This is a genomic window from Alloalcanivorax marinus, from assembly GCF_016785095.1.
In the GTDB taxonomy this organism is placed as follows: domain Bacteria; phylum Pseudomonadota; class Gammaproteobacteria; order Pseudomonadales; family Alcanivoracaceae; genus Alloalcanivorax; species Alloalcanivorax marinus_A.
On the sequence record NZ_JAEKJB010000002.1, the window covers coordinates 55291 to 111951 of the forward strand.

Genomic DNA, 56661 nt, shown 5'->3' on the forward strand with positions numbered 1-56661 from the left:
CGTGCGGGTTTACCGTGACAACCATTTGATGGGCCGCACCGGCGCAAACGGCAAATTGGTGGTGGCCGGCTTGCTGCCTTATCAGCAAAACAGCCTGCGGCTGGCGCCGGAGGATCTGCCCCTGGATGCGCGGTTGGCCAGCGACCGGCAACCGGTGGTCACTGGCCAGCGCCAGGCCTTGACGGTGTCCTTCCCGGTGCGGCGCGACCGGCCGGTGAGCGTGCGTCTGACCCGGACCGACGGCCGCGCGGTGCCCGCCGGGGCGAGCGCCGAGCTCAACAACCGCCGCCGCCTGGTGGTGGGCCACGGCGGGCTGGTGTACGCGCCGCTGGATCAGGCCGGTGGCCTGTCCGGCACGGCCCGCTGGGACGGCGGCGCCTGCGATTTCACGGTAACCGCCCCGGCGGACGCCGATTACCCCCTGGATTTGGGAGCGATACCTTGCCATTCCGACCCCGAGCCACCCTGACCGCGCTACTGGCGCTCGCCGCCGCCCCGGCCCTGGCCTGTTCGGTGACCTCCACCGGGCTGCGGTTCGGCACCATCGATCCGCTCGCCGGCCAGGCGGCCACCGCCACCGCTTCGGTGAACGTGGATTGCCCGGAGGCGGGCGGTTATACCCTGACGGTAAGTCCCGGCCACGGTGACTACGCCGAGCGCTACCTGCTGGCCGGTGAGCGGCGCCTGTTCTACAACGTCTACGCGGACCCCGCCCACGGCCAGGTGGTGGGGGACGGTGGTGGTGTGTCCGTGGCTGTAAGCGGCGACGGCCCGGCGACCACCCACACTCTCCATGGGCTGATGCCGGCGCAACCCGGGGCGGTGCCCGGCGTCTATACCGACCAGTTGGTGATCACCGTCAGTTATTGATCGCGGCCCGGACGCTTGCGGGCGAAGCCCCAGGCGCCGCGTCGGCCCTGACGCTGGATGTCCATGTCGTTGCGAATCTGGGCGTGGCTGATCAAGGCGAAAATAAAGGTGCCGCCGATGATATTGCCGGCCAGGGTGGGCAACCCGAAGCGCAGCACGAAGTCCGCCCAACTGGCCTCTCCGGCGAACACCAGATAAAGAATCTCGCTGGCGCCGACGATGATGTGTGGGAACTCACCGATCGCCACCACATAGGTCATGATCAGGATCACCCAGGCCTTGGCCTGGTCCGCCGAGGGCATCACCCACACCATGGTGGCGATCACCCAGCCGGCGATGATGCTCTTGGAGAACATCTCGAAAGGGCTGTTCTCCAGCACCTTGTGGCCCAGGTCCAGGAAGGCGCTGCCCACCTCCGGCGAGAACATGGGCAAATGCAGAAAGGTAAAGGCGGCGATGCCGGCGCCGACCACGTTGCCGGCCAGCACCACGCCCCACAGGCGCATCAGGCACCACAGCTTGCCCAGCGTGGGGTGGCTCATGAAGGGCAGCACCGCGGTCACGGTATTCTCGGTGAACAGTTGCTGGCGGGCCAGGATCACGATCAGAAACCCCAGGGTGTAGCCCATGCCGCCAATCAGAAAACCGGCGTTGTTGTCCGGCAGATGGGCGTCCAGCAGACCCCGGGCCATCAACGAGGCGCTCATGGAGATGCCGGCGGCGATCGCCGACCACAGCAACGCCATGGCGTCGCGCTCCAGCTCCTTCTCGCCGGCCACGCGCAGCCGTTCATGCACCGCCGCCGCCCGGGAGGGCAGGTACTTTTCCTGCTCGTCCTCGTCGCCCTGGCCGTCGTCGGCCTCCACGGCCGCCTCCCGGCGTTCCCGCTCAACGGCGTCTTCCCAGGGGCTGCTTTCCTCGTCCTGCTCGGGTCGGTTCTGGTGATCGTTCAAACCGCTCTCCTGTGGGCTGCCGTCAGAGCGTGACGGGTGGCGGAACAGGTACTATAAACCGCCGTACATCAGCGAATCATAAAAGCCGGGTAAAAACCGGGTGCCACCTTTACCCTTGACGAGACGCGGGCTCGAAGAACGAACACCCGCGATCAGCCGCCATGCACCACCAGCACAATGCCCAACCCATACAGCAACAACACCGCCACGCTCTCAAAACCAATACCACCGGGCCCCTGCTCCTCACGCCGGATCAACCCCATCAGCAAGGCGCCGGTCATCAGGATCGACAACGACACCCACACCAGCAGATCGTCGCCCATCTCGGCGTAGATCGAACCGTCCCGGTAGGCGATGTCGGAGGCGGCGGTGAACAGGGTATCGAAGGCGTTGCCGCCGATGATGCCGCCCACCGCCAGGGTCAGAGCGCCTCGCCGCACGGCGGCCACCGAGGTGACCAGCTCCGGCAGGGATGTCACGGTGGCGGTGAGCAGCAGGCCCATGGTGGTCTGCGCCAGACCGGTTTGTTCGGCGATGGCGGTGGCGGCGTTCTCCAGCGCCCAACCGGTGGCGCCGAGCAGCGCGCCCAGGCCGAGAAAGGCAATCAACAGGGTTCGCAGGGAACGCCGCAGATTGTCCTCCTCGGGTACGTCCTCGCGGGTTTCCCGGGTGCGCGCCGGCTGCCACATGGGCTGGTCCCGGGTGCTCTGGATCAACCGCAGACCATACGCATAGGTCGCCAGCAGCACCGGCGTGGCCGGGTGGATGCCGAACAGGGTCACCGGCGGAGCGAAGGCGCCCACCAGGATCACCGCCATCAGGGTTACCAGCAAGGCGCCCTGCATCAGGTTGGCGGCGGAGGCGGCGGCGTGTTCCAGATTGGCGCGCCGGTAGAACAGATCCGCCACGGCGAGAAAAGCAGTCTGCACCGCGATGCCGCCCAGGGCGTTGCTGAGCGCCAGATCCGCGTTGCCCTTGAGGGCGGCGGTCACCGACAGCACGCTGCCGGACAGGGACGTGGTGGCGCCCAGCAGCACGGCGCCCGCCAGGGCCTCGCCCACCCGGGTACGGTCGGCCAGCTCGTCCACCACGGCGGTGATTCTGACGCCGGCGGTGGCGACGATCGCCACGCAGGCGAGGAACACGGCGATGCTCAGGGGCAGGGAATCGTGAAGGAAATCGATGGGGCGCTCCTGTCCGGATCAGGCCCGAGTCTACCGGTTACGGCGGCGGGCAAAAAAGGCCACCGGGTTTACACTTTTTCCACAGTGGCGGGTCGTGAACTTGGTCATGATTGCCGCCGTGACCGCAACAGGGGAACGGCATGCACATCATCACCAGGAGCGTCCTGATGGCCTCCGCCTTGCTGGCCGCCACGCCGGCCCTCGCCGCCGGCGAGCAGGCCGATCCGCGCGGCTGGAACGCTTCGGCCATGGGGATCTATGTGTTCGAGGACCAGGACCGCAACGACGTTGATTATGGCACCGGCCTGCGCTTCGGGCTGGGGCGGCAGCTCGGCGAGCACTGGGACCTGGAATGGAACGGCTTTGGCAACGCCCTGCAAAGGGACCGTGCCGGCGGCCAGCACTGGCAATATGGCCTGGGCGTGGACGCGCTGCGTTATAGGTATCGCGAGGGGCCGTCACCCTATGTGCTGCTGGGCGGCGGCGGCGTTTATACCGATTCCAACCGGGGCACCGACACCAACGGCTTCCTGAATGCCGGCGCCGGCTTGCACTTCCGCGACGTATGGGGCGCTATGGGCCTGCGTATGGAGCTGCGCTACGTGATGGATTTTTCCGACGATGGCAGCGGCAACGAGCCGTTCAACGACGTACGCGCCCTGGTGGGGCTGACCTTCCCGCTGTTCGGCGGTGGAGATCTGCGCACCGAGACCCGCATCATCGAACGCGAACGGGTGGTGGTGAAGCCGGTGCCGATGGCGCCGCCGGAGGTGCTGCATGGCGTCAACTTCGAATTCGATTCCGCGCGTCTGACGCCCAACGCCAAGACCGTTCTGCGCGAGGTCGCCGAACGGCTGGGTGCTTACCCCAACAGTGAAATCGAGATTGCCGGGCATACCGACTCCACCGGCGACGCCGGTTACAACCAGCGTCTCTCGGAGCGGCGCGCCGCTTCGGTGCGGGATTTTCTGATCGATCTGGGCGTCGACCCGGGCCGCCTCCAGGCCAGGGGCCATGGCGACACCCGCCCGGTGGACAGCAACGCCACCGAGGACGGGCGCGAGCGTAACCGCCGCATCGAAATGCGACGCATCCGCTAGCTCAGAAAGCGGCCCAGGTGGTCGTTGACGGTATCGGCGGCTTCCATCTGCACCCAGTGGCCGACATCGTCGAGCAGCACGATGTCGGTGAGGTTGTCCATTAGTTCCGGCATGCGTTTGAGGGCGCGGCCGGCGAACTGGATCACCGGGTCTTCCTTGCCGGCCAGGAAAAACGCCGGCGGGTGGATGCGTTCGCGACCGTCCGCTTTCTGCTGCTCCCAGGAAGCGTCCATGGCCCGGTACCAGTTGATCGGTCCGGTCAGTCCGCTGCGCCGAAAGCTGTCTTCATAGACGTCCAGATCCGCTTCCGTCATCCAGTCCGGCTGCGGGCCGGTGGGCGACTGCAGGATATCGAGCATGCCGGTGGCGGCGCCCTTGACCCGGTACTTCTCCTTCATGCCGGGGCCGGAAATGGCGTGGTACATGCGCTTGAGAAAGTCGCGCACGTCCGCCTCCAGTTCCCGCTCCGGCACCTCCGGCTGCTGGAAATACAGCTGGTAGAAGAAACGATCGCCAAAGGCGGCGCGCATCTGTTCGGTGGGCGCCTTGGGGCCGATGCCCGGGTAGGGCACCGACAGGCCGGCCACGGCCAGCACCCGCTCGGGCTCCTGCCGGGCCACCTGCCAGGCCAGGGCGCAGCCCCAGTCGTGGCCCACCACCCGGGCCTGGTCCACGCCGAAGGCATCCAGAATGCCCATCACATCGGCCACCAGGATGTCCTGGCGGTATGCCGATGCCGGCTTGGGGGCGGCGCTGCGTCCGTAACCGCGCAGGTCCGGCGCCAGTACATGGAAGCCCCGGTCGGCCAGGTAGGGCATCTGGTAGCGCCAGGAATAGCCGCATTCCGGGAAGCCATGCAACATGATCACCGTGGGATTGGCGGGATCGCCGGCGGCGCGCACGAAGAATTCCAGGCCGTTGGCGGTGACCGTGTGCTCCTTGAAATCGTTCATCCTGTTCCTCCAGGTGGTGTTCAGCCGGCGGCGGCCAGGTGGTCGCTGAAGCGATCGCGCAAATGCCGCTTGGATACCTTCCCGGTGGCGGTGTGCGGTAACTCCTCGACGAACAGCACGTCGTCCGGCAGTTGCCACTTGGCGATGCTTTCACCCATATGATCGAGCAGCGCCTGCTTGTCCTGGGCGGCGCCGGGGCGTGGCACCACGATCAGCAGGGGGCGCTCATCCCACTTCGGATGGGGCACGCCGATCACCGCGCACTCGGCCACATCCGGATGGGCGGCGGCCAGGTTCTCCAGGTCGATGGAGCTGATCCATTCGCCGCCGGATTTGATCAGGTCCTTGGCGCGGTCGACGATGTGCAAGGTGCCGTCCTCGTCCAGCGACGCCATGTCGCCGGTGGCGAACCAGCCGTCCTTGTCGAACGCCTTGGCGTTGGCCTCCTCGTTATTGAAGTACGCCTTGATCACGGTGGGGCCCTTTACGTACAGCTCGCCCACGGCTTCACCGTCCTGCGCCACTTCGTGGCCCTCGTCGTCCACCAGTTTCATGCGCACGCCGAACAGGCGGCGCCCGGCGCTGCTTTTGATGTCCAGGCGCTCCTCCAGGGGCAGTTGGTCCTCGCCCTCCACCAGGATGCCCATGCTGCCGGTGGGGTTCATTTCCGTCATGCCCCAGCCCTGCATGGCTTCGATGCCGTAATCCTGCTCGAAGGCGCGCAGCATGCTGCGCGGTGGTGCCGAGCCGCCGATCAGAACCTGGCGCAGGTCGCCGGGCTTGCGACCCCGTTCCTTCATCTCGGTAAGCAGCCCCATCCACACCGTGGGTACGCCCCAGGCGCCGGAGACGTTCTCCCGGTCCATCAGGTCGAACAGGCTGGCGCCGTCCAGCGCCGGGCCGGGCATGATCAGCGAGCAGCCGGTAAGCGGCGCCGCGTAGGGCAGGCCCCAGGCGTTGACGTGGAACATGGGCACCACCGGCAGAATGCGGTCGCCAACCCGGAACACGCCATTGGAGCCGGCCAGGGCGAACAGCGCCTGCAGCAGGCAGGAGCGGTGTGAATAGAGCGCGCCCTTGGGATTGCCGGTGGTGCCGGAGGTATAGCACAGCGCGCAGGCGGTGTTCTCATCCAGCTCCGGCCAGTCGTAGCTCTCCGGCTGGCCTTCCAGCAGCTCCTCGTAGCACAGCAGGTCGTCGCCGTCGGGCATGTGCGCGCGGTCGGTCATGGCCACATAGCGGGTGTGGGCGGGGAACTGGTCGCGCAGGCCGGTGATCAGCGGTGTGAAGGTGGTATCGAAGAAAATCAGGGTGTCGTCGGCGTGGTTGACGATGTAGGCCATCTGGTCCGCCGGCAGGCGCGGGTTGATGGTATGGCACACCGCGCCAATGCCGGCGATGGCGTAGTACAGCTCCATGTGGCGGTAGCCGTTCCAGGCGATGGTGGCTACCCGGTCGCCGGGTTTCACCCCTTGGGCCACCAGAGCGTGGGCCAGCCGCGCCACGCGGCGCCGGGTCTGGCGGTAGGTCTGCCGGTGCTCGCCGCCTTCCACGGTGGCGGAGACAATCTCCGCCTTGGGATGGACCTGGGCGCCATAATCAAGAACGTCCATCAAGGACAACGGCGCGTCCATCATCAGCCCATTCAACATGTGTCTCTCCCTCGCTCGGCCACGGACGATGCCGGGCCGGTGTTTTTATTTTGAACGGTTGTTTTGAAATCGTTGGTGAGCAATTCATACCGACGGCGGGGGAGGGGGTCAAGGCGCGATGGGAACTTTTTGCCACCGGTGTTACTTGAGGTAACAGGGCAAGGAAAAAAATAAGAAAAGTGGCAACAAAGCGCCATTTTTTTCCCGCCGTGTGAAACCCGCCCGCTTCGCGGGCGCGGTGCCGGCTCAACCGCTCCTGGTAGCGAAAACGCCGCCGTTGCGGGCTCTTCCGGGGCACGCGGCGCGCTGGCGCGATCGCCCCGTTGCCCGTCGCAATCGAACATTGCCGGCGGAGATTGTTGGGTTCATGCTGAAAACAGCGTCATCCTTGGGCTGGCGGCTTATTTAGGCCTGCATTGTTGACCTAAGGGTGTCCTGGAAAGAGGATAAAAATTGGCGCTGGACAGATTTATTTTCGTGCGCACATACTACCAAGTATGTTCACGGCACCGCCCCGCGAGCGAGAACGTTTCAGGCGGCGGCATGGATTAACATCGCTTTGCGAGCGCGCATAAAAAAACAAAAAAGCGCGCCCCATAAAAATACCGGAAGCAACGCAGCCCGGGCCTGAGGTCCGGAATGGAAAACATACAGAAAAAGTAAACAAAAAAAGTTGTCGCGTATCCATCGCGGATGGACGCCAAAGTGAAATGCCGGTTCGCCTGGCGAGACGCCAGGCGGCGGCAGAACAACAACAATCGTGGAGAGCGTCATGCTGAAATCCCTTTTCACCTTTATCACTGCCTCGCTGTTGCTGGTCGGTACCGCCGGCGCCGCCGAGACCGTGAAACTTGCCCTGATCGATCCCCTCACCGGCCCCATGGCCGGCGCCGGCCAGCCGGCACTGGAACACCTCAAGTTCGAAGCCAAGCGCATCAACGCCAACGGCGGTATCGCCGGCAAGCAACTGGAAATCGTGGGTCTGGACAACAAGGTAAACCCGCAGGAAAGCCTGGTGCAGTTGCAGAAAGCCATCGACAGCGGCATCCAGTACGTTACCCAGGGCAACGGCTCCTCGGTGGCGTCCGCGCTGATCGGCGCGGTGGGGAAGCACAACCAGCGCAATCCGGGCAAGGAAGTGCTGTATCTGAACTACGCGGCGGTGGACCCCTCGTTCACCAATGAGCGTTGTTCCTTCTGGCATTTCCGCTTCGACGCCAACGCGGACATGAAGATGAACGCGCTGACCACCTACATCGCGGAAAACAAGGACATCAAGAAGGTGTACCTGATCAACCAGGATTACAGCTTCGGCCACGCGGTGTCCAAGGCCGCCCGCGAAATGCTCAAGGAAAAACGCCCCGATATCGAGATCGTCGGTAACGACTTTCACCCGCTCGCCAAGGTGAAGGACTTCACTCCCTACGTGTCCAAGATCCAGTCTTCCGGCGCCGACGCGGTGATCTCCGGTAACTGGGGTCAGGACATCACCCTGCTGGTCAAGGCCGCCGCCGAATTCGGCCTGGACGCGCCCTTCTACACTTACTACGGCGCCAGCTCCGGCGTGGTCACCCAGCTCGGCGACAAGGGCGTGGACCGCATCTATCAGATCAACGAGTACTACGGTGACTTCGAGGATCCGGAGATGGCCAAGCGCCAGGTCGAGATGTACAAGGAAACCGGCTGGGACTTCTACTACCTGCGCTTGAGCACCATGCTCGACATGTTCAAGAAAGCCGCCGACAAGGCCGGCTCCACTGATCCGGTCAAGGTCGCCAAGGCGATGGAAGGTCTGACTCTGGAAACCACCAATGGTGAAGTGGTAATGCGCGCCGAGGATCACCAGATCCAGCTGCCGATGTTCATGTCCGTGATGAAGGACGACATGAAGTACGGCGCCGAAGGCACCGATTACAACTTCCACAAGGTAGCCCGGATCGAACGTGAAGACGTCACCCTGCCTACCACCTGCCGCATGCGCCGTCCCAAGTAAGACGGTCCGGCATCCCTTCGTGATCGTGCAGTAGGGGCAGTGGCCATGGCCACTGCCCCGGGAGCCTTGTCATGCTCGAAATAGTGATTTTCTCGACCCTGAACGGCATCTTGTACGGCCTGTTGCTGTTCATGCTGTCCAGCGGTCTGACCCTGATCTTCTCGATGATGGGCGTGCTTAACTTCGCCCACGCCAGCTTCTACATGCTGGGCGCCTATTTCGCTTATACCCTGGGTATGCACACCGGCTTTTGGCCGGCGCTGATTCTGGCGCCGTTGCTGGTGGGCGGTCTCGGCGCGCTGGTGGAGCGCTTCGGCCTGCGTCGGGTGCACGCCAACGGCCACGTGGCCGAGCTGCTTTTCACCTTCGGCCTGGCCTACGTGATCGACGAACTGGTGCAGATGGTATGGGGTACCGTGGCGGTCGCCTACCGCGAACCGGAGTACATGCGCGAGCCGCTGTTCACTCTGTTCGGCACCGATTACTCCATTTTCCGCGGGGTGGTGATTCTGATTTCCATCCTGATGTTCGTGGCGTTGTGGTACCTGCTCAAGAAAACCCGGGTCGGCCTGATGATTCGTGCCGCCCTGACCCACGGCGAGATGGTCGGCCATCTGGGTCACAACGTGCCGCGTCTGTTCATGGGCGTGTTCGGGTTCGGCTGCGCGCTGGCCGGCCTGGCCGGCGTGATCGGCGGCCCGATCATGGCCACCGAGCCGGGCATGGCGGCGACCCTGGGTCCGATCGTGTTCGTGGTGGTGGTGGTGGGTGGCATGGGCTCCTTGCAGGGCGCCTTCTATGCCTCGCTGCTGATTGGCCTGATCCAGACGTTCTTCGTGGCCATCGACGCCTCGGTGGCGGATCTGGTCAATGCCATGGGGGCCAATCTGGACCCCTACGGTGAGCTGGGCCGTATTTCCCTGGCCACCCTGGCGCCGATGACGCCGTTCATCCTGCTGGTACTGATCCTGATCTTCCGGCCCCGCGGTTTGATGGGGGAACTTGAACCATGAGCCAGGATATGTCCGTTCCCATGCAACCTTCAAAATCCCGCACCTCCCTGCGTGGCCTGGTCCCCTGGGTGGTGTTCGCCGCGGTGCTGCTGTTGCTGCCGGTGGTTTTTCAGGGCAACAGCACCGCCTTTACGCTTCTCAACGTGATTGGCATCAACATTGTCTTCGCGTTGTCCTACAACATGCTGCTCGGCCAGGGGGGCATGTTGTCCTTTGGCCACGCCGTGTTCTTCGGCCTGGGCAGCTACGCGGCCATGCACGCGATGATCGCCATCGACGACGCCTCCTACGCCGGCGAGGGCTTCTGGGCCCACGTACCGGTGGTGGGCATGCCGGTGATCGGCATGATCGCCGGCGGCCTGGTGGCCCTGGTGCTGGGCTGGCCGTTCTGCCGGCGCGCCGGTACCGCCTTCGCCATGATCACTCTGGGTCTGGGCGAAATGGTGGCGGCGGCGGGGCAGATGTTCCCGTCCCTGTTCGGCGGCGAAGCCGGTATTTACGGTAACCGCATGGTCGGGCCGCAGTGGTTCGGCCTGGAACTGGCGCAGTCCGACGATGTGTACTGGTTCATGGCGTTCTGGACCTTCGTGGCGGTGTTCGCCATGTGGGCTTTTACCCGCACGCCCTTGGGGCGCATGTCCAATGCGGTGCGCGACAACCCGGATCGTCTGCAATTCATCGGCTACCCGCCGCGCAATATCCGTTTCATGATCTTCATCGCCTCCGGTTCCTTCGGTGGCCTGGCCGGCGGCATGGCGGCGGTCAACTATGAAATCATCACCCCCGAGGCCCTGGGGCTGATCCCCTCCGGCCTGGCGCTGCTGATGGCGGCCGTGGGCGGGCTGGGCGTGTTCTACGGCCCGATCATGGGCGCCATCGTGGTGACCCTGATGAACTCCATGCTCAGTGACTACACCGACGCCTCGATTCTTTACGTGGGCCTGGTGTTCCTGTCCATCGTGATGTTCGCGCCGCGCGGTCTGGGCGGCGGCATCGAGCAGGTGCGGGTTGCCTGGCGCGAAGGTGACCTGGCTCGGCGCTTGCCGGGCTGGTTGTCCGGCGCCTTGGCGGTGGGGCTGATCATCGTCGGCATGGTGGTGCTGGTGGAGATGCTGTTCCAGGCCACCCACGGTGACGATGAATTCGCTCAGGTACTGGGCATGGAATTCGACGCCGCCGCGCTGTGGGGCTGGCTCACCGCCGCGGTGCTGGTGGTTCTGGGCGCGGTGATCAAGCGCGCCACCAACAAGCTGCGGGAGGATCAGGCATGAGCGCACTGTCCATCAAGGGGCTGACCAAGAGCTTTGGCCCCGCGGAAGTGATCTGCGGCGTCGATCTGGACGTGGCGGAGAATGAAGTTCACGCGGTGATCGGCCCCAACGGGGCCGGCAAGTCCACCTTCTTCAACCTGCTGTCCGGGGCGTTCGCGCCCAGCGGTGGTGAAATCTACCTGAAGGGGGAGCGCATTGACGGCCTCACGCCGGAGAAAATCCAGCAACGGGGCCTGTCGCGCTCGTTCCAGGTCTCCAATGTGTTCGGCAACCTGTCGGTGTTCGAGAACATTCGCTGCGCCTGCTTCAAGCAAAGTGGCGCCGGCTATGTGTTCTGGCGTTCGGCGGCCAAGGTGCGCGCGGCCAACCAGCGCGCCGAGGAAGTACTGGATATGATCGGTCTGCAGGCGCTGCGTGATGTGCCGGCGGGCGCGTTGCCCTACGCCAGCCAGCGGGCGCTGGAAATCGGCATGACCATCGCCTGCGGCGCCGACGTGGTACTGCTCGATGAGCCCACCGCGGGCATGAGCAACACCGAGACCACCCAGGCCATCAACCTGATCCGGCAGGTCGCCGAGGGCCGCACCCTGATGATCGTGGAACACGACATGGGCGTGGTGTTCGAGCTGGCCGACCGTATCTCGGTGCTGGTGTACGGCAAGATCATCGCTACCGGCACGCCGGAGGAGATCCGCAACGATCCGCGGGTCAAGGAAGCCTATCTCGGGGAGGAGGCGGCATGATGCTGGAAGTCAACGACCTGCACGCCTACTACGGCAAGAGCCATATTCTCAATGGCGTCAATTTCTCCATGCAGGAAGGGGAAGTAGTGGCCCTGTTGGGCCGCAACGGCGTGGGCCGCTCCACCACGGTGAAATCGATCATGGGCGAGGTGCCGCCGCAGGGCTCGATTCGTTTCCGTGGCGAGGAAATCGCCGGGATGCCCAATCACCGGATCGCCCGGCGCGGGCTCGGCTACGTGCCCGAGGACCGGGATATTTTCCCGACCCTGACGGTGCGTCAGAACCTGGAGCTGGGCATCAAGAACACCCGCAAGCCGGGCAAATGGAAGGTGGAACAGTTCCTGGATATGTTCCCCAACCTGGCACGCCGGGCGGATTCGCCGGCCGGCGTGCTGTCCGGTGGCGAGAAACAGATGCTGACCATCAGCCGCACGCTGATGGGCGATCCGGAGCTGATCATGATCGACGAGCCCACCGAGGGGCTGGCGCCACTGATCGTCAAGCAGATCGGCGAGCTGATTTCGGAGATCGCCAAGGCCGGTGTGTCGATTCTGTTGGTGGAGCAGAAGCTTTCCATCGCCATGGATATTTCCCACCGGGTGCTGGTGATGGGCCACGGCCAGATCGTCTTTGAAGGTACCCCCGAGGAATTGCGCGAGGATGAAGCCACCCGTAAGGAGTGGCTGGAAGTCTGACCGCGTGTTGTTTGTGTTCCATCGTCAATGGGCTGGCCCGCTTCGGCGGGCTTTTTTTTGGTGCGTCGTTTTTGAGCGGGGGTGTTACCTATGGTAACCATTGGCCCCCGTATCGGGCCGGCGTGAATCGGATCGTGACGCGCGCGCCATGGCCGAACGACGTCATGGCATTCTCCAAGTTGTTGTTTTCAAAGCAATGATGATGATCTTCCAGCGGGTATGGGAGGCCTGTATGGACAGCTTCGTCGGCTGCCTTTTATTATCTCTCGCGTGAGTTAATGAAGTGAGCGCCGCTCGGCGTCGCCGTTTCGTTCCGTTCGAGCGATAAAATAACAACGTTGGAGAGCACCATGGTGAGACCCTTCCTCAAGCTGTTCGCCGTTTCCCTGGTTCTGCTGTCGGGCCTGGCCCGGGCGGCGGACGCGGAGCCGGTACGCTTTGCGCTGATCGATCCCCTGACCGGCCCGATGTCGGTGGTGGGCCAGCCGGCATTGGCCCAGCTTCAGTTCACCGCCGAGCGTCTCAACCGGGACGGCGGCATGGACGGTCATCCGATCGAGATCGTCGGGTATGACAACAAGATCAATCCCCAGGAAAGCCTGGTGCAGTTGCAAAAGGCGATTGACGACGGCATTCGCTACATCATTCAGGGCAACGGTTCCTCGGTGGGTTCCGCGCTGCTGAGCGCGATCAACAAACACAATCAGCGCAACCCGGATGACCGGGTTCTGTATCTGAACTACGCGGCCATCGAGCCGTCGTTCACCAACGAACGCTGTTCCTTCTGGCATTTCCGCTTCGATTCCCACGTGGACATGAAAATGAACATGCTCACGGATTGGATCGCCGACAATCCGGACGTGAAGAAAGTATTCCTGATCAACCAGGATTACAGCTTCGGCCATACCGTGTCCGAGTCCGCCATGCGCATGCTCAAGAAGAAACGTCCGGACATCGAGATCGTCGGCAACACCTTCCATCCGCTGGGCAAGGTGAAGGATTTCTCGCCTTATATTTCCAAGATCAAATCGTCCGGCGCGGATGTGGTGATCACCGGCAACTGGGGCCAGGACATCAACCTTCTGATCAAGTCCGCTGCCGAGTACGGCGTGGATGTCCCCTTCCTGACCTATTACGGCAGCACCCCGGGCACCATCACCCAGGTGGGTGACAAGGGCGTGGACCGGGTCTACCTGATCGCCGAATATCACGGCGATTTCACCGATCCGGAGATCGCCGAGCGTCAGGTCAGTCTCTACAAGGAGAAAGGCTGGGATTACTACCCGCGCGTGGCGGCGATGCTGGAAATGATGAAAAAGGCCGGTGACGAGGCGGGCAGCGTCGATCCGCTGGCGGTGGCGAAGACGCTGGAAGGCCTGGAATACGACGCCGCCGGCGGCCATCTGACCATGCGCGCCGCCGATCATCAGTTGCAAATGCCGCTGTACCTGTCCGTGCTCAAGGACAACATGAAGTACGGCGCCGAAGGCACCGACTACAACTTCCATCAGGTGGCGCGTTTCGATGCGGATCAGGCGACCCTGCCCACCACCTGTCGCATGCGCCGCCCGGACTGATCCCGCCTTCTTCCGGTTCGATTCTTACGCGCGCTTTTATTCCGCGATTTAAATGGGGCGGCGGCACACCGCCGTCCCGGGAGTCGTTTGATGCTCGAGGTAATCGTCTTTTCCACGCTTAACGGGCTGCTCTATGGGCTGCTTCTGTTCATGCTGTCCAGTGGTTTGACGCTGATTTTCTCGATGATGGGCGTACTGAATTTCGCCCACGCCAGTTTTTACATGCTCGGCGCCTACTTCGCCTATGCGCTGGGGCTGCATATCGGGTTCTGGCCGGCGCTGTTCCTGGCGCCGCTGCTGGTGGCGGTGCTCGGCGCCGTGGTGGAACGCTTCGGCCTGCGGCGCGTGCATGAGAATGGTCATGTGGCGGAGCTGCTGTTCACCTTCGGGCTGGCCTATGTGATCGACGAAACCGTGCACCTGCTGTGGGGCTCGATCCCGGTGTCCTACAGCGCGCCGGAAGCCCTGCGCGCGCCGCTGTTCAGTCTGTTTGGCACCGACTACTCCATCTATCGGGGCGTGACCATGATGATCGCCATCCTGATGTTCGTGGCGCTCTGGTTCCTGCTCAAGAAAACCCGGGTCGGCCTGATGATCCGCGCGGCGCTGACGCACGGCGCCATGGTCGGCCACCTTGGCCATAACGTGCCGCGTTTGTTCATGGGCGTGTTCGCGTTCGGCTGCGGGCTGGCGGCCCTGGCCGGCGTGATCGGCGGCCCGCTGCTGAGCACCGAGCCGGGCATGGCGCAGTCGTTGGGCCCGGTGGTGTTCGTGGTGGTGGTGGTCGGCGGCATGGGGTCCCTGTTGGGGGCTTTCTACGCTTCACTGCTGATCGGCCTGGTGCAGACCTTCTTCGTGGCCCTGGATGTGTCGATCGGTGATTTGCTCAACGGGCTGGGTTTCGCCGTGGACCCCTATGGCGAGGTTACCGGCATCACCCTGGCGTCGATCGCGCCGATGACGCCCTTCATTCTGTTGGTACTGATTCTGATTTTCCGCCCGCGTGGCCTGATGGGGGAGCTTGAACCATGAATGAATCGCTTTCCTGGTGGCGCCCGGTGGCGCCCTGGGCGATCAGTGCGCTGGTACTGGTGACCCTGCCTCTGGTGGTGGCCGGTAACGGCACGTTCAGCATCATCAACGTGGTCGCCATCAACATCGTTTTCGCGCTGTCCTACAACATGTTGTTGGGTCAGGGCGGCATGCTGTCCTTTGGCCATGCGGTATTTTTCGGGTTGGGTGCCTATGGGGCGATCCATGCCATGAATCTGATCGGCGAGGCCGGTTACGACGGCCACGGTTTCTGGGCGTTTTTCCCGGTCTATCTGCTGCCGCTGGTCGGCTTCGCGTGCGGCGCTCTGGCGGCGCTGGTGGTGGGCTGGCCGTTCTGCCGGCGCGCCGGCACCGCCTTCGCCATGATTACCCTCGGCCTGGGTGAGCTGGTCGCCGCCGGCTCGCAAATGTTCCCCACCGTGTTCGGCGGCGAGGCGGGCGTGTTCAGTAACCGCATGGTGGGCCCGGTGTGGTTTGGCCTGGAGCTGGCTCAGCCCGCCGACGTGTACTGGTTCATGGCGTTCTGGACCCTGGTGGCGGTGTTCGCCATGTGGGCGTTTACCCGCACGCCCCTGGGGCGCATGTCCAACGCGGTACGCGATAACGCCGACCGGCTGCAGTTCATCGGCTACCCGCCACGCAACCTGCGGTTCCTGGTGTTCATCGCCGCGGGCGGCTTCGCCGGGCTCGGCGGCGGCATGGCGGCGGTGAACTACGAAATCGTCACCCCGGAATCCCTGGGCCTGCTGACCTCGGGCCTGGCCCTGCTGATGGCCGCGGTGGGTGGTCTGGCCGTGTTCTACGGACCGATGGTCGGTGCCATCCTGGTCACGGTGATGAACTCCCTGCTCAGTGACTACACCGATGCCTCGATATTGTACGTGGGGCTGGTGTTCCTGGCGGTGGTGATGTTCGCCCCCGGCGGGCTGGGCGGCGGCATCGAACAGGTGCGTCTGGCCTGGCGGCGCGGCGACCTGGGCGCGCACCTGCCGGGTTGGCTGGGCGGAGCCCTGGCGGTGCTGCTGATCGCCCTCGGGCTGGTGAGCACCATCGAACTGGTTTATCAGATCAGCCATGGCCGCGACAAGCTGGCGCGGCTGCTCGGTCTGGAACCGGACCCGGCCTCGCCGCTGGTGTGGTTGGGCATTATCACGCTGTTCGCCGCCGGCTATGGCGTGGCGCGCGTCAGCGGACGATATCGGGAGGCACGCGCATGAGCGAAGCATTGAACATTCTTGGGCTGAAGAAAAGTTTTGGTCCCGCCGAGGTGATCCGTGGTGTCGATCTGACCGTGGCCCGTGGTGAAGTGCATGCCGTGATCGGTCCCAACGGGGCCGGTAAATCCACGTTCTTCAATCTGGTGTCCGGTGCGTTCGCGCCGAGCGCGGGCCAGGTGAGTCTGCACGGCCGGCGTATCGACGGTCTGGCGCCGGAGAAAATTCAGCAGCGTGGCCTGGCCCGTTCCTTTCAGGTCAGCAACGTGTTCGGCAATTTGTCGGTGTTTGAAAATCTCCGGTGCGCCTGCTTCAAGCAAAGCGGGGCGGGCTACGCCTTCTGGCGCCCGGCCGGGTCGGTGAAGCGGGCCAACCGTCGTGCCGAGGAAGTGTTGGAGATGATCGGCCTGAGGGCGCTTCGCGACAGCCCCGCCGGCGCCTTGCCCTATGCCAGTCAGCGTGCTTTGGAAATCGGCATGACCATCGCCGGGGACGCCGACGTGGTGCTGCTGGATGAACCCACCGCCGGCATGAGCAACACCGAAACCACCCAGGCGGTGTCGCTGATCCGTCGTATCGCGGAGGGGCGCACCCTGATGATCGTCGAGCACGACATGGGGGTGGTGTTTGAACTGGCGGATCGTATCTCGGTGCTGGTGTACGGCGAGATCATCGCCACCGGCACGCCGGACGCGATCCGTAACGATCCACGGGTCAAGGAAGCCTACCTGGGCGAGGAGGCGGCGTGATGCTGGAAGTCAAGGACCTGCACGCCTACTACGGTAAGAGTCATATTCTCAACGGTGTCGATCTTTCCATCGGCGAAGGGGAGGTGGTATCGCTGCTCGGCCGCAATGGCGTGGGCCGCTCCACCACCGTCAAGGCGATCATGGGCGAAGTCCCGCCGCGGGGTTCGATCCGCTTTCGCGGCGAGCAGATCGCCGGGCTGCCCAACCATCGCATCGCCCGCAAGGGATTGGGCTACGTGCCCGAAAGTCGGGATGTGTTCCCGACCCTGACGGTGCGGGAGAACCTGGAGCTGGGCGTCAAGAACACCCGCAGGCCGGGTAAATGGAAGGTACCGCAGTTCCTCGACATGTTTCCCAATCTGGCGCGGCGCGCGGATGCCCCGGCCGGTGTCTTGTCCGGCGGCGAGAAACAGATGCTCACCATCAGCCGCACTCTGATGGGCGACCCGGCGCTGATCATGATCGACGAACCCACCGAGGGGCTGGCGCCGTTGATCGTCAAGCAGATCGGGGAGTTGATCGCCGAGATCGCCGCGGCCGGCGTGTCGATCCTGCTGGTCGAACAGAAGCTCTCCATTGCCATGGACATCTCCCACCGGGTGTTGGTGATGGGCCACGGGCGCATCGTGTTCGAAGGCACGCCGGCGGCGCTGCGTGGCGATCAGACGGTGCGTGGCGAATGGCTGGAAGTATGAACGGCGGGGGCGGTGGAATGGGTGACGCGATGGCGCGGGTTTCCGCCGGGACGCTACGGGGGCGCCGCCAGCGGGATCTGAATATCTTCAAGGGGATACCCTACGCGCGCCCGCCGGTGGGCGCGTACCGCTGGCGGCCACCACAACCCATGCCGCCCTGGTCCGGCGTGCGTGACGCCACTCACTTCGGTCCGGCCTGTCCGCAGCCGGCGTCGCGGCCGGGCAGTCTTTACGCGCCGGCGCTGCCGGGGCTGAATGAGGATTGCCTGACGCTCAACATCTGGGCCCCGGCGAACGCGCGGGGCGCGCCGGTGCTGGTCTACATTCATGGTGGCTCGCTGAATACCGGCGGTGGCGCCGAACCCATGCTGGACGGCGCCGCCCTGGCGCGCCGTGGTCTGGTGGTGGTGACCCTCAACTACCGGCTGGCGGTGCTTGGTTATCTGGCCCACCCGGCGCTCAGCGCCGAATCCGAGCACGGCGTATCCGGCAACTATGGCCTGCTCGACCAGATCGCGGCGCTGCGTTGGGTGCGCGACAACATCGCCGGGTTCGGCGGTGACCCGGACCGGGTCACCGTGGCCGGCGAATCCGCCGGCGCGCTCAGCGTCCTGTATCTGCTGGCGTCGCCGCCGGCGCGGGGCCTGTTCCAGCGGGCCATCGCGCAGAGTGCCTACCTGATTTCCCATCCGGCCCTGGCTCACCGGGAATGCGGTGAGATGCCCGCCGAGGAAATCGGCGAACGGCTTGCCCACGCGCTGGGCGCGCGGCGGATCGCGGACCTGCGTGCCCGGGATGCCGCCGAGCTGGTCCAGGCGGCGGCGGACGCCGGCTATATGCCGCTGGGCAATGTGGACGGTCACTGGCTGCCGCGTCAGCCGCTGGACGTGTTCGACCGTGGCGAGCAGGCGCCGGTGCCGCTGCTGGCCGGCTTCAACAGTGGCGAGGTGCGTTCGTTGCGTTTCCTGTTGCCGCCAGCGCCCGCCGACAACGCCGTCGGCGAGCGCGCCATACGGGATGGCTATGGCGACCTGGCCGATACCTTCCTGCGCATCTATCCCATCGGCGATGGCGAGGAGGCGCGCCTGGCGGCGCTGCGTGACGCTTTGTACGGCTGGACCGCCGAGTATTTGGTGAGAGCGCGTACGGCACGCGGCCAGGACGCCTGGCTGTATCTGTTCGACCACGGTTACCCCGCCGCCAACGAACGTGGCTTACACGGTTTTCATGCCGCCGAGATTCCCTATGTGTTCGGCACCGCCGCGCGTACCACCCCGCTGTGGCCGCGCATTCCCGACAATGACGGTGAACGCCGGCTGTCGCGGGCGCTGGGGGATTACTGGGCGGCGTTTGTGCGCGACGGCCAGCCCGCCGCCGTGGACCAGCCCCGCTGGCCGGCCCATGGCGAACATCCCCGTGGCCGCTGGCTGCATATTGGCGCGGCGCCAACCCCGGTGGTCGATCCCATGCCGGGCCGTTTCGCGCTGCATGACGAACTGGTACGTCGCCGGCGGCGCGCCGGCGATACCCCCTGGAACTGGAACATCGGCATCGCGGCGCCGCCGCGGTCGAGCGCGACATCGGAGGCACCATGACGGACGGCGCGATGCAGCGTTACACGCTGACCCTGAATAAATTTCTCGACCATGCCGCTAAATGGCACCCGCATGCCGGTGTCAGCGGCGCGCTGGACGATGGCGGGGTGGAGCAAACCGGTTATCTGGTGCTGCGGCGCCGCGCCCGCCGGATCTCGGCGTTGCTGGCCGGTCTCGGTATCGGTGTCGGTGACCGGGTGGCGACGCTGGCCTGGAACAGCCGCGCCCACCTGGAAGCCTGGTACGGCATCATGGGAATGGGCGCGGTCTGCCATACCCTCAATCCCCGTCTCACCGACAGCCAAAGTGCCGCCATGGCGCGTCAGTCCGGCGCCCGCGTACTGATCGTCAGCGCCGATCTGGCACCGCTGGGCCAGCGCATCGCCGCCCTGGCGCCGGCCCTGACCGAGCTGTTCGTGATCGATGGAGACGGCGAGCCGCCGGCCCTGGAGTCGGCCTTGGAAGACCTGGACGATACGGCGGTAAGCTGGGGCGATTTCGATGAACACAGTGCTTCCGGGCTGTGCTTCACTTCCGGCACCACCGGTGATCCCAAGGGGGTGCTCTATGATCACCGTTCCATTTACCTGCAGACCCTGCGGTTGCTGCAGGCGGATGTGCTCGGCCTCGGTTTCGGTGACCGGGTGCTGGCGGCGGTGCCCATGTTTCACGCCAACGCCTGGGGATTGCCATTCGCGGCGCCGGCCGCGGGCGCCGACCTGGTGTTTCCGGGCCGCCACCTGGATGGCGCCAGCCTGGCGCGCCTGATCGCCACGGAGAACGTCACCCTGGCCGCCGGCGTGCCCACCGTCTGGCTCGGCCTGCTTGAGCATCTGGAAGCGCAGGGCGGTGAACTGCCATCCTTGAAACGCATTCTGGTTGGCGGCGCGCCCATGTCGGCGACGCTGATGGCGCGGCTCGAGCAGCGTCTGGGCGTCAGTGTGCAGACCAGTTGGGGAATGACCGAACTTTCCCCCCTGGGCACCATCACGCCCGCCGCCGAGCCACGGCGCGATGCCGCGTCGGCGGGCCGGGTGGCGGTTGGCATGGATCTGTTGCTGACCGATGAGCAAGGCACGCCGCTGCCCGAGCAGCGCAACGTTGAAGGGCACCTCCGAGTGCGTGGCGCCGCCGTGGTGGAGCGTTATCTTGGCCAGCGACACGGTGCTCTGGACGAGCGCGGCTGGTTCGCCACCGGCGACCTGGCGCGCATCGACGAGCAGGGCCGGCTGACCATTACCGGCCGCGCCAAGGACCTGATAAAGTCCGGCGGCGAATGGATCAACCCGGCGGAGCTGGAGGCCATCGCCGGCGCGCTCCCGGCGGTGGCACAGGCGGCGGTGATCGGTCGCCGTGATGGACGCTGGGGGGAACGGCCGGTGCTTGTTATCGAAACCAAGCCCGCGCAAACCATCGAGGATCGAGAAATACTGGACGCCATGCGCGACCGCGTGGCTTCATGGTGGCTGCCCGACGCGGTGGTGCGCGTGGACCGCATGCCACTGGCCGGTACGGGAAAAATCGACAAAAAACGCCTGCGCGCGGAATTTGGCCAAGCTTGACCGGTTTCGCGCCGACCCGACGAGTCTTAACAACGATGACAGCCCGAGAAAAGCCCGCCGGCAAGGCGGCCAGCGGTGCGCGGCGCAAGGGGCCGAGCCGGGCCGAGCGCCGCGCCGAGATGACCGAGCGGATTCTGGACGCGGCGGAGTACCTGTTCTCCCAGCATGGCCTGCATGGCGTGACGCTGAAGGATGTGGCCAGACGCATCGACGTGCATCACACGCTGATCAACTATTACTTCGATGACAAAAAGCAGCTTTTCGACGCCGTGTTCGCGCGCCGGGCGGTGGAGACCAGCAGCCGGCGCATGACCGCCCTGGACGACTATGAGCGTTCCTGCGACGGCGCGCCCACCGTGGAGGGGGCGCTGCACGCCTATCTGGATACCGACCTGGATACCTACATTCAGGGCGGCGAGGGCTGGCGCAACTACGCCGCGTTCGCCGCCCAGGTGGCGAACACCCCGGAGTGGGGCGCGGAGATGATGGACAAGCACTTTGATCCGGTGGTGCTGCGTCTCATCGACCTGCTCAGGAAGGCGCTGCCGGACGCCACGGAGGAAGACATTTTCTGGGGTTATCATTTCGTCACCGGTGCCCTGGTGCTGACCCTGGCGCGTACTGGTCGTATCGACAAACTGTCCGGCGGGCTGTGCCGGTCCGACGACTTTGAAGCGGTGAAGAAACGCATGGCCCGTTTCATGGCCGCCGGCCTGATCGAGATCTGCGAGGGGCGTGAGCCCCCAGCCTGGGATCGCGTCTGAATCGAGAATAATAAAAAGGCCGCGTCAGCGGCCCTCGTGCGGTGATGATTCTTGGGAAGGGGCGTCGGTTGACGCGATCGTCACCACGATAATGGCCGGTGTGTTTTGGGGACACACCGGCCTGCTGACGCGGCAAAGCGTTGCCGGGCCCGGAAAGGGACGGGCCCGGCGATTCGATGAAGCGTTTAGAATACTTCGAACAGGCCGGCGGCGCCGATGCCGCCACCCACGCACATGGTCACCACCACGTATTTAACGCCGCGACGCTTGCCTTCGATCAGCGCGTGGCCGGTCATGCGCGCGCCGGACATGCCGTACGGGTGGCCAATGGAGATGGCGCCGCCGTTGACGTTGTACTTGTCCGGGTCGATGCCGAGCGTATCACGGCTGTACAGACACTGGCTGGCGAACGCCTCGTTGAGTTCCCACAGGCCGATGTCGTCGACGGTCAGGCCAAAGCGCTTGAGCAGTTTCGGCACCGCGAACACCGGGCCGATACCCATTTCGTCGGGATCGCAACCGGCCACGGCCATGCCACGGTAGGCGCCCAGCGGGGCCAGGCCGAGACGCTCGGCTTCCTTGGCTTCCATCAGCACGCAGGCGCTGGCGCCGTCGGAAAGCTGGGAGGCGTTGCCGGCGGTGATGAACTTGCCTTCCGGCACGGACATGCCGTCCTTGAACACCGGCTTCAGGCTCTGCAGCCCTTCCAGGGTGGTTTCCGGACGGTTGCCTTCGTCCTTGGAGAGGGTCACTTCCCGGTCGGAAATTTCCTTGGTCTCCTTGTTCATCACCTTCATGCTGGTGGTCAGCGGCACGATCTCGTCGTCGAACTTGCCGTCCTGCTGTGCCTGGGCGGTGCGCATCTGGGATTGGAACGCGTACTCGTCCTGGGCATCGCGGGATACGTTGTAGCGGTCGGCCACGATCTCGGCGGTTTCCAGCATGCTCATGTAGATGTCCGGGCGGTGCTCCACCAGCCACGGATCACGGGCGCGGAAGGTGTTCATCTTGTCATTCTGCACCAGTGAGATGGACTCCAGGCCGCCGGCCACGGCCACGTCCATGTTGTCCACCATGATTTCCTTGGCGGCGGTGGCGATGGCCATCAGGCCGGAGGCGCACTGACGGTCCATGGTCATGCCGGCCACGGAGGTCGGCAGGCCGGCGCGCAGCGCGCACTGACGGGCCACGTTGCCGCCGGTGGAGCCCTGCTGCATGGCGGCGCCCATGATTACGTCCTGGATGCTCTCCGGGTCGATGCCGGCGCGTTGCACGGCGTGCTTGATCACATGGCCACCCAACTCCTGGGCCTGGGTGTCGTTGAAGGCACCGCGATAGGCCTTGCCGATCGGGGTACGGGCGGTGGAAACGATTACGGCTTCTCTCATGATGGGCCTCGTTGTTTGAATGTCGTTGAAAAGGGTGGGGCGGACGTCACCGTCAGCCCAGCTTGATGCCCTTGGCGTGGGCGGCCTTGGTCAGAATCTTGGAGACATGCTCGCCGCCATTCTGCATCTCGCGGGCGTTGCTCATGTCGCCGAGCTCCTCGAAGCGCGCGGCGATGGCGTCCGGCGTGCGTTCGCCTTCTTCCAGATAGATGCCGTCGCTTTCCATCAGACGCACCATGGCGTAGCAGCCGGCGCCGGCCAGCACGATGCGGCGGTTGGGCGCCTGGTCGCTGGCCAGGAACAGCACCGCCGGGGTGATTTCCGACGGTTCCAGCAGTGCCAGTACTTCCTTGGGCATCAGATCCTCGGTCATGCGGGTGGCGGCGGTGGGCGCCACGCAGTTGACCTTGATGTCGTATTTCTCGCCTTCCAGGCACAGGGTGTTCATCAACCCGGCCACGCCCATCTTGGCGGCGCCGTAGTTGGCCTGGCCGAAGTTGCCGTACAGACCGGAGGTGGAGGTGGTCATGATCACGCGGCCATAACCTTGCTCGCGCATTACCGGCCACACCGCCCGGGTACAGATGGCGGAGCCGGTCAGGTGCACGGCCACCACCTTGTCCCAGTCGCTCATGTCCATCTTGGCGAAGCTCTTGTCGCGCAGAATGCCGGCGTTGTTGACCAGAATATCGACGCGGCCCCACTGGTCCAGGGTCTGCTGGACCATGGCCGACACCTGTTCCTCGCTGGAAACGTCGGCGCCATTGGCGATTGCCTCGCCGCCGGCGGCGGTGATTTCCGCGACCACCTTCTCGGCGGCCTCGCTGGACCCGCCGCTGCCGTCGCGGGCGCCGCCGAAGTCATTGACCACCACCTTGGCGCCCAGGCGGGCCAGTTCCAGGGCGTGGGACCGGCCCAGGCCGTTGGCCGCGCCGGTGACGATGGCCACCCGGCCTTCGAAATTAATACTCATGCATTTCTCCTAAATGTAGCCGCGCCTACGGTGACAAAATCAGCCGAGAATAATCAGGCTCAGCCATTCGCAGGCGATGGCCGGCTTTTCCACGCCGTCGATCTCGACGCTGATGGCGTAGCGGATCAGCAACTGATTGTCACCACGCGGTTCCACGCTGGCCAGCTTGAAATGACCGCGTACCTGGGAGCCGGAACGTACCGGGTTCAGAAAGCGAACCTTGTCGAAGCCGTAGTTGATGCCCATCACGGTGCCTTCGATGGAGGGCACCACGTCCATGGCCATGGCGGACAGCAGGGACAGGCTCAGGAAGCCGTGGGCGATGGTACCACCGAACGGTGTTTCCTTGGCGGCCCGTTCCGGGTCCACATGAATCCACTGCGGGTCCTCGGTGAGATCGGCGAACGCATCAATGCGGCTTTGATCCACCGGGAACCAGCGGGAGGTGCCCAGGTCCTGACCGACCTTGGCTTGCAGTTGTTCGACGTTGAGCGTGTTGTTGGACATTGTCGTGCTCTCCTTAACTTCAGTAACCGCGCAGGGCGGCGAAGCGGTCGGCGCAGTAGTTGGCGTCGCCCAGGGTTTCGCCGCCGGCGCGCGCGCGCTTGAGGAAGAAACCGATGTCGAATTCATCGGTCATGCCGATGCCACCGTGCATCTGAACGCCTTCCTGACCGGCCAGCAGGGCCACCTTGGCGGCCTTGGACTTGGCGGCCAGCACCAGCTGGTCGGCGTCCTCGGCGCCCCGGTCGCAGGCGTCCAGGGCCTGCATCGCCAGCGCCTCGCTCATGGCGACCTCGCCACTGAGCAGGGCGGCGCGGTGCTGCAGTGCCTGGAAGGTGCCGATCAGACGACCGAACTGCTTGCGCTCCTTGAGGTAGGCCAGGGTGCGCTCGAACACTTCCAAGGCCAGCCCGGACAGCTCCGCGGCCAGCACCGCGCGTCCGGCGCGCAGCGCCGCGTCCAGGGCGGCGGCGCCGTCCGCCATGGCTTCGGCGGGGGCGTTGTCAAAGCGCACCCGCGCCGCGTTGCGGTCATCGGCCATGCGCGTGCGCTCGATGGTCACGCCCCCGGCGTTCGGGTCCACCAGGTAAAGGCCGGCGCCGTTATCGCCCTGCGCGGCCACCAGCAGCAGGTCCGCCACGTGGCCATCCAGCACCAGCAGCTTGGCGCCGCTCAGGGTGCCGTTTTCCACCCGGGCCTGGATCGCCTCGGGACGGTGCTTGGCACCGTCGTCCACGGCCAGGGCGGTGATCGCGCGGCCCTCGGCGATGGCCGGCAGCCACTCGGCCTTCTGGGCGTCGCTGCCGCCGGCGCTAAGGGCGGCGGCGCCCAGCACGGCGCTGGACAGGAACGGCGTCACCGACAGGTTGCGGCCGATTTCCCGGGCCACCAGGCCGGCGCCCACCAGACCGAAGCCGATGCCGCCGTGTTCCTCGGGCACCAGGATGCCGGTCAGGCCGGCTTCCACCATGGCCTGCCAGAGCGGCTCGTCGTAGCCTTTCTCGTTGTTCTCGTCGCGCAGTTGGCGCAGGTGCGACACCGGGCCCTTGTCGGCCATCAGCCGCGCCACGGAGTCCTGCAGCATCTGTTGTTCGTCGTTGAGTTTCATTGGTCCGACTCCTTATGCGTCCGGCAGGCCCAGCAGGCGTTTGGAAACAATCCCCAGCATCACTTCGGAAGTGCCGCCCTCGATGGAATTGCCCTTGGAGCGCAGCCACTCGCGGGCGTACAGACCACCCATGGTGCGCTCGCTGTCCCACTCCAGGCCTTCCGCGCCCAGCGCGTCCATCATTACTTCGTAGCGGCGCTTGTTGAGCTCGGTGCCGTAGTACTTGAGCACCGCGGACTGGGCGCCCACGCCCTGGCCGGCTTCCGCCTCGGCGCGGATTTTTCCGACCAGCGCCGTGAACGCGATCTGGTCGATCTCCAGACGGGCGATGTCGGCGCGCAGGGCGGTGTCGGCCAGCTTGCCGTTTTCGGTGCCCACGTATTCCGCGGCCAGCGGGCCCAGGGCGCGGCCCTTGAGGAAGCCCGGCGGCTCGCCGCCGATGTTGTTACGTTCGTGGGTGAGCAGGTACTTGGCCACGTCCCAGCCCCGGTTGAGCTCGCCGACCACCTGGTCCTTGTCCACCTTGACGTCGTCGAAGAAGGTTTCGCAGAACGGTGACTCGCCGGAAATCAGCTCGATGGGGCGGGTGGTGACGCCTTCGCTTTCCATGTCGAACAGCACGAAGGAGATGCCGTTATGCTTGGTCGCGTTCGGGTCGGTACGCACCAGGCAGAAGATCCAGTCGGCCTTGTCCGCGTAGGAGGTCCAGATTTTCTGGCCGTTGACCAGGAAGTGGTCGCCCTTGTCCTCGGCGCGGGTCTGCAGACTGGCCAGGTCGGAGCCGGCGTTGGGTTCGGAGTAGCCCTGGCACCAGCGGATCTCGCCACGGCAGATCGGCGGCAGGTGCTGGCGTTTGAGCTCCTCGCTGCCGAACTTGAGCAGTGCCGGCCCGAGCATCCAGAAACCGAAGTTGCTCACCGGCGTGCGCGCGTTGATGCGCTTCATTTCCTCGTCGAGGATCGCCGCCTCTTCCGGGGTCAGGCCCCCGCCGCCGTATTCCTTGGGCCACTGGGGCGCGGTCCAGCCTTTATCGGCCATGCGTTCGAGCCACACCTTCTGTGCCTCGGATTGAAATTCCCATTTACGGCCGCCCCAGCAGTGCTCGGACTGGCTCTTCATGGGTTGGCGCATTTCCTCCGGGCAGTTGGCTTCCAGCCAGGCCCGGGTTTCCGCGCGGAACGGTTCGAGATCCGACATCTGTTTCCTCCCGAGCTGTTTCGAAACAGCTTTTCATTTATAGGCAAGTCGGTCCCAGAGTATGTTGGCACCATAAAAGGGCGTCCAGAGTGAAAAGCGGCATGGTTAACGGCAGTAATGTCATGATCGACCATGCCGTGTGCAAAAGCGGCTAGCCCGATGGTCGGCGACACTCCCGATTTCGGGGCGAAAGTGCCAAAATCGGGCAATGCCGCGCCCCTGATTTTGCTACAGTGGTGCACATTCCCCCCAATGCGAGCCCGGCAAGAGGATTTCATCCATGGCACACCCCCGGGGCGAGCTGGACGCCAGCCCCCGCGACACCATTCTGGACGCGGCGGCACGCGCCTTCATGGAGCGCGGCTTCAAGGCCACCAGCATTGACGATATTGCCCGCCGGCTCGGCGCCACCAAGGGCATGGTTTACCACTACTTCGACTCCAAGGCGGAGCTGTTCTTCGAGATTCACCAGCGCGGCATGGACGCGCTGGTGCAGGCCATCGATCCGGAGCTCAAGCGCGATGCCCCGGCGGCCGAGCGGCTGCACGCCATGGCCCGCCGCCACGTGGCCACCCTGATCGAGACCCAGCATTTCCAGCGGGCCGTGGCCGAAGGGGTGCAGATGCACCTGCGGGTGAGCACCACCGAGGCCCAGCGCCGCGAGCTGACCCGGCTGCAGAACCGCCGGCGGCGCTATGAGCAGGTGTTCCTGCAGGTGCTGTGCGAGGGCATCGAGGAGGGCGACCTGCACGCCAGTGAGCCCCGGCTGGCGATCAAGCCGGTGCTGGGCGCGCTCAACTCGGTGATCAGCTGGTACCACCCGCGCTACGACACCGGCCCCGGCGCGCTCGATGCCCTGGTGGAAGAGGTCACCACCGTGGCCCTGCGTGGTCTCACCGCGCGCTGACCGCCTCGGTAGTGTAGGAGCGGTTCTCGGTCGCGCTTATTTCTTGTTCAGGACTTTTTCTTGTTCAAGAAAGTGTCGAAGATCGCCCGGGTCTCGTCGCTGAACATGCGCTCGCCGAATAACACCGATTCCTTGTTGATCTGCTCGCGCACCGCGTCGGCGCCGTGGCGGGTGAGCTGCTTGGTGTAGCGCATTGCCTGGGGCGGTTTGGCGGCCAGCCGGGCGCCCAGCGCCAGGGCTTGCTCGCGCAGTTCGTCGTCGCCGCAACGGTAGGCCACCAGGCCCATGCGCAGGGCCTCGTCGGCGTCCAGGGTGTCGCCGGCGAGCAGCAGCCGGTTGGCGTTCTGGCGGCCCAGCCGGTTCGGCAGGATCAGGCTGGAGCCGGCTTCGGGCACCAGTCCCAGATTGATGAAGGCGGTGTAGAAGCGGGCGCTGTCGGCGGCGATCACCAGATCGCAGTGCAGCAGCAGGGTGGTGCCGATGCCGGTGGCGTTGCCGTGTACCGCGGCGATCACCGGTTTGTCCAGTTCCAGCAGCCGGTGCACCAGTTGCATGGCGTCGCTCAGCTCGCCGCTGCGGCGTGCCTCCGGGTCGGCGTTGAGGAAATCGCCGATATCGTTGCCGGCGGTGAAGGCGCGCCCATTGGCGTCCAGCAGCAAGGCATTGAGATCGTCGCGGTCGCGGAAATGATCCACGGCGCGGCTCAAATCCCGGTACATTTCCGCGCTCAGGGCATTCAGTTTGTCGGGCCGGTCCAGGGTTACTTCCAGCAGGGCGCCATGCTCGGTGGTGCTCACGAAGCCGCTTTTCAGGTCCAGGCTGCTCATTGTTCTCTCCCAGTCACGCCGTGGCAAAGCAACGAAAATATCGGAATCTCATTTCATAAAGCAAGCATTGCCTGCCGGATCGGTGGGGGCCGCTTTATGCATGGGATTTATTCCGAGGGATGCAAAATATCAATTTCACTAACTTGGGGGGCTGCTCTAGGCTGTTTCCACCAATGCGAGGACAAGCACCCCATGGCCGAGTTTTTCCTGGTCCGGCACGGACAGGCGTCGTTCGGCGCCGATAACTACGACAAGCTGTCCACCCTGGGCCACCAGCAGGCCCGCTGGCTGGGTGAGTATTACCGCGACCGGGGGCTGGGCTTCGATGCCCTGGTCACCGGCGACCTGGTGCGTCACGTGGAAACCGGGCAGGGCATTCTTGAAGGGCTCGGTACCGGGCTCGACGCCGACGTGCAGCCGGGCCTTAATGAATTTGATTTCCACTCCGTGGTGGACGCCTTTCTCAGTGCCCATCCGGATCAGGCGCCGCCGGAGGGCGCGCCCATCGCCGCCTTCTACCGGGTGCTCAAACGCGCCATGCAGCACTGGCAGGCCGACGGTCTGGAAGGGGCCCTGCCGGAAAGCTGGCGCGGCTTCCACGATCGGGTGGCCGCCGCCATGGCGCACATCCAGGACCGGTACGCGGACCGCCGGCGGGTGCTGGTGGTCAGTTCCGGGGGCGCCATCGCCATGTGGATGCGCCACATGCTGGCCACCGCCGATGACACCGTGGTGGAGCTGAATCTTCAGATCCGCAATACCGGGGTCACCCAGGGCTTCTTCAATAAAAACGTCTACCGCTTGTCGGTGTTCAATCAGGTGCCGCACCTGGACCGGGAAGATCGCAGCGACTCGATTACCTACAGCTAATTACTGACCGGAACCCGACGGGTTCCCATGGGAGAGAACGATGGATTTTCAATACTCGGAAAAGACCCAGGACCTGATCAACCAGGTTCGCGACTTTATCGACAATGAAGTGGTGCCCGCCGAGCACACCTACCACGAGCAGTTGGAAAAGAGCCCCTGGGAAACCCCGCCGGTGCTTAACGAGCTCAAGGAAAAAGCCCGCGCCAAGGGGCTGTGGAATCTGTTCCTGCCCAAGGAGCACGGTGAGTGGAGCCCGGGCCTGAGCAACCTGGAATACGCGCCGCTGGCCGAACAGATGGGGCGCCACCACATCGCTTCCGAGTGCTTCAATTGCTCCGCGCCGGATACCGGCAACATGGAAGTGCTGGCCAAGTACGGCAACGCCCAGCAGCAGGAGCAATGGCTCAAGCCGCTGCTGGAAGGCAAGATCCGCTCCGCGTTCGCGATGACCGAGCCGGAAGTGGCGTCCTCCGACGCCACCAACATCGAAACCTCGATCAAACGCGACGGCGACGACTACGTGATCAACGGCCGCAAGTTCTACATCTCCGGCGCCATGCGCAAGAGCTGCGAGATCATGATCGTGATGGGCAAGACCGACCCGGACAACCCCAACCGCCATGAGCAGCAATCCCAGATCCTGGTGCCGGTGAACACCCCCGGCGTTACCGTCAAGCGCCCGATGTTCGTGCTCGGTTCCCCGGACGCGCCGGAAGGCCACGCCGAGGTGATCTTCGAGAACGCGCGCGTGCCCAAGGAAAACATCATCCTTGGCGAGGGCCGGGGGTTCGAGATCGCCCAGGGCCGCCTCGGGCCGGGCCGCATCCACCACTGCATGCGTCTGATCGGCGCCGCGCAGCGCTCCCTGGAGCTGATGTGCAAGCGCGTCAACGAGCGGGTGGTGTTCGGCCAGCCGATGATCAAGCAGGGTTCGGTACGCGAGGACATCGCCAAGAGCTACTGTGAAATCGAACAGGCCCGCTTGCTCACCCTCAAGGCGGCGGACATGATGGATCGGCACGGCAACAAGGAAGCCAAGGAACTGATCGCCATGATCAAGATCGTGGCGCCGAACATGGCCATCAGCGTGATCGACCGGGCAATCCAGATCCACGGCGCCGTGGGTCTCAGCCAGGATACGCCGCTGGCCGGTTTCTTCGCCTACGCGCGTACCCTGCGGCTGGCGGACGGTCCGGATCAGGTGCACATGATGCAACTGGGCCGTAACCTGGCCAAGCAGTACGCCTGAATCAGTTGAAAGTTGAAAGTTAAAAGTTGAAGCGACACAAGACGCGCGTGCACGGCTTGGGTAACCGCCCAGGCCGTGCACGCGTTTCAACTTTTAACTTGTCGCTTTCAACTTTGTTTTTTTAAGGAGGATGCCCATGTCCCAGGTGGACACGCTGGATACCGAACGTCTCGCCGCATACCTGGAAACCCATGTGGACGGTTTCCAGGGCCCGCTGACCGCCACCAAGTTCGACGGCGGCCAGTCCAATCCCACCTTCCATATCCGCGCCGCCTCCGGCGAGTATGTGCTGCGCCGGCAGCCGCCGGGCAAGCTGCTCAAGTCCGCCCATGCCGTGGATCGGGAGTTCCGCGTGATGAGTGCCTTGCGTGACACCGCCGTGCCGGTGCCGCGCATGCATCACCTGTGCGAGGACCGGGACGTCATCGGTTCCATGTTCTACCTGATGGAGTTCTGCCAGGGCCGGATCTTCTGGGACGCGGCCATCCCCGAGGTGGACAACGCCGCCCGCACCGCCATGTACACCGAGATGAACCGCGTGCTGGCGGCGCTCCACGAGGTGGATCTGGAGGCCGCCGGCCTCACCGATTACGGCAAGCCGGGCAGCTACTTCGAGCGGCAGCTGGGCCGCTGGAGCAAGCAATACCGAGCCTCCGAGATCAACCACATCCAGGCCATGGAGGATTTGATGGTCTGGCTGGAGCAACACCAGCCCGCCGACGATGGCCAGGTATCCCTGGTGCACGGCGATTACCGGCTGGACAACATGATGTGGCACCCCGAGGAGCCGCGCGTGATCGCCGTGCTCGACTGGGAGCTGTCCACCCTGGGTCACCCGCTGGCGGACCTGGCCTACCAGTGCATGCAGCTGCGCATGCCGCAGCAGGGCGGCAACCTGTCCGGCCTGCAGGGCAAGGACCGGTCGGCGCTGGGCATTCCCACCGAAAAGGAATACGTGGCCATGTACTGCCAGCGTCGCGGCATCGACCACATCGACCATTGGGAATTTTATCTGGCGTTCAGCTTTTTCCGCCTGGCGGCCATTGCCCAGGGCGTCGCCAAGCGTGCCCAGGACGGTAACGCTTCCAGCAAGAAAGCCGCCGCCGTCGGTCAGGTGGTCGAGCCCCTGGCGCAAATGGCCATGCGGATCGTCCGCGAAGGCGCTTAAAACGATAACGGGAGAGATTTTATGAGCACCAATCTGTTTGATCTGAACGGCAAGATTGCCCTGGTGACCGGCGCCAGCCGTGGTATTGGCGAGGAAATCGCCAGGCTGCTGGCGGAGCAGGGCGCCCACGTCATCGTTTCCAGCCGCAAGATCGACGGCTGCCAGGCGGTGGCCGACGCCATCAACGAGGCCGGCGGCAGCGCCGAGGCGTTCGCCTGCCACATCGGCGAGATGGCCCAGATCGAAGCGATCTTCGAGCACATCAAAAGCACCCACGGCAAGCTCGACATCCTGGTCAACAACGCCGCCGCCAACCCCTACTTCGGCCACATCCTGGACACCCCGGTGTCCGCCTTCGACAAGACCGTGGACGTGAACCTGCGCGGCTACTTCTACATGTCCGTGGAAGGCGCCAGGCTGATGCGCGACAACGGCGGCGGCGCCATCGTCAACACCGCCTCCATCAACGGCCTGTCGCCGGGCCCGATGCAGGGCATCTACTCGATTTCCAAGGCGGCGGTGATCAGCATGACCAAATCCTTCGCCATGGAATGCGCCGAGTTCAACGTGCGCGTCAATGCCCTGCTGCCCGGTCTCACCAAGACCAAGTTCGCCGGCGCCCTGTTCCAGCAGGAAGAAATCTACAAGCGCGCCATCGCCCAGATCCCCATGCACCGCCACGCGGAGCCCAGGGAAATGGCCGGCACCGTGCTGTACCTGGTGTCCGATGCATCCAGCTATGTCACCGGCGAATGCGTGGTGGTCGACGGCGGTTTCACCATATAAACGGCGCTTGATGGAGGTTCTTATGGACCCGATGCTGGATTTCACCGGCAAGGTGGCGCTGATCACCGGCGCCGCCAGCGGTTTCGGTCGCGGTCTGGCCGCCGAGCTGGGCAAGCGCGGTGCCCGCCTGGTGCTCGGCGACATCAACATGGACGCGCTGGATAAACTGGTGGCGGACCTGGAAGCGGGCGGCGTGCAGGCGTTGTCCCGTCGCTGTGACGTATCGTCCGAGGACGACTGCAAGGCAATGGTCGATACCGCCCTGGAACATTTTGGCCGGCTCGACCTGGCCGCCAACAACGCCGGCATCGCCCACGGTTTCATCGGCGTCGAGGAACTCACCGAAGAGGTGCTCGATCAGCAGATGAACGTCAACGTGAAAGGCGTGATGTTCGGCATGAAGTATCAGATTCCGGCCCTGCGCCAAAGCGGTGGCGGCGCCATCCTCAACACCAGTTCCATGGCGGGCATCGGTGGCGGGCCCAAGATCGGCGCCTACGCCGCCTCCAAGCACGCGGTGATCGGCCTGACCCGCACCGCGGCGGTGGAATGTGGCCGCAAGAACATCCGCGTCAACGCGATCTGCCCGTATTACACCCGAACCCCCCTGCTCGAGGGCGACGGCCTGGCCAGCGGTGGCGAGGCGGAAAAGACCCTGGCGATGATGGCCGCCGGCAGCCCCATGAAGCGCATTGGCGAGCCGGAGGAGATCGTCGCCGTGATGCTTATGTTGCTATCGCCGGCGAACACCTACATGAACGGGCAGGCCATTGCCGTGGACGGCGGCGTCTCGGCGTTTTAACGCATCAGCTGCAGGAGCGGTGGGACCGCCGCTCCTGCGACTCAATATCGGGAGAGTGAAATGAGCAATCGTCTGGCGGATAAAATCACCATCATCACCGGCGCCACCTCCGGCATCGGCGAGGCCACCGCGCGACGCTTCATCGAGGAAGGCGCCACCGTGGTGCTGGCAGGCCGTTCCCAGGACAAGGGCGAGGCGCTGGCCGAGGAACTGGGCGAGCGGGCCCTGTTCAAGCGCACCGACATCATGAGCGAGGACGACATCGCGGCGCTGGTGGATTTCACCGTCGACCGTTTCGGTCGTCTGGACTGCCTGTTCAACAATGCCGGCGCCGGCGATCGAACCACCGTGGATTCTTTCGACGAGCAGGAATTCGCGCGCATCATGCGGCTGCTGGTGGGCGCGCCGGCGTTCGGCGTCAAGCACGCCGCCCGGGTAATGAAGGAAAGCGGCGGCGGCAGCATCATCAACAACGCCAGCATCGCCGGGCACCGTCTCAACCAGGGTGGCTATCTGTATTCCGGCGCCAAGGCGGCGGTGGCGCACATGACGCGTCTGGCCGGTGCCGAGCTGGGTCCGTTCAATATTCGCGTCAACGCCATCTCGCCGGGGGCCGTGGCCACGCCGATTTTCTGGGGCGGGTCCGAGCGTGCCCAGAACCTCAGTGACGAGGAAAACCAGCGCAAGATGGAAAAGCTGCAGAGCAACCTGGCCAAGGCCACGCCGTTGCCGCGCGCCGGCCTGGCGGACGACATCGCCTACGCCGCCGTCTTCCTGGCCAGCGACGAAGGCAGCTTCATCAACAGCCACGATCTGGTGGTGGATGGCGGCCGCATCGCCATGTTCAACGAAAAAGGATAAACATGTCCGATTACACGGTTATCACCGATGGTCTGCGATTTCCCGAAGGCCCCATCGCCATGCCCGACGGCACCTTCATCGTGGTGGAGATCGCCGCCGGCCGGCTCACCCGGGTGTATCCGGATGGTCGCAAGGAAACCGTCGCCGAGCCTGGCGGTGGCCCCAATGGCGCCGCCATCGGCCCCGACGGGGCCTGCTATGTGTGCAACAACGGCGGCATGCAGTTCCACGAAAAGGACGGTTTGCTGATCCCCGGCGACATGCCCGAGGATTATTCCGGTGGTCGCATCGAGCGCATCGATCTGGATACCGGCAAAGTGGAAGTGCTGTACACGGAAGTGAATGGCGAACCGCTCAAGGGCCCCAACGACATCGTGTTCGATAAGCAGGGCGGCTTCTGGTTCACCGACCTGGGCAAGGGCCGGGGCCGTAGCCAGGACCGGGGCGGCCTGTACTACGCCCGCACCGACGGGTCCCTGGTGCGTGAAGCGGTGTTCCCGATCCCCACCGCCAACGGCGTGGGCCTGTCACCGGATGAAAAAACCGTGTACGTGGCGGATACCATGCCGGGCCGGTTGTGGGCCATGGACATCATTGGCGAAGGGGAGGTGGCGCGACCGGAAGGCGGGCTGTTGCCGGGTCGTCTGGTGGGGCAGCCGTCGGAATTCTGCTACTTCGATTCCCTGGCGGTGGACGCGGACGGCAACATTTGCGTCGCCACCATCTTCCATTCCGGCATCACCATCTTCTCGCCGGATGGCGCCAGCGTGCGGCATGTGCCCACCGACGATCTGGTGACCACCAATATTTGTTTTGGTGGCGAGGATCTGCGCACCGCCTACATCACCCTGTCCAGCGCCGGCAAACTGGTGTCCATGCCCTGGGAGCGTCCGGGGTTGCCGTTGAATTTCCTGAACGTGTAACGACAAGCGCCGCGCGGCCGCCCTTGAAGGCGCGGCCGCGCCGTGCTTTCAGACGCCGCCTTCGACCTTGCCGGCCAGTGGCGGCAGGGGCGTGAAGTCGCCGTCACCGCCATGCTGGCCCGCCTCGATGGCGGCTTCTACCTCTTCCACGTGCAGCATGCCGGCGTTCCAGGTCACCACATAGTCGAGCGCGTCGGCGGTGTTGTGATCCCGGGCGTAGGTGATCATGCGTTTGCAGCCGTGCACCGCCAGCGGTGACTTGCCGGCGATCTCACGGGCCACTTCCAGCGCTTTTTTCAGGGTCGCCTCGCGGTCGTCCAGCACCGCGTTGAACAAGCCCCGCTGCTCCGCTTCCTCGGCACCCATGCGCCGCCCGGTGTAGGCCAGTTCGCGCACGATGCCCTCCGGCAGCAGCTTGCACAGGCGCGGGAAGGTACCCACGTCGGCGGTCAGCCCGACGTTGATTTCATAGATGGTCAGGAAGGCGTCGGCGCTGGCGTAGCGCAAATCGCAGGCGCTGATCAGGTCCACGCCACCGCCGATGCAGCCGCCATGCAGCGCGGCGATCACCGGCACCCGGCAGTCTTCCAGGGCGCTGAAGGTTTGCTGCATCAGCGCGGTGTGCTGGCGGAAGCGCGCCGCCTTCTGCACCCGGGCGGTGCGATCAGCCGGGTCCGGCGGAGCGCCGAACATGCCCAGGTCCAGGCCGGCGGTGAAGTGCTTGCCGTTGGCGTTGATAACGATGACGCGCACGTCGCCGCCGGTATCCAGGGCGCGCACCGCCGCCGGCAGTTCGTTCCAGAAATCCGCGTTCATGGCGTTGAGCTGATCGGGGCGGTCCAGGGTGATCAGCGCCACGCCATCGTCCACGGAGACCTTGAGGGTTTGATAGGTCATGGTGGTCCGGCCCTCAGGGATGGAACACGGATTTGGTTTCCAGGAATTCCTCCAGCCCGTAGACGCCCCATTCGCGGCCGATGCCGGAATGCTTGTAGCCGCCAAACGGAGCCGGCAGGTCCAACTGCGCGCCGTTCAGGTGGACCATGCCGGTGCGCAGCCGCGCGGCCACCTCGGCGGCGTCCTCCACGGTGGCGCCATACACATAGCCGGACAGGCCGTAGTCGGAGTCGTTGGCGATGGCTACCGCCTCATCCACGCTCTGGTAAGGCATGATCACCAGTACCGGGCCGAAGATTTCCTCGCGGGCGATCAGCATCTGGTTGTTGACCTGGCTGAACACCGTGGGCCGGGCGTAGAAACCCTTGTCCAGGCCGTCCGGCTTGCCGGGGCCGCCGCACACCAGCTTGGCGCCTTCCTCGATGCCTTTCTCGATCAGCGATTGCACGCGCTTGAACTGGCGCTCGTTGGCGATCGGGCCCAGTTTGCTGCTCTCGTCCCGGGGATCGCCCACTTTCAGTTTCTCGCACACCTGGGCGGCGATGGCTTCCGCCTCGCCCAGCTTGTCCGCCGGCACCAGCATCCGCGAGGGCGCGTTACAGCTCTGGCCGGTGTTGTTCATCATCGATTGCACGCCGTGGCCCACCGCTTTCTGGAAGTCCGCGTCCGGCAGGATGATGTTGGCGGACTTGCCACCCAGTTCCAGGGACACGCGCTTGAACGTGTCGGCGGCCTCCTTGCTCACCGAGGCACCGGCGCGGGTGGAGCCGGTCAGCGACACCATGTCCACGCGCGGGTCGGAGGACAGCATCGGGCCCACCTCGGCGCCGTCGCCGTAGATCATGTTGAACACACCGGCGGGCAGGCCGGCCTCATCGACGATCTCGGCCAGCACCATGGCGGATAGTGGCGCGAACTCGCTGGGCTTGAGCACCATGGTGCAGCCGGCGGCAATGGCCGGCGCCACCTTGCACAGCACCTGGTTCATGGGCCAGTTCCAGGGCGTGATCAGGGCGGCCACGCCGGCCGGCTCGCGGCGCACGGTGGCGCGCCCCAGGGTTTGTTCGAACTCAAAGCCCTTGGCGGCGTCCAGGGTGGCCTTGATATGACCCAGGCCCATGGGGGCCTGCACCTTGGCCGCCAGACCGTGGCGCGGCGCGCCCATTTCCCGGCTGATGGCGTCGGCCATGTCGTCCAGGCGTTTCTGGTAGGCGCCCATCAGGCGCTCCAGCATCGCCAGCCGCTCCTCCAGCGGCAGGGCGGCGAAGCCGTCGAAGGCGTCACGGGCGGCCTGGATGGCCGCGTCCACATCGCCATGGCCGGCCAGATACACGGTGCCTTCGCTGGCCTCGGTGGCCGGGTTGATCACCTCGAAGGGCCGTGCGTCAGCGCCGGGCGCCACCCAACGGCCATTGATATAAAACTGCGCCAAATGGCTCATGAAACACTCTCCCTGGGTAAATGATTTGAAAGTTGAAAGTTGAAACGCGCTGCCGGGTTTCCAACCTGCCATATTCGGCTGTTTCTGCCCAGTCTATTTTTGGAATGCTGTTCCAAAATCTTGACCGGTTGCCGCCGCCGTGTCATCTTCCAGCAAAATTATAAAAGTCTTGAGGAGAGCATCATGCAGCGATTCCAGCAACGCACCGTCCTGATCACCGGCGCGGCCAGCGGCATTGGTCGCGCGGCGGCCCGCCGCTTCGCGGAAGAGGGCGCCGGCCTGGTGTTGGTGGATCGCGACGAAGCCGGCCTGGAAGAAACCCGCGCCGCGCTGCCGGAGGGCACCGAGGTGATGACCCGGGCCCTGGATGTTTCCGATGAAGCCGCCGTGGACGCGCTGGTGGCGGCGGTGATCGCCGAACGGGGCCGTATTCATGCCCTGTGCAACAACGCCGGCATCGCTGGCGGGGATTATTCCGGCATCACGGAGACCGACACCGATACCTGGCGGGCGATTCTCAACGTTAATCTGCTCGGCCCGGTGTTCTTCACCCGCGCCGTGGGTCGCCACATGCGCGAGCAGGGCGGCGGCGCCATCGTCAATACCGCCTCGGTGGCGGGGATTCGTTCCGGCGCCGGCGGCAATGCCTACAGCGCTTCCAAGGCGGCGGTGATCAACCTGACCAAGACCGCCGCCTGCGATCTGGGCCAGTACAACGTGCGCGTCAATGCGATCTGCCCGGGGCTGATTGAAACCGGCATGACCAAGCCGGTGTTCGATTACGCCCGCGAGCGTAACAAGGAAGAAAAACTGGGCAGCCGTTGCGAACTGCGCCGCTATGGCCGGCCCGAGGAAATCGCCGCGGCCATGGCGTTTCTGGCCAGCGACGATGCCAGCTACGTCACCGGCCAGGCACTGGCGGTGGATGGCGGCAACACCGCCTCGCTGAACCTGCCCGGCATGAAGCACTGAACCAACCGATAACGACACCGAGCGGGACCCCCGAAAAGGGGTCCTATGTGAAACGGCTTTTTGATATATTTGCCGGTTTTATAAACAACTATAAAAGAAATTCATCCCGAAGCCTGACTGAGGAAGACAACCCATGCGACGAGCCGCTCTTGGAAAAGACGGAGCCGCGGAGAAGGACCGCAATTTCGTGACCGCCCTGGCCCGGGGCCTGGATATCCTGCGCTGTTTCGGTCCGTCCGATGAGTACCTGGGCAACGCCGAACTGGCCAAGCGCACCAATATTCCGCGCCCCACGGTGTCGCGGATGACCGCCACGCTGACCCAGCTCGGTTACCTGCGCTACGCGGAAAATCTGGAAAAGTACCGGCTCGGCCCGGGGGTACTGGATCTCGGCTACCGCTACCTGGCCAGCGAGGGGGTGCGCGACATCGCCCGGCCGTTCATGCAGGAGCTGGCCGACGCCACCGACTGCATGGTGGCCATCGCCGCCCCGGACGGTGCCTCCATGACCTACATTCAGGTGTGCCAGGGCTCCGGCCCGCTGGTGCTGCGCCTTTCCGTGGGGTCCCGGGTCGCCACCGGCACTTCGGCGGCGGGCCGTGCTCTGCTGGCGGCGCTGCCGGAGAACGAGCGTGAGCCTTACTATGAGGCGATCCGCGCCCAGAACCCGGACGCCTGGCCGGAGGTGCAGCGCGGCCTGCAGCGTGCCTGCAAGGAATATCAGGAGTATGGCTTCGTCACTTCCGACGGAGAATGGAACCGGGATGTGAGCGCCGTGGGCGTGCCGCTGATCCTGGATAACGGCGGCCAGGTGGTGCCGTTTAATTGTGGCGGCTCGTCGTTACGGCTGAGCCGTCGAATTCTGATCGAGAATCTCGGCCCGCGCCTCAAGGAGGTCGTGGATCAGGTCCGACAAATGGTGCAGGGCCGGGAAGTATGACGAGACCCGTTGAATGAAAATGGACATGGCCACGGCCTCCCGCAAGTTCGATTATGGTTTTCCGGCTCTGCTGGGCTTTGAGTTTCTGGAGTGGGAAGAGGGCCGGGCGGTGCTCGGCCTCAAGGTGGAGCAACGCCATCTGAACCTGGCTGATCGCGTGCACGGTGGCGTGCTCGCCACCCTGCTGGACGTGGCCGGCGCCTGCGCCGGCACCTGGTGCCCCTATCCGGACCGCATTCGCAAGGCCATCACCCTGTCCATGACCACCACCTTCACCGGCCAGTCCGGGCTCGGTTATATCCGCGCCATCGGCACCAAGCGTGCCGGTGGCAGCCGCATCTTCAACTCCACCGTGGACATCCTCGACGAGAACGACCAGTTGCTGATTATTGGCGAAGGCACCTTCCGCCTGCGCAGCGGCTCCGAGGACCCCCGCGGCCAGCCCATGGACCGCTGACCGGGCATCCTCCATCGCTTGATATCCTACGGCAACGAGCTCAGGCTCGGTGACATTCGGGGGCGATACCGCCCAAAGTACCGTCGGACTAGGACTTTAGGCGAATATGCGACGGCGGCGGGGTCCGCGTCCGGTTCCGGCGTGGTAGTCTGTCGCGATAGCAAGAATAACCGGAAGCGCCGCGCAGGGAGTCCGCCCGCCATGTACCAGGTCCTGATCGCCGATGACCATCCGTTGTTTCGCGAGGCCATAGCCCGGGTGATCGACGATGGTTTTCCGGGGAGCACTCTGCTGGAGGCCTCCAGCCTGGATGCCGCCCTGGAGGCGGCCGCCGACAACGACGACCTGGATCTGGTGTTGCTGGATCTGAACATGCCGGGCATGCAGGGCCTGGGCGGCCTGATCCAGTTGCGCAACGAGTTTCCCACCCTGCCGGCGGTGGTGGTGTCCGCGGAAGAAGACAAACGGGTGATTCTGCAGACCATGACCTACGGCGCCGTCGGTTTCATCACCAAATCCACGCCCCGCAAGCAGATGATCCTGGCCCTGGAGCAGATCCTTTCCGGTTCCATTTACCTGCCCTCGGACATCATCCGCGCCGACATGGCGGCCGCGCCGGCGCGGCCGGAAAGCGCGGTGCCGCCGGAGGTGCTGGAAACGCTTACCCGCAAGCAGCTCCAGGTGTTCGAGCGCATGGCCCGGGGCGAGCCCAACAAGGTGATCGCCTACGAACTGAACATCGCCGAGAGCACGGTCAAGGCCCATGTGTCGGCGATTCTTCGCAAGCTGGGCGCCACCAACCGGGTGCAGGCGATTCTCGCCGCCGGCGATATTGATTTCGGTGCCTATCTGCGCCGCCCGGCCTCGCGGGTGTGAGCCGCGCTGTTCCGGGGCGCCGGTGCGTGCCGCATAATAAGCATGACAACGACAATGTCTCCCCGGGAGGCCGACATGACCGCGATACCCCCGTACGCCGTCGTCACCGCCTACAGTGATGCCCGCGATGAGCAGCAGGCGGCGCGCTCGCTGGCGGAGCGCCTGCGCCATCCCAATCTGGGCTTCGTGCTGTTCTTCTGCTCCATTGATTACGATCTGGACCGGCTGGCCGGGGCCCTCAGCGAGGATTTTCAGGGCGTGCCCCTGTGCGGCTGCACCTCCGCCGGGGAAATCACCGCCCGAGGCTACGACCGCGACACGGTGGTGGCGATCGGTTTCGACCGCCGCTTCTTCGCCGTTTCCCACCGGTTGATCGAACGTCTGGACGGTTTCACCCTGGCCGACGCCCAGCAGCTCACCGACGGCCTGCTCGGTGACTGCCGGGACGGCCCCGGTGGCCCGGTGAGCGCCGACAACAGCTTCGTGCTGACGCTTCTGGACGGTCTTTCCGTCAACGAAGAGCTGGTGCTCGCCACCCTCAACGCGGCCCTGGGCAGCATCACCAGCTTCGGCGGTTCCGCCGGCGACGACTACCGGCTCTCGCGCACCTATGTGTACAGCGACGGCGCCTTCCACAGCGACGCGGCCATCGTGCTGATGGTCACCACCAGCCTGGATTTCGAGGTGTTCAGCATCCATCACCTGCGCCCGGACACCCGCAAGCTGGTGGTCACCGCCGCCGACGCCGAGCGGCGCGTGGTGCAGGAGCTGAACGCGGCCCCGGCGGCGGAGGAATACGCGCGCCTGGTGGGGGTGCCGGTGGCGGAGCTCAACGACGAGGTGTTCGCCCGCTATCCACTGGCGGTACGCATCAACAGCGACTACTACGCGCGCTCCATCCAGCGCGTCAACGACGACCTGAGCCTGTCGTTCTATTGCGCCGTGGAGAACGGCATCGTGCTTACCGCCATGCGCACCGGCTCGCTGATCGGCGAGACCCGGGACACCCTGAACGCCATCGAGGCGAGGCTGGGCCCGGCCTGGGTCACCATTGGCTGTGACTGCTGCCTGCGCCGCATGGAGATGGAGAGCGGCGGTTTCGCGGAACCCGCTTCCGCCTTGCTGCGCGAGCACAAGGTGGTCGGCTTCAACACCTACGGCGAGCAGTTCAACGGCATGCACATCAACCAGACACTGACGGGAGTGGTCATTGGTCGACGGCACCGAGCCCCGGGACCCTGACCGGGAGTCCCCCTGGGAGCTGCACGAAGCCCGCCTGATGGCGGAGAACGCCCGCCTGCGGCGCATCTGCGACGCTCTTATCGAGCGGGTGGAGGAGAGCAACATGGCGCCCACCGCGCCCTACGCCGCCTTCCAGCACTCGGTGGTGCTCGCCGAGCAGGTGCGCGAGCGCACCCAGGCCCTGCGCGAAGCCAACCAGCAGTTGCTGGAGGAAATCGAGGTGCGTCGGCGGGTGGAAGCACGCCTGCGCGAAGCCACCGCCAAGGCGGAGCAGGCCAGCATCTCCAAGACCAAGTTCGTGGCGGCGGTGAGCCACGATCTGATGCAGCCACTCAACGCCGCGCGCCTGTTCACCAGTGCTTTGCGGGATGCCCCGGATCAGAACACCGATTTCATGCTCACCCACATCAACACCGCCCTGCACGATCTGGAATCGCTGATCACCACCCTGGCGGATGCCTCCAAGCTGGACGCCGGCGTGGTCACCGCCGAGCCGGTGGCCTTTCCGCTGCGCCGCCTGCTCGACGTGCTCGCCGAGGAATACAAGCAAATGGCCGCCCACGAAGGTCTGCGGCTGCGTTACGTGCCTACCTCCGCGGTGGTGCGCTCCGATCCGCAACTGCTCAACCGGGTGATGCGCAATCTGCTGTCCAACGCCATCCGCTACACCGGCAGCGGTTCCATCCTGCTCGGCTGCCGGCGCCGGGGCGAGCAGGTGGAGGTGGTGGTGGCGGATACCGGCATCGGCATCGGCGAGGACCAGATCGAGGACATTTTCCAGGAGTTCAAGCGCGGTAAGCAGGCGGTGAAATACCATGAACGCGGTCTCGGCCTGGGCCTGTCCATCGTCGAGAAAATCAGCCGCATTCTCGACCATCCGCTGTCGGTGACCTCGCGGCTGCATCGTGGCTCCCGTTTCTCCCTGCGTTTGCCAGTGGCCACCCTCAGCGCCGCCGAACAAAGGTCCCTGGCGCCGGCCACGGAAGGGGCGGTGTCCCTGGCCGGCCAGCCGGTGTGGGTGGTGGACAACGACGGTGCCATCCGTGCCGGCATGCGCACCTTGTTGCAGCGCTGGGGCTGTGAGGTGGTGGTGGCGGAATCCCTGGCGGCGCTGCGCCGCCAGGTGGACACCCGCCAGGACCCGGCCCTGGCGCTGATCATGGATTACCACCTGGAGCCCGACAGCGATGATGGTCTGGCGGTGGCCAGGCACATCAACGATGGCCGCGCCACGCCGCTGCCGGTGATCATGGTCACCGCCGACCGCGAACAACCCCTCAAGCAGCGCTGCGCCCGGCGTGGCCATACCCTTCTCTACAAGCCCCTCAAGCCGATGAAACTGAAGCTGGCGCTGCAGCAGGCGCTGCGCCAGGGCGCCAGCGCCGCGCCGCCGCGCTGACCGGCGGCTACGACCAAAAGAGGGCATGGACCGGTACCTTGGTCGCATGCGCGCCGCCGGGCCCCGGGACTACTCTGATCGTGACGATTCGCACTAATAACGAGGACACTTCGCGATGATTTACGACAACCCCGGTAGCCAAGGAGCCGTGGTCTCCTTCAAGGAACGCTACGAGAACTACATCGGCGGTGAGTGGGTGGCCCCCGTTCACGGTCGCTATTTCGATAATGTGAGCCCGGTGAACGGTAAGGTGTTCTGCCAGGTGGCCCGCTCCTCCACGGAGGACATCGACCTTGCCCTGGACGCCGCCCATAAAGCGGCGCCGGCCTGGGGCCGCACCTCGGCGGGCGAGCGCTCCAACCTCCTGCTGCGCATCGCCGACCGGCTGGAACAGAACCTGGAAGCCCTGGCCGTGGCGGAGACCTGGGACAACGGCAAGGCGGTACGCGAGACCCTCAACGCCGACCTGCCCCTGGCGGTGGACCATTTCCGCTATTTCGCCGGCTGCATCCGCGCCCAGGAAGGCAGCGCCGCCGACATTGACGCCAACACCGTGGCCTACCACTTCCATGAGCCGCTCGGCGTGGTCGGCCAGATCATCCCCTGGAACTTCCCGATCCTGATGGCCGCCTGGAAGCTGGCGCCGGCCCTGGCCGCCGGCAACTGCGTGGTGCTCAAGCCCGCCGAGCAGACCCCGGCCTCGATTCTCAAGGTGATGGAATTGATCGGCGACCTGCTGCCCGCCGGTGTCATCAACATCGTCAATGGCTTCGGCGAGGAAGCCGGCCAGGCCCTGGCCACCAGCAAGCGTATCGCCAAGATCGCTTTCACCGGCTCCACCCCGGTAGGCTCGCACATCCTCAAATGCGCGGCGGAAAATATCATCCCCTCCACCGTGGAGCTGGGTGGCAAGTCTCCCAACGTCTACTTCGCCGACATCATGAACGCCGAGCCACAATTCATCGACAAGGCGGTGGAAGGCCTGGTGCTGGCGTTCTTCAACCAGGGCGAGGTGTGCACCTGCCCGTCCCGGGCCCTGATCCAGGAAGAGATGTACGACGACTTCATGCAGCGCGTGCTCGAGCGCATGAAGACCATCAAGCGCGGCAACCCGCTGGACACCGACGTGCAGGTGGGCGCCCAGGCCTCCCAGGAACAGTTCGACAAGATCATGTCCTACATGGAAGTGGCCCGCTCCGAGGGGGCGGAAGTGTTGTCCGGCGGTGACCGGGAAACCCTGGACGGCGATATCGGCGGCGGCTTCTACATTCAGCCCACGCTGCTCAAGGGGCACAACAAGATGCGCGTGTTCCAGGAAGAGATCTTCGGCCCGGTGGTGGCGGTGACCACCTTCAAGGACGAAGAGGACGCCCTGGCGATCGCCAACGACACCGAGTTCGGCCTCGGCGCCGGTGTCTGGAGCCGCGATATCAATGTGGCCTTCCGCATGGGCCGGGGCATTCAGGCCGGGCGTGTGTGGACCAACTGCTACCACGCCTATCCGGCCCACGCCGCCTTCGGCGGCTACAAGAAATCCGGGGTGGGCCGCGAGACCCACAAGGTGGCCCTGGAACATTACCAGCAAACCAAGAACCTGCTGGTCAGTTACGACATCAACCCCCTCGGCTTCTTCTGAGTCGAGTTCCCCTACAAGAAAGACATCACGCGGGCGGCCCCTGGCCGCCCGCCCGGCGAGGAGTTATGAGCATGGAAAAGACAATGAAAGCCGCCGTGGTGCGCCAGTTCGGTGAGCCGCTGGCGATCGAGGAAGTCGCTACCCCGCGCCCCGGGCAGGGGGAAATCCTGGTCCGCGTGGCCGCCTCCGGTGTCTGCCACACCGACCTGCACGCCGCCCACGGTGACTGGCCGGTGAAACCGGAGCCGCCCTTCATTCCCGGCCACGAAGGCGTCGGTCACGTGGTGGCGGTGGGCCAGGGGGTCAAACACGTCAAGGAAGGCGACCGCGTCGGCGTGCCCTGGCTCTATTCCGCCTGTGGCTACTGCGAGCATTGCCTGGGCGGTTGGGAGACGCTGTGCGAGTCGCAGCAAAACACCGGCTATTCAGTGAACGGCGGCTTCGCCGATTACACCCTGGCCGATGCCGGCTACGTGGGGCGGCTGCCCGACAACGTGGATTTCCTGGAGATCGCCCCGGTGCTGTGCGCCGGCGTGACGGTCTACAAGGGCCTGAAGATGACCGAGGCGCGTCCCGGCCAGTGGGTGGTGATCTCCGGCATCGGCGGGCTTGGCCATATGGCGGTGCAGTATGCCAAGGCCATGGGGTTCAACGTGGCCGCCGTGGACATCGATGACGGCAAGCTGGCGCTGGCCGAGCGGCTTGGCGCCACGCTCACCGTCAACGCCATGAAGGCGGACCCGGCGGAGGTGCTCAAGCGCGAGATCGGCGGCGCCCATGGTGTACTGGTCACGGCGGTCTCGCCGAAGGCCTTCGATCAGGCCCAGCGCATGCTGCGCCGGGGTGGCACCCTGGTGCTCAACGGTCTGCCGCCGGGTGAATTTCCGCTGCCGATTTTCGACACGGTGCTCAACGGCATCACCGTGCGCGGCTCCATCGTCGGCACCCGGCAGGACCTGCAGGAAGCGCTGGATTTCGCCGGCGAGGGCAAGGTCAAGGCCACCGTGGCCACGGAAAAACTCGACAACATCAACGATGTCTTCCAGCGCATGATCGACGGCAAAATCGAAGGGCGCATCGTGCTGGATATGATGTCCTGAATGCGACGCTGAATTCGAAGTTATTCCTGCCTTGATGACGCCGCCCCTACAATCCCGGGGGCGGCTTTTTTTTTGATCGCGCTTTTAATCGGTTTGATGCTTTTTTACCGGCGTGACGGGGGGCGCGGGTTGAACGGGAAGGGCGGGGGCGCGAGGTTAGGGGGGAAGGAGCAGTCACACACGGAACCAGGAGAGAGCCATGACCACCTACGTGATCGCCAGCAACGCCGCCCATGCCCGCGTGTTCGCCCACCAGGTCGGTCGCATTCGCGAAATCGACCATCTGGACCATCCGGAAAGCCAGGCCCACGCCGGCGATCTGCGCACCGGCGAAGGCGGCCAGGAAGGCAGTGGCGCCCTGCATGGCAACCCCCGCGCCACCGGCAACCAGCAGGCCACCTCCGACAAGCACGCGGCCTTCTTCGCCAAGGAAGTGGCATCCTACATGAAGGCGGCCCATGACAAGGGCGGCGTGGACGATTTCATCCTGATCGCCGAGCCCCGTTTCCTCGGTGCCCTGCGCGACAAGCTGGACGATCCCACCAGGGAGGTGGTGATCCGCGAGGTGGACAAGGATCTCACCAAGCAGAGCGTCAAGGACATCAAGAAGGCGGCGGGGATTATGTGACGTGGCGGATGGATCGCGACTGGGCGGCATTCCGCTTGAGTCGCGATCCCGCCCCTCACCACGCGTAGGACGCCCCCGCGTACCAGTGCCGGCCCGGCGCCGGTTCGTAATAGCCCCGATCCGCCGGGTCGGGGCGGTCGCTGTTGGCGTTGATGCGCAGGTTGGCGATGTAGTCTTCGTCGAACAGATTTCCAACCCCCGCGTACAGCGTCAGCGCGCGTCCGCCCAGGCGCCATTCCCGCCCGCCGCGCAGGCCGGCGACCACTGAATCATCCACTTTCGTGTCGTTGGTGTTGTCCGCGTAGACGGAGCCGCTGTAATCGCCGTCGATGATCAGGAAGGTGCCGTCGGGCCCGCGCCAGGCCGCTTCCACGAACAGATGATGGCGCGGCAGGCCGGGCAGCCGGTTGCCGCTCACGTCCTGGTTTTGCTGATCGTCGAAGAAATCGTCGAATTCGAAGTCCGAGTAGGTGTAGGCCAGGGTCAGGGTGAGCCGCTCGGTGGTCTGGTGCTCGAGCATCAGTTCCAGGCCGTCGCGCCGGGTGCGCGCGGCGTTGTCGTAGAAGGTGCGGCCGTTCAGTTCATAGGGGGTGATCTCGTCGCGCACCCGCACGCTGAACAGGGCGATATCGTAGAACAGCCGGTCGCCCAGGCGGCCACGACCGCCGACCTCCCGGTTCACCGCCTTCTGCGGGTCCAGGTCCGGGTTGAAGCCGCCGGCGCCGGAGGGGTTGGCCAGCTCGGTGAAGGTGGGTGTCTCGAAGGCATTGCTGACCGTGGCATAGACGCTGTGGCGCGGGTTCAGGTGCCAGGTGAGGCCGGCGCTGTAGCTGCCTTCATTGAAGGTCTGGTCGCCGCTCTGGTCGCCATCCGCCAGCAGGTGGTCGTCGATGTCCAGGCGCACCCGGTCGGCGCGCGCCCCCAGGGCCAGCACCAGGGTGTCGGTGAGGTCGGTGTCGGCCTGCACGAACAGGCCGCTGGCGGTGGCGGTCTGGTCCTCGTTGGCGGTCTCGCCGGTGACCTGGCCGGTCACATCGACACCACGCCGGCCACGGTCATCCCGCTGACGATCGGCGTCCACGCCGACCATGAAACGATGGTCCAGGCCGAACAGGCGCGCCTGGTTGGTGTATTCCAGGCGCAGCCCGTAAAACAGCCGTTCATAGTCGATCAGGCTGCTGCCAGGGAAGGGCAGTTGCTGGCGGAAATCCCGTTGCGTGACGAAGCCGCGCACGCGCAACTCACCGCCCAGGCCACGCTCCCGGTAAAGCACCCCCAACCGCTGCTGGGTCACTTCCTGGCCGGCGTCCAGCAGGTTGGAAAAGCGCGCCGCCTGGTCGCGGTCGTCGTTCACCTGGGCGCGGGTCAGACCGCCCGGGTCCTCGGCCACCGGCGTGTCCAGAGCGGTGAAGAACAGTTCCAGATCCCGGTCCCGGGACAGCGCCCGGCCGACCCGGGCGTTGAGCAGGTATTTCTCCATGTCGCTCTGCTGGCGCTGGCCATCGTGGCGCATGCCGGTAAGGCTTAGATAATGATGGCCCTGGCGGTCGGCCCCGCCCAGTTCCAGGCGGGTTTTGCGGTAACCGTCGCTGCCGCCGGCGACGCTGAAACGCTGATCGTATTCCAGGTCCCGACCGGTGCGGGTGGTCATGTCCACCACGCCGCCGGTGGCGTTGCCGTACAGCACCGAGGACGGGCCGCGCAGCACGGTGATCGATTCCAGGCCGTCCAGGTCGATGGCGTCCACCTGGGACTGGCCATCCGGCAGGGTCTCGGGGAAGCCGTCCACGTTGAGGCGCAAACCGCGCACCCCGAACGGCGCCCTGGCACCAAATCCCCGGCTGGAAAGCCGTAGCCCCTGGGCGAAGTTGTAACGGTTCTGAAGGTACAGGCCGGGCACCCGCTTGAGGGGTTCATCGAGCTGCAGCCCCGGCTGGCCGGCCTGCTCCCGCGTCGCCTCGATCACCGTGGCGGCACCGGGCAGATCGGCGAGATCCCGTTCCAGCCGCGTGCCGGTGACGGTCACCGCGTCCAGTTCATGGTCAAGGCCGGCGGGCAGAGCGGCGGCGGGCAGGGCGAGAGCGGCCCCGCCCAACCAGACAAGCAGGTGGCGATGCATGAAGGTCCTCGAAATTATCATTCTTGATGTTACCGGCACGCTAGCGATTAACCACCGGTGGCTCAATGCGCTGCGTGCCAAAGTCGCTGACCGGCGATGCCAAACAACCGGACCGCCCCGCGCGCTTCCCCAAGGCGCGGCCCGGACAGGGAGCAGCAGCCCCGCTAGCGGTCCGGGCTTTCCTGCCGGCGCAGCAGGAAACGCTGAATCTTGCCGCTGGGCGTTTTCGGCAGGCTGTCCACGAATTCAATCCGGCGCGGATAGGCGTGCGCCGAAAGACGGTGTCGCACCTGCTCCTGCAGTTCCCGGGCCAGCGCCTCGTCGCCGGCGTGGCCGGCGCCGGTGACCACGAACGCCTTGACGATTTCGGTGCGCTCCGGGTCCGGCACGCCCACCACCGCCGCCTCCACCACCGCCGGATGCTCGATCAAGGCGCTCTCCACATCGAACGGGCCGACCCGGTAACCGGAGGTGGTGATGATGTCATCGTCCCGCCCCACGAAGCTGATGGTGCCGTCCTCGTTGCCCTCCACGGTATCGCCGCTGAGATAATAATCGCCCAGAAACGACTTGCCCGGCGCGGACGGATAGCCCTCGAACCAGAACAGCGGCGACTGGCGCCGGTCCACCGCCAGAATGCCGGGCTCACCGGGGGGCAGCTCCCGGCCCTGGTCGTCCACCACCACCACGCGATGGCCGGGCACCGCCATGCCGGCGGCACCTTCGCGGACCGGGTGACTCAGCGCGTGGTGGTTGCACAGCACCATACCCAGCTCGGTCTGGCCGTAGTGGTCGTGGATGGTGACGCCCAGTTCCTCGGCGAACCAGCGGATCACCGCCGGGGTAAGCGGTTCGCCGGCGCTGCTGACGGCGCGCAGGCGGCCACGCAGCGCCGCCACCACCGGCGCGCCGCCCGCCATCATCAGGCGGAAGGCGGTGGGCGAGCCGGCCAGGTTGGTGATCCGGTATTTCTCGATCACCCGGCAGGTGCTCTCGACGCTGAAGCCGCCGCTGTAGAAGGTGGTGGCGTGGCCCAGGGCCAGCGGGCCGGTGATCGCGTAATACAGGCCGTAGGCCCAGCCCGGGTCGGCCAGGTTCCAGAACCGGTCGTCCTCGCGCAGGCCCACCGCGTCACGCAGGTAGCCCTGGAAGGCGAGCACCGCCTTGAGCGGTACCGGCACCGCCTTGGGCAGGCCGGTGGTGCCGGAGGTGAACATCATCAGAAACGGGGATTGGGCGTCGCGCATCACCGGTGGATGGTGGTCCCGGCTGCCCTCGAGCAGGGCATGGAAGTCGCCATCACCGGCGCGGTCGGCGCCCACCGTGATCACCGCCGCGTCGGTGGAGACCTCGTCGAGTTTGTCCCGATTGTCGCGGTCGGTGACGATGACGCGGGTGTCGGCGGCATGCACCCGGTGCTCGATGGCCTTGGGCCCGAAGGCGGTGAACAGGGGCTGATAGACCGCGCCCAGGCGCCAGGTGGCGAGCACCGTGATCAGCAGTTCCACCCGTCGGGGCAGCAGCCCCGCCACGCGGTCGCCGGCGCCCACGCCCCGGGCCGCGAGCACGGTGGCGAAGCGCCCGGCGGCGTCGCTCAGTTGCTCGAAGGTGTACTGCTCGCCATGGCCGTCCTCGCTTTCCTGATAAAGCGCCACCCGGTCCTGGCCCAGGTGGCGGTCGCAGCATTCCACGCAGGCGTTCAGGGCCTCCAGGGACCCGTTCAGGTCGCGCTCGACGGCTTGCCGCAAATCGAACTGACGGGCGGCGCTCTGATAATCACGCATGGCCATGCTCCTTCAGATTCCGTTCGCTGATTTCACGCATGCGGAATTTCTGGATCTTGCCGGTGACGGTCATCGGGAAATCGTCCACCAGACGGAACCAGCGCGGCACCTTGAAGTGGGCAATGCGGTCCTGGCAGAACGCGCGCAGCACGGCGCCGTCCACCTCGGCGCCGGGGCGTGCCTTGACCCAGGCGACGATCTCCTCGCCGTAGCGCTCGTCGGCCACGCCGATCACCTGCACTTCCTCCACCGCTTCGTGGGTGTAGAGGAATTCCTCGATTTCCCTCGGGTAGACGTTCTCGCCACCACGGATGATCAGGTCCTTGGCGCGGCCGACGATGCGCACGTAACCCTGCTCGTCCATCTGCGCCAAGTCGCCGGTGTGCATCCAGCCCTGTCCGTCGATGGCCTCGGCGGTGCCCTGCGGATTGTTCCAGTAGCCGAGCATCACTGAATAGCCCCGGGTGCACAGCTCGCCGATCTCGCCGCGCCCGACGGTGGCGCCGTGTTCGTCGACAAGCTTGGTTTCCAGGTGCGGCTGGGTGCGGCCCACGGTGCTGACGCGGCGCTCCAGTTCATCGTCGGCGCCGGTTTGCAGGGACACCGGGCTGGTCTCGGTCATGCCGTAGGCGATCTGCACCTCGCTCATGTGCATCTCGTCGATCACCTTGCGCATTACCTCCACCGGGCAGGTGGCGCCGGCCATGATGCCGGTGCGCAGGCTGGACAGGTCCACTTCCTGGCGCACCGGGCTGGCCAGCTCGGCGATGAACATGGTGGGCACGCCATACAGGGCGGTGGCTTTTTCCTCGGCCACCGCGCGCAGCGTGGTTTCCGGGTCGAAGCCGGCGTCCGGGTAGATCATGGTGGTGCCGTGGGTGACGCAGGCCAGGTTGCCCATCACCATGCCAAAGCAGTGGTACAGGGGCACCGGGATCACCAGCCGGTCCCGTTCGTTGAGGCCCAGGCTCTCACCCACCAGGTGGCCGTTGTTGAGGATGTTGCGGTGGCTCAGGGTGGCGCCCTTGGGAAAACCGGTGGTGCCGGAGGTGTACTGAATATTGATCGGGTCGTTGGCGTCGAGTCCGCCTTGCCGCTGGCGCAGGGTCTGTTCGGACACCCGCGCGCCGTGGTCGGCGAGCTGGCGCCAGGGCAGGAAGCCCGCCGGCGGCTGGTCCGCCAGGCTGATCACGCCGCGCAGTTCCGGCGCGCCCGGGTCGTCGAGCCGGCCCGGTTCGGTGCCGGCCAGGGACGGCACCAGATCGAGCACCATGCGATGGTAATCGGAGGTCTTGAAGGTGTCCGCGCAGATCAGCCATTGGCAGCCGGACTGATTGAGCGCGTAGCGCAGGTCCTCCAGCCGGTAGGCCGGGTTGATGTTGACCAGAATGGCGCCGATCTTGGCGGTGGCGAACTGGGCGATGCACCACTCGGCGCAATTCGGCGACCAGATGCCGACCCGGTCGCCGGCGGTCAGGCCCAGCGCCATCAGGGCGCGCGCATGGCGCTCCACCTCGGCGCCCAGCTCGGCCCAGCTATAGCGCAGACCCTGGTGGCGCACCACCAGGGCTTCGCGGTCGCCATGGCGGCTCACGGTGGCGTCGAAGGCATCGCCAATCGGAATCTCGAACAGTGGCCCGGGTTCCGGGCCCTTGGTGTAGGAGGGCTGGCTGTTAGAGGGGGGCATACTTCCTCCACGTCATTGTTATCGGAATGTTCGTGGTGCGAAACGCCGGCGGCCGGGGCCGCCGGCAAGCGGGTGGGACGAATAACTACAATGCCATTACCACGGATTTTGTTTCCAGATAGGCATTCAGAGAATCGCGACCCATGTCACGGCCGAAGCCGGACATCTTGTAGCCGCCGAAGGGCATGGTCGGGTCCAGCATGTTGTGGCAGTTGACCCAGACGCTGCCGGCCTTGAGGCGGGGAATCAGACGGTGCACCCGGGACAGGTCGTTGGACCAGACGCTGGCGGCGAGCCCGTAGGCGCTGTCGTTGGCGCGCCGGGCCACTTCCTCGATGTCATCATAGGGCAGCGCCACCACCACCGGCCCGAAGATCTCCTCGCGGGCCACGCGCAGGGCGTCGTCGGTGCCGGCGAACACGGTGGGGCGCACGAAATAGCCCCGCTCCGGCGCGGCGCCGCCCCGTGTCATCACCTCGGCGCCTTGTTCACGACCGGAGTCGATATAGCCGAGCACCCGCTCCATCTGCTCCCGGGAAACCAGCGGGCCCATCTGATGGTCCGGGTTCAGCCCGTGGCCCAGGGTGATCTCGTCGGCCAGCCGGGCCAGCCCCTCCACCACCTGATCGTAGCGGCTCTTGTGCACATAGAGCCGCGACCCGGCGGAACACACCTGGCCGTGGTTGAAGAAGATCGCCTGGGCGGCGCCTTGGGCGGCCTGCTCCGGGTCGTAGTCGTCGAGCACGATCATCGGTGACTTGCCGCCCAGCTCCAGGGTGACGCGGGCCATGTTGTCCATGGCGGCGCGGCCGATCATCTGGCCCACTTCGGTGGAGCCGGTAAAGCTGATCTTGTTGATGCCCGGGTGGCGGGTCAGCGGCGCGCCGGTGCCCGGGCCGTCGCCGGTGATCACGTTGACGACGCCGGCGGGGAAGCCGGCCTCCTGAATCAGCTGCCCCAGATACAGAGCGGACAGCGGCGTCTGCTCGGCGGGCTTGAGCACCACGGTGCAGCCGGCGGCCAGGGCCGGCGCCAGTTTCCAGGCGGCCATCAGCAGCGGGAAATTCCACGGCACGATGGCCGCTACCACGCCCACCGGCTCACGGCGGGTAAAGGCGGAGAACTCCGCCTCCGGCGCCGCCATCAGCGCCGACACTTCATGGGTGCCGCCTTCGATCTTGGTGGCCCAGCCGGCCATGTAGCGGAAGAAGGCGATGGCCAGGGTGACGTCCACCGCTTCCGCGATCTGCGCCGACTTGCCGTTGTCCACCGAGTCCAGTTGCGCCAGCACCCGGGCGTCGCGCTCCATCAGATCGGCGAGTTTCAGCAGCAGCCGCTCGCGGCCGGCGGGCCGGGCCCGTGCCCAGGGGCCGTCTTCCAGCGCCGCGCGGGCCGCCGCGACGGCGTCGTCCACGTCCGCCTCGCCGGCGGCGGGCACGCTGCCCAGGGATTGCTCATCCGCCGGATTGATGACGTCCAGGCGGCCGCCATCGCGGGCGTCGCGCCAATCGGTGCCGATCAGCATGCGCTGCTGGCCCTGTTCCAGGAAGCGGCGGGTACGTTCGTCGAGCAGTTGGGTTGAATCGTTGTTCAGGCTCATGGTCATTTTCCTTTTTGTTGTTGCTGTTGCGCGCGGACGGCGTCGGCGGTGCCTTGGATGAAGGCCTTGAGTTTTTCCACGTCTTTCTTGTCGAGACGGCCAGTGAAATCCGGCATGCCCCGGGACATGAACGGGCCGGCGAACACGAACTTGTCCAGATCGCTGATCACGGCCTTGTCGGAGTAGCCCAGGTTGGGCAGGTTGCCGCCCGGGTCCACGGCGGGCACGCCATGGCAGAACACGCAGTTGCTGACGAACAGGGCGGTGCCTTCCGGCACCAGGTCCGGGTCATAGGACACGCCCTGGAGCAGGGTCTTGTCCGCCGCTCCGGGCCGTTGTCGGGCCTTGGCCTTGCCTTTCAGGGCGAAGGTGTAAACGGTGCCCGGGTTGGCGCGGTTGGGGGTCGCTCTCTGGCTTTGCCCGTAGACGCCGCCCCAGCCGGCGGCGATGGAGACGTACTGGACATCGCCGATGCGGTAGGTGACCGGCGCGGCGATCACGCCGGTGGCCAGCGGCGTCTGCCACAGCAGGTCGCCATCCTTGGCGTTGAGCGCCAGGAAACGACCGTCGGCGGTGCCCTCGAACACCAGGTCGCCGCCGGTGCTCAGGGTGCCGCCGTTCCAGGGCGACGGGTGTTCGTGGCGCCAGGCTTCCTTTTGCTTCACCGGGTCCCAGGCCACCAGACGGCCAAAGGGTTGGCTGGTGGGCGGCACGCTGTTGATCCTGGAGGCGGTGTTCCAGCCCACGCCGCTCATCGGCTGGCCGGGTTTGTTGCTGCCGTAGCCGTCCCAATCCGGGTCCACCGCCAGATTCAAGGGCACGTTCTGGGCCGGGAAGTAGGCCAGCCCGGTGTTCGGGTTGAACGACATGGAGTGCCAGTTATGCCCGCCAAAGGGGCCGGGGATGATGTCGAACGCCTTGTCGGTGCGGCGTACCTCCGGCACCACCTTGGGCCGTCCGTTTTCGTCGTAGCCGGTGGCCCAGTTCACATCGACGTAGTTCTCCGCCGAGATGAACTCGCCGTTGGTGCGGTCGACCACGAAGAAGAAGCCGTTCTTGGGGGCGTGCAGGATCACCTTGCGCGGTTTGCCGTCGATCTTCAGGTCGGCCAGGATCATGTCCTGGGTGGAGGTGTAGTCCCAGCTGTCCCCCGGGGTTTCCTGGTAGTGCCAGACGTATTCGCCGGTGTCCGGATTGAGCGCCACGATGGATGCCACGTAGAGGTTATCGCCCCCCGCCGGGCTGCGTTTGGACCAGGCCCAGGGCGAGCCGTTGCCGGTGCCGATGTACATCAGGTTGAGCTCCGGATCGAACGCCATGCTGTTCCACACCGTGCCGCCGCCGCCGGTTTCCCAGTATTTGCCGCTGGGGTCCCAGGTCTTGGCCGCCCGTTCCATGGCTTTGTTCTCGAACGGCTTGGACGGGTCGCCGGGCACCGTGAACCAGCGCCAGGCCTGTTCGCCGGTGTCCGCGTCGTAGGCGGTGATGTAGCCGCGCACGCCCAGCTCGGCGCCACCGTTGCCGATGATCACCTTGCCGTTGAACACCCGTGGCGCGCCGGTGATGGTATAGGCATGGTCGTGGTCGATGATGGTGTCGCGGTGCCACAGCGGTTTGCCGGTGGCGGCGTCGAGAGCGATCAGACGGCCGTCCAGGGTGGCGATATAGACCTTGCCCCGGTACACGGCGACGCCCCGGTTGACCACGTCGCAACAGGCGGATTCGGCGGTTTCCGGCGGTACTTCCGGGTCGAACGACCAGAGCGCGGCGCCGGTATCGGCGTCCAGCGCGTGCACCACGCTCCAGGACGCGGTCACGTACATGACGCCGTCCACCACGATGGGCGTGGATTCAATGCCGCGCTGGCTGTTCAGGTCGTAGGTCCAGGCCAGGCGTAGCTGGTCCACGTTGTCGGTGTCGATCTGATCCAGCGGGTTGAAGCGGGTTTCCTGGTAGTCGAAGCCATGGGCCGGCCAGTCCTGGCCGCTGTCCCGGTTGGCGATGATGTGGCCGGCATCCACCGGGGCGACGGTCTCCTGGTCCGCCTTGTCGGCGTGGGCGCCGCCGGCCAGCAACAGCGAGGCGCTGATCAGGGCCGCCGACAGGCGAGCGCCAAGGCCCGGTGCGAGGGTGTGATTCGTCATGATGTTGTCCTTATTAGAGGGGTTGACGTCGGTTGTGCCTTCGCAGGGGCCGTGCCATACTTTGGAAAATCCGGGAAAAAGATACAAAAACGTTTAAAAACAAAGGGTTATGGCTTTATCAGGGAGAGCCCGGGGCGTACTGGCAAGACCGCCTGTCTCGTATTGAGACAGGTGCGCCCCGGTCGGCTGTATAACAACAAGACACTTTGTCGGAGACGAAGATGCCCGCGACCGGTTTGCAAATGGACCGCCACTTGCTGGAAGCCCGGCGGTTGTTCGAGGAAGGCAGGGAGGTGCCGCCGGGCTGGGTGCGCGGCGAAGTGATCCGCTCCTGGCAACGCTCCCGGGAATACGGCCTGGCCCCCGGTGACCGCCGCCTTTTTTCTCCGGTTTCCCGCCAGGCGTTGCGCCGTCTGCATGAATACCGCGAACAGCTCCTGCACTACGTGGAGCCGGAAATGGAGCGGCTGTTCAAGGCATTGCGCGGCACCGACTGGGTGCTCGCCTGTCTGGAGGCCGAAGGCTGGGTGGTGCGTTCGA

At 65.3% G+C, this 56661-nt stretch carries 52 protein-coding genes (2 of these 52 cut by a window edge); 34 read left to right on the forward strand and 18 right to left on the reverse strand.

What is annotated here, in order from left to right:
* Together JF515_RS02120 and JF515_RS02125 are read left to right on the forward strand one after the other, a co-directional pair.
* A protein-coding gene (locus JF515_RS02120; protein ID WP_203100543.1) for a fimbria/pilus outer membrane usher protein crosses the window boundary here: on the forward strand, positions 1–469 show its 3' end. Its footprint begins 2057 nt before the window's first position; the window shows 469 of its 2526 coding nt (coding positions 2058–2526); the start codon falls outside the window, past its left edge; it ends in the stop codon at positions 467–469.
* Complete coding sequence (locus JF515_RS02125) at positions 442–870, forward strand: spore coat protein U domain-containing protein (protein WP_203100545.1); 429 nt, start codon at positions 442–444, stop codon at positions 868–870. The genes JF515_RS02120 and JF515_RS02125 overlap by 28 nt, the downstream gene beginning before the upstream one ends.
* Here the strand turns inward: JF515_RS02125 and JF515_RS02130 are convergent.
* Positions 864–1823, reverse strand: a complete 960-nt coding sequence (locus JF515_RS02130; protein ID WP_238400799.1) for a formate/nitrite transporter family protein — start codon at positions 1821–1823, stop codon at positions 864–866. The genes JF515_RS02125 and JF515_RS02130 overlap by 7 nt on opposite strands.
* A 152-nt stretch (positions 1824–1975) precedes the next feature.
* Positions 1976–2968 carry a sodium:calcium antiporter gene (locus JF515_RS02135; RefSeq protein ID WP_338015160.1) on the reverse strand — a complete coding sequence of 331 codons (993 nt, stop codon included), beginning with the start codon at positions 2966–2968 and terminating at the stop codon, positions 1976–1978.
* A 179-nt stretch (positions 2969–3147) separates the two neighbouring features.
* Between JF515_RS02135 and JF515_RS02140 the strand changes: the two genes are divergently transcribed.
* Positions 3148–4107 carry an OmpA family protein gene (locus JF515_RS02140; RefSeq protein ID WP_203100547.1) on the forward strand — a complete coding sequence of 320 codons (960 nt, stop codon included), beginning with the start codon at positions 3148–3150 and terminating at the stop codon, positions 4105–4107.
* On the opposite strand, the gene JF515_RS02145 is transcribed toward JF515_RS02140, so the two are convergent.
* The 3 genes from JF515_RS02145 to JF515_RS02155 form a co-directional block, all read right to left on the reverse strand.
* A complete protein-coding gene (locus JF515_RS02145) occupies positions 4104–5060 on the reverse strand; it encodes an alpha/beta fold hydrolase (RefSeq protein ID WP_203100549.1) in 957 nt (318 codons plus the stop codon). The two genes, JF515_RS02140 and JF515_RS02145, sit on opposite strands and share 4 nt — an antisense overlap.
* 20 nt (positions 5061–5080) lie before the next feature.
* Positions 5081–6712 carry a long-chain-fatty-acid--CoA ligase gene (locus JF515_RS02150; RefSeq protein WP_238400800.1) on the reverse strand — a complete coding sequence of 544 codons (1632 nt, stop codon included), beginning with the start codon at positions 6710–6712 and terminating at the stop codon, positions 5081–5083.
* A 531-nt stretch (positions 6713–7243) separates the two neighbouring features.
* Entirely contained in the window at positions 7244–7486 is a 243-nt protein-coding gene (locus JF515_RS02155; protein WP_203100551.1) for a hypothetical protein, read from the reverse strand.
* Between JF515_RS02155 and JF515_RS02160 the strand changes: the two genes are divergently transcribed.
* From JF515_RS02160 to JF515_RS02220, 13 genes are all read left to right on the forward strand, one after another.
* The gene (locus tag JF515_RS02160) at positions 7485–8705 is read left to right on the forward strand and encodes a branched-chain amino acid ABC transporter substrate-binding protein (protein ID WP_203100553.1); all 1221 of its coding nucleotides are present in this window, start codon (positions 7485–7487) and stop codon (positions 8703–8705) included. The genes JF515_RS02155 and JF515_RS02160 overlap by 2 nt on opposite strands.
* A gap of 71 nt (positions 8706–8776) precedes the next feature.
* Positions 8777–9718 carry a branched-chain amino acid ABC transporter permease gene (locus JF515_RS02165; RefSeq protein ID WP_203100555.1) on the forward strand — a complete coding sequence of 314 codons (942 nt, stop codon included), beginning with the start codon at positions 8777–8779 and terminating at the stop codon, positions 9716–9718.
* Between the two features lie 20 nt (positions 9719–9738).
* Entirely contained in the window at positions 9739–10989 is a 1251-nt protein-coding gene (locus tag JF515_RS02170) for a branched-chain amino acid ABC transporter permease (RefSeq protein WP_238400801.1), read from the forward strand.
* A complete protein-coding gene (locus JF515_RS02175) occupies positions 10986–11732 on the forward strand; it encodes an ABC transporter ATP-binding protein (protein ID WP_203100559.1) in 747 nt (248 codons plus the stop codon). Before JF515_RS02170 ends, JF515_RS02175 begins: the two co-directional genes overlap by 4 nt.
* Positions 11729–12427 (forward strand): ABC transporter ATP-binding protein, encoded by a 699-nt coding sequence (locus JF515_RS02180; RefSeq protein ID WP_203100561.1) that lies wholly within the window; start codon positions 11729–11731, stop codon positions 12425–12427. The genes JF515_RS02175 and JF515_RS02180 overlap by 4 nt, the downstream gene beginning before the upstream one ends.
* A gap of 350 nt (positions 12428–12777) precedes the next feature.
* Positions 12778–14004 carry a branched-chain amino acid ABC transporter substrate-binding protein gene (locus JF515_RS02185; protein ID WP_203100563.1) on the forward strand — a complete coding sequence of 409 codons (1227 nt, stop codon included), beginning with the start codon at positions 12778–12780 and terminating at the stop codon, positions 14002–14004.
* Between the two features lie 90 nt (positions 14005–14094).
* A complete protein-coding gene (locus tag JF515_RS02190; protein WP_203100564.1) occupies positions 14095–15036 on the forward strand; it encodes a branched-chain amino acid ABC transporter permease in 942 nt (313 codons plus the stop codon).
* Positions 15033–16274, forward strand: a complete 1242-nt coding sequence (locus JF515_RS02195; RefSeq protein WP_203100566.1) for a branched-chain amino acid ABC transporter permease — start codon at positions 15033–15035, stop codon at positions 16272–16274. The genes JF515_RS02190 and JF515_RS02195 overlap by 4 nt, the downstream gene beginning before the upstream one ends.
* Positions 16271–17020 (forward strand): ABC transporter ATP-binding protein, encoded by a 750-nt coding sequence (locus JF515_RS02200; protein ID WP_203100568.1) that lies wholly within the window; start codon positions 16271–16273, stop codon positions 17018–17020. Before JF515_RS02195 ends, JF515_RS02200 begins: the two co-directional genes overlap by 4 nt.
* A complete protein-coding gene (locus tag JF515_RS02205) occupies positions 17020–17715 on the forward strand; it encodes an ABC transporter ATP-binding protein (RefSeq protein WP_194296618.1) in 696 nt (231 codons plus the stop codon). The genes JF515_RS02200 and JF515_RS02205 overlap by 1 nt, the downstream gene beginning before the upstream one ends.
* 17 nt (positions 17716–17732) lie before the next feature.
* Positions 17733–19310 carry a carboxylesterase/lipase family protein gene (locus JF515_RS02210; protein WP_203100570.1) on the forward strand — a complete coding sequence of 526 codons (1578 nt, stop codon included), beginning with the start codon at positions 17733–17735 and terminating at the stop codon, positions 19308–19310.
* Entirely contained in the window at positions 19307–20872 is a 1566-nt protein-coding gene (locus JF515_RS02215) for an AMP-binding protein (protein ID WP_203100572.1), read from the forward strand. Before JF515_RS02210 ends, JF515_RS02215 begins: the two co-directional genes overlap by 4 nt.
* A gap of 35 nt (positions 20873–20907) precedes the next feature.
* Entirely contained in the window at positions 20908–21636 is a 729-nt protein-coding gene (locus JF515_RS02220; protein ID WP_194296615.1) for a TetR/AcrR family transcriptional regulator, read from the forward strand.
* 185 nt (positions 21637–21821) lie between these two features.
* Here the strand turns inward: JF515_RS02220 and JF515_RS02225 are convergent, their stop codons facing one another.
* Genes JF515_RS02225 through JF515_RS02245 form a run of 5 tightly spaced genes read right to left on the reverse strand, consistent with a single transcriptional unit; the run spans position 21822 to position 26806 of the window.
* The gene (locus JF515_RS02225) at positions 21822–23024 is read right to left on the reverse strand and encodes an acetyl-CoA C-acyltransferase (protein WP_203100574.1); all 1203 of its coding nucleotides are present in this window, start codon (positions 23022–23024) and stop codon (positions 21822–21824) included.
* Between the two features lie 52 nt (positions 23025–23076).
* Positions 23077–23997: an SDR family oxidoreductase gene (locus JF515_RS02230; protein WP_203100576.1), complete on the reverse strand. Its 921-nt coding sequence runs from the start codon at positions 23995–23997 to the stop codon at positions 23077–23079.
* Between the two features lie 39 nt (positions 23998–24036).
* Positions 24037–24504, reverse strand: a complete 468-nt coding sequence (locus JF515_RS02235) for a MaoC family dehydratase (RefSeq protein WP_203100578.1) — start codon at positions 24502–24504, stop codon at positions 24037–24039.
* A 19-nt stretch (positions 24505–24523) separates the two neighbouring features.
* Positions 24524–25609: an acyl-CoA dehydrogenase family protein gene (locus JF515_RS02240; protein WP_203100580.1), complete on the reverse strand. Its 1086-nt coding sequence runs from the start codon at positions 25607–25609 to the stop codon at positions 24524–24526.
* Between the two features lie 12 nt (positions 25610–25621).
* Positions 25622–26806 carry an acyl-CoA dehydrogenase family protein gene (locus JF515_RS02245; protein ID WP_203100582.1) on the reverse strand — a complete coding sequence of 395 codons (1185 nt, stop codon included), beginning with the start codon at positions 26804–26806 and terminating at the stop codon, positions 25622–25624.
* A 280-nt stretch (positions 26807–27086) separates the two neighbouring features.
* Here JF515_RS02245 and JF515_RS02250 point away from each other — a divergent pair, with 280 nt between their 5' ends.
* Complete coding sequence (locus tag JF515_RS02250) at positions 27087–27713, forward strand: TetR/AcrR family transcriptional regulator (protein WP_203100584.1); 627 nt, start codon at positions 27087–27089, stop codon at positions 27711–27713.
* Positions 27714–27760: 47 nt separating this feature from the next.
* Here JF515_RS02250 and JF515_RS02255 read toward each other — a convergent pair whose 3' ends face one another.
* Positions 27761–28540 (reverse strand): enoyl-CoA hydratase/isomerase family protein, encoded by a 780-nt coding sequence (locus JF515_RS02255; protein ID WP_203100586.1) that lies wholly within the window; start codon positions 28538–28540, stop codon positions 27761–27763.
* Positions 28541–28732: 192 nt separating this feature from the next.
* Here JF515_RS02255 and JF515_RS02260 point away from each other — a divergent pair, with 192 nt between their 5' ends.
* The 7 genes from JF515_RS02260 (at position 28733) to JF515_RS02290 (ending at position 35199) form a co-directional block, all read left to right on the forward strand.
* On the forward strand, positions 28733–29410 hold the full coding sequence (locus JF515_RS02260) for a histidine phosphatase family protein (protein WP_203100588.1): 678 nt from the start codon (positions 28733–28735) through the stop codon (positions 29408–29410).
* 40 nt (positions 29411–29450) lie between these two features.
* Positions 29451–30659, forward strand: a complete 1209-nt coding sequence (locus JF515_RS02265; protein ID WP_203100589.1) for an acyl-CoA dehydrogenase family protein — start codon at positions 29451–29453, stop codon at positions 30657–30659.
* A 136-nt stretch (positions 30660–30795) separates the two neighbouring features.
* Positions 30796–31827, forward strand: a complete 1032-nt coding sequence (locus JF515_RS02270) for a phosphotransferase (protein WP_203100591.1) — start codon at positions 30796–30798, stop codon at positions 31825–31827.
* A 21-nt stretch (positions 31828–31848) separates the two neighbouring features.
* Entirely contained in the window at positions 31849–32613 is a 765-nt protein-coding gene (locus JF515_RS02275) for an SDR family oxidoreductase (RefSeq protein WP_203100593.1), read from the forward strand.
* Positions 32614–32635: 22 nt separating this feature from the next.
* A complete protein-coding gene (locus tag JF515_RS02280; RefSeq protein WP_203100594.1) occupies positions 32636–33415 on the forward strand; it encodes an SDR family NAD(P)-dependent oxidoreductase in 780 nt (259 codons plus the stop codon).
* Positions 33416–33475: 60 nt separating this feature from the next.
* Positions 33476–34276 carry an SDR family NAD(P)-dependent oxidoreductase gene (locus tag JF515_RS02285; protein ID WP_203100596.1) on the forward strand — a complete coding sequence of 267 codons (801 nt, stop codon included), beginning with the start codon at positions 33476–33478 and terminating at the stop codon, positions 34274–34276.
* Between the two features lie 2 nt (positions 34277–34278).
* Complete coding sequence (locus JF515_RS02290) at positions 34279–35199, forward strand: SMP-30/gluconolactonase/LRE family protein (RefSeq protein WP_203100598.1); 921 nt, start codon at positions 34279–34281, stop codon at positions 35197–35199.
* A 48-nt stretch (positions 35200–35247) separates the two neighbouring features.
* Here JF515_RS02290 and JF515_RS02295 read toward each other — a convergent pair whose 3' ends face one another.
* Together JF515_RS02295 and JF515_RS02300 are read right to left on the reverse strand one after the other, a co-directional pair.
* Entirely contained in the window at positions 35248–36096 is an 849-nt protein-coding gene (locus JF515_RS02295; RefSeq protein ID WP_203100600.1) for a crotonase/enoyl-CoA hydratase family protein, read from the reverse strand.
* A 13-nt stretch (positions 36097–36109) separates the two neighbouring features.
* A complete protein-coding gene (locus JF515_RS02300; protein WP_203100602.1) occupies positions 36110–37537 on the reverse strand; it encodes an aldehyde dehydrogenase family protein in 1428 nt (475 codons plus the stop codon).
* A gap of 183 nt (positions 37538–37720) precedes the next feature.
* Between JF515_RS02300 and JF515_RS02305 the strand changes: the two genes are divergently transcribed.
* The 9 genes from JF515_RS02305 to JF515_RS02345 all read left to right on the forward strand — a co-directional run bounded on the left by JF515_RS02305 (position 37721) and on the right by JF515_RS02345 (position 46787).
* Positions 37721–38509: an SDR family NAD(P)-dependent oxidoreductase gene (locus JF515_RS02305; protein ID WP_203100604.1), complete on the forward strand. Its 789-nt coding sequence runs from the start codon at positions 37721–37723 to the stop codon at positions 38507–38509.
* A gap of 133 nt (positions 38510–38642) precedes the next feature.
* Complete coding sequence (locus JF515_RS02310) at positions 38643–39449, forward strand: IclR family transcriptional regulator (protein ID WP_161383141.1); 807 nt, start codon at positions 38643–38645, stop codon at positions 39447–39449.
* A gap of 13 nt (positions 39450–39462) precedes the next feature.
* The gene (locus tag JF515_RS02315) at positions 39463–39906 is read left to right on the forward strand and encodes a PaaI family thioesterase (RefSeq protein ID WP_203100606.1); all 444 of its coding nucleotides are present in this window, start codon (positions 39463–39465) and stop codon (positions 39904–39906) included.
* A 201-nt stretch (positions 39907–40107) separates the two neighbouring features.
* Complete coding sequence (locus JF515_RS02320) at positions 40108–40782, forward strand: response regulator (RefSeq protein ID WP_203100608.1); 675 nt, start codon at positions 40108–40110, stop codon at positions 40780–40782.
* Between the two features lie 75 nt (positions 40783–40857).
* On the forward strand, positions 40858–42024 hold the full coding sequence (nosP, locus tag JF515_RS02325; protein WP_203100610.1) for a nitric oxide-sensing protein NosP: 1167 nt from the start codon (positions 40858–40860) through the stop codon (positions 42022–42024).
* Positions 41993–43423: a NahK/ErcS family hybrid sensor histidine kinase/response regulator gene (locus tag JF515_RS02330; RefSeq protein ID WP_238400802.1), complete on the forward strand. Its 1431-nt coding sequence runs from the start codon at positions 41993–41995 to the stop codon at positions 43421–43423. The genes nosP and JF515_RS02330 overlap by 32 nt, the downstream gene beginning before the upstream one ends.
* A 115-nt stretch (positions 43424–43538) precedes the next feature.
* Positions 43539–45059 (forward strand): acetaldehyde dehydrogenase ExaC, encoded by a 1521-nt coding sequence (gene exaC, locus JF515_RS02335; RefSeq protein ID WP_203100611.1) that lies wholly within the window; start codon positions 43539–43541, stop codon positions 45057–45059.
* A gap of 71 nt (positions 45060–45130) precedes the next feature.
* Complete coding sequence (gene adhP / locus JF515_RS02340; protein ID WP_203100613.1) at positions 45131–46159, forward strand: alcohol dehydrogenase AdhP; 1029 nt, start codon at positions 45131–45133, stop codon at positions 46157–46159.
* 199 nt (positions 46160–46358) lie between these two features.
* Positions 46359–46787 (forward strand): host attachment protein, encoded by a 429-nt coding sequence (locus tag JF515_RS02345; RefSeq protein WP_203100621.1) that lies wholly within the window; start codon positions 46359–46361, stop codon positions 46785–46787.
* Positions 46788–46842: 55 nt separating this feature from the next.
* Here the strand turns inward: JF515_RS02345 and JF515_RS02350 are convergent, their stop codons facing one another.
* The 5 genes from JF515_RS02350 to JF515_RS02370 all read right to left on the reverse strand — a co-directional run bounded on the left by JF515_RS02350 (position 46843) and on the right by JF515_RS02370 (position 56121).
* Positions 46843–48906 (reverse strand): TonB-dependent receptor family protein, encoded by a 2064-nt coding sequence (locus JF515_RS02350; RefSeq protein WP_203100623.1) that lies wholly within the window; start codon positions 48904–48906, stop codon positions 46843–46845.
* A 164-nt stretch (positions 48907–49070) separates the two neighbouring features.
* On the reverse strand, positions 49071–50690 hold the full coding sequence (locus tag JF515_RS02355) for an AMP-binding protein (protein ID WP_238400803.1): 1620 nt from the start codon (positions 50688–50690) through the stop codon (positions 49071–49073).
* Positions 50683–52377 carry an AMP-binding protein gene (locus tag JF515_RS02360; protein WP_203100627.1) on the reverse strand — a complete coding sequence of 565 codons (1695 nt, stop codon included), beginning with the start codon at positions 52375–52377 and terminating at the stop codon, positions 50683–50685. The genes JF515_RS02355 and JF515_RS02360 overlap by 8 nt, the downstream gene beginning before the upstream one ends.
* A gap of 85 nt (positions 52378–52462) precedes the next feature.
* A complete protein-coding gene (locus tag JF515_RS02365) occupies positions 52463–53977 on the reverse strand; it encodes an aldehyde dehydrogenase family protein (RefSeq protein ID WP_203100629.1) in 1515 nt (504 codons plus the stop codon).
* 2 nt (positions 53978–53979) lie between these two features.
* A complete protein-coding gene (locus tag JF515_RS02370; protein WP_203100631.1) occupies positions 53980–56121 on the reverse strand; it encodes a PQQ-dependent dehydrogenase, methanol/ethanol family in 2142 nt (713 codons plus the stop codon).
* Between the two features lie 221 nt (positions 56122–56342).
* Here JF515_RS02370 and JF515_RS02375 point away from each other — a divergent pair, with 221 nt between their 5' ends.
* Positions 56343–56661, forward strand: the 5' portion of a protein-coding gene (locus JF515_RS02375; RefSeq protein ID WP_203100633.1) for a sigma-54-dependent Fis family transcriptional regulator. Its footprint extends 1559 nt past the window's final position; 319 of the gene's 1878 nt are visible here — the first part of the coding sequence; its start codon is at positions 56343–56345; its stop codon lies beyond the right edge, outside the window.

Excerpts from the sequence above, each read along its gene's own strand:
- JF515_RS02140 (WP_203100547.1), top strand. The coding sequence starts at position 3,148 with ATGCACATCATCACCAGGAGCGTCCTGATGGCCTCCGCCTTGCTGGCC.
- JF515_RS02145 (WP_203100549.1), bottom strand. The coding sequence starts at position 5,060 with ATGAACGATTTCAAGGAGCACACGGTCACCGCCAACGGCCTGGAATTC.
- JF515_RS02150 (WP_238400800.1), bottom strand. The coding sequence starts at position 6,712 with ATGTTGAATGGGCTGATGATGGACGCGCCGTTGTCCTTGATGGACGTT.
- JF515_RS02160 (WP_203100553.1), top strand. The coding sequence starts at position 7,485 with ATGCTGAAATCCCTTTTCACCTTTATCACTGCCTCGCTGTTGCTGGTC.
- JF515_RS02155 (WP_203100551.1), bottom strand. The coding sequence starts at position 7,486 with ATGACGCTCTCCACGATTGTTGTTGTTCTGCCGCCGCCTGGCGTCTCG.
- JF515_RS02165 (WP_203100555.1), top strand. The coding sequence starts at position 8,777 with ATGCTCGAAATAGTGATTTTCTCGACCCTGAACGGCATCTTGTACGGC.
- JF515_RS02170 (WP_238400801.1), top strand. The coding sequence starts at position 9,739 with ATGCAACCTTCAAAATCCCGCACCTCCCTGCGTGGCCTGGTCCCCTGG.
- JF515_RS02175 (WP_203100559.1), top strand. The coding sequence starts at position 10,986 with ATGAGCGCACTGTCCATCAAGGGGCTGACCAAGAGCTTTGGCCCCGCG.
- JF515_RS02180 (WP_203100561.1), top strand. The coding sequence starts at position 11,729 with ATGATGCTGGAAGTCAACGACCTGCACGCCTACTACGGCAAGAGCCAT.
- JF515_RS02185 (WP_203100563.1), top strand. The coding sequence starts at position 12,778 with ATGGTGAGACCCTTCCTCAAGCTGTTCGCCGTTTCCCTGGTTCTGCTG.
- JF515_RS02190 (WP_203100564.1), top strand. The coding sequence starts at position 14,095 with ATGCTCGAGGTAATCGTCTTTTCCACGCTTAACGGGCTGCTCTATGGG.
- JF515_RS02195 (WP_203100566.1), top strand. The coding sequence starts at position 15,033 with ATGAATGAATCGCTTTCCTGGTGGCGCCCGGTGGCGCCCTGGGCGATC.
- JF515_RS02200 (WP_203100568.1), top strand. The coding sequence starts at position 16,271 with ATGAGCGAAGCATTGAACATTCTTGGGCTGAAGAAAAGTTTTGGTCCC.
- JF515_RS02205 (WP_194296618.1), top strand. The coding sequence starts at position 17,020 with ATGCTGGAAGTCAAGGACCTGCACGCCTACTACGGTAAGAGTCATATT.
- JF515_RS02210 (WP_203100570.1), top strand. The coding sequence starts at position 17,733 with ATGGGTGACGCGATGGCGCGGGTTTCCGCCGGGACGCTACGGGGGCGC.
- JF515_RS02215 (WP_203100572.1), top strand. The coding sequence starts at position 19,307 with ATGACGGACGGCGCGATGCAGCGTTACACGCTGACCCTGAATAAATTT.
- JF515_RS02220 (WP_194296615.1), top strand. The coding sequence starts at position 20,908 with ATGACAGCCCGAGAAAAGCCCGCCGGCAAGGCGGCCAGCGGTGCGCGG.
- JF515_RS02225 (WP_203100574.1), bottom strand. The coding sequence starts at position 23,024 with ATGAGAGAAGCCGTAATCGTTTCCACCGCCCGTACCCCGATCGGCAAG.
- JF515_RS02230 (WP_203100576.1), bottom strand. The coding sequence starts at position 23,997 with ATGAGTATTAATTTCGAAGGCCGGGTGGCCATCGTCACCGGCGCGGCC.
- JF515_RS02235 (WP_203100578.1), bottom strand. The coding sequence starts at position 24,504 with ATGTCCAACAACACGCTCAACGTCGAACAACTGCAAGCCAAGGTCGGT.
- JF515_RS02240 (WP_203100580.1), bottom strand. The coding sequence starts at position 25,609 with ATGAAACTCAACGACGAACAACAGATGCTGCAGGACTCCGTGGCGCGG.
- JF515_RS02245 (WP_203100582.1), bottom strand. The coding sequence starts at position 26,806 with ATGTCGGATCTCGAACCGTTCCGCGCGGAAACCCGGGCCTGGCTGGAA.
- JF515_RS02250 (WP_203100584.1), top strand. The coding sequence starts at position 27,087 with ATGGCACACCCCCGGGGCGAGCTGGACGCCAGCCCCCGCGACACCATT.
- JF515_RS02255 (WP_203100586.1), bottom strand. The coding sequence starts at position 28,540 with ATGAGCAGCCTGGACCTGAAAAGCGGCTTCGTGAGCACCACCGAGCAT.
- JF515_RS02260 (WP_203100588.1), top strand. The coding sequence starts at position 28,733 with ATGGCCGAGTTTTTCCTGGTCCGGCACGGACAGGCGTCGTTCGGCGCC.
- JF515_RS02265 (WP_203100589.1), top strand. The coding sequence starts at position 29,451 with ATGGATTTTCAATACTCGGAAAAGACCCAGGACCTGATCAACCAGGTT.
- JF515_RS02270 (WP_203100591.1), top strand. The coding sequence starts at position 30,796 with ATGTCCCAGGTGGACACGCTGGATACCGAACGTCTCGCCGCATACCTG.
- JF515_RS02275 (WP_203100593.1), top strand. The coding sequence starts at position 31,849 with ATGAGCACCAATCTGTTTGATCTGAACGGCAAGATTGCCCTGGTGACC.
- JF515_RS02280 (WP_203100594.1), top strand. The coding sequence starts at position 32,636 with ATGGACCCGATGCTGGATTTCACCGGCAAGGTGGCGCTGATCACCGGC.
- JF515_RS02285 (WP_203100596.1), top strand. The coding sequence starts at position 33,476 with ATGAGCAATCGTCTGGCGGATAAAATCACCATCATCACCGGCGCCACC.
- JF515_RS02290 (WP_203100598.1), top strand. The coding sequence starts at position 34,279 with ATGTCCGATTACACGGTTATCACCGATGGTCTGCGATTTCCCGAAGGC.
- JF515_RS02295 (WP_203100600.1), bottom strand. The coding sequence starts at position 36,096 with ATGACCTATCAAACCCTCAAGGTCTCCGTGGACGATGGCGTGGCGCTG.
- JF515_RS02300 (WP_203100602.1), bottom strand. The coding sequence starts at position 37,537 with ATGAGCCATTTGGCGCAGTTTTATATCAATGGCCGTTGGGTGGCGCCC.
- JF515_RS02305 (WP_203100604.1), top strand. The coding sequence starts at position 37,721 with ATGCAGCGATTCCAGCAACGCACCGTCCTGATCACCGGCGCGGCCAGC.
- JF515_RS02310 (WP_161383141.1), top strand. The coding sequence starts at position 38,643 with ATGCGACGAGCCGCTCTTGGAAAAGACGGAGCCGCGGAGAAGGACCGC.
- JF515_RS02315 (WP_203100606.1), top strand. The coding sequence starts at position 39,463 with ATGAAAATGGACATGGCCACGGCCTCCCGCAAGTTCGATTATGGTTTT.
- JF515_RS02320 (WP_203100608.1), top strand. The coding sequence starts at position 40,108 with ATGTACCAGGTCCTGATCGCCGATGACCATCCGTTGTTTCGCGAGGCC.
- nosP (WP_203100610.1), top strand. The coding sequence starts at position 40,858 with ATGACCGCGATACCCCCGTACGCCGTCGTCACCGCCTACAGTGATGCC.
- exaC (WP_203100611.1), top strand. The coding sequence starts at position 43,539 with ATGATTTACGACAACCCCGGTAGCCAAGGAGCCGTGGTCTCCTTCAAG.
- adhP (WP_203100613.1), top strand. The coding sequence starts at position 45,131 with ATGGAAAAGACAATGAAAGCCGCCGTGGTGCGCCAGTTCGGTGAGCCG.
- JF515_RS02345 (WP_203100621.1), top strand. The coding sequence starts at position 46,359 with ATGACCACCTACGTGATCGCCAGCAACGCCGCCCATGCCCGCGTGTTC.
- JF515_RS02350 (WP_203100623.1), bottom strand. The coding sequence starts at position 48,906 with ATGCATCGCCACCTGCTTGTCTGGTTGGGCGGGGCCGCTCTCGCCCTG.
- JF515_RS02355 (WP_238400803.1), bottom strand. The coding sequence starts at position 50,690 with ATGCGTGATTATCAGAGCGCCGCCCGTCAGTTCGATTTGCGGCAAGCC.
- JF515_RS02360 (WP_203100627.1), bottom strand. The coding sequence starts at position 52,377 with ATGCCCCCCTCTAACAGCCAGCCCTCCTACACCAAGGGCCCGGAACCC.
- JF515_RS02365 (WP_203100629.1), bottom strand. The coding sequence starts at position 53,977 with ATGAGCCTGAACAACGATTCAACCCAACTGCTCGACGAACGTACCCGC.
- JF515_RS02370 (WP_203100631.1), bottom strand. The coding sequence starts at position 56,121 with ATGACGAATCACACCCTCGCACCGGGCCTTGGCGCTCGCCTGTCGGCG.